Source organism: Streptomyces sp. NPDC014882 (genome assembly GCF_043081325.1).
Classification (GTDB): domain Bacteria; phylum Actinomycetota; class Actinomycetes; order Streptomycetales; family Streptomycetaceae; genus Streptomyces.
Genome location: NZ_JBIBWL010000007.1, coordinates 319,156 through 376,474 on the forward strand (window position 1 = coordinate 319,156; position 57,319 = coordinate 376,474).

General features: G+C 70.3%; 52 protein-coding genes (2 of these 52 running past the window's edge). 30 read left to right on the plus strand and 22 right to left on the minus strand.

Annotated features, from left to right (window positions below; all coding sequences use genetic code 11):
- From ACF09K_RS19200 to ACF09K_RS19210, 3 genes are all read right to left on the minus strand, one after another.
- A protein-coding gene (locus tag ACF09K_RS19200; protein ID WP_392245001.1) for a hypothetical protein crosses the window boundary here: on the minus strand, positions 1–4,870 show its 5' portion. Its footprint begins 134 nt before the window's first position; 4,870 of the gene's 5,004 nt are visible here — the first part of the coding sequence; it begins with the start codon at positions 4,868–4,870; the stop codon falls past the left edge of the window.
- A gap of 492 nt (positions 4,871–5,362) precedes the next feature.
- Positions 5,363–6,268, minus strand: coding sequence for a phosphotransferase (locus ACF09K_RS19205; protein ID WP_392245108.1), 906 nt, complete (start codon positions 6,266–6,268; stop codon positions 5,363–5,365).
- Between the two features lie 32 nt (positions 6,269–6,300).
- Positions 6,301–7,716: an XRE family transcriptional regulator gene (locus ACF09K_RS19210; RefSeq protein WP_392245003.1), complete on the minus strand. Its 1,416-nt coding sequence runs from the start codon at positions 7,714–7,716 to the stop codon at positions 6,301–6,303.
- Between the two features lie 320 nt (positions 7,717–8,036).
- Between ACF09K_RS19210 and ACF09K_RS19215 the strand changes: the two genes are divergently transcribed.
- On the plus strand, positions 8,037–8,543 hold the full coding sequence (locus ACF09K_RS19215; RefSeq protein ID WP_392245004.1) for an ATP-binding protein: 507 nt from the start codon (positions 8,037–8,039) through the stop codon (positions 8,541–8,543).
- Positions 8,544–8,666: 123 nt separating this feature from the next.
- On the opposite strand, the gene ACF09K_RS19220 is transcribed toward ACF09K_RS19215, so the two are convergent.
- Complete coding sequence (locus ACF09K_RS19220; RefSeq protein WP_392245006.1) at positions 8,667–9,152, minus strand: SAM-dependent methyltransferase; 486 nt, start codon at positions 9,150–9,152, stop codon at positions 8,667–8,669.
- 75 nt (positions 9,153–9,227) lie between these two features.
- The gene (locus ACF09K_RS19225; RefSeq protein ID WP_392245008.1) at positions 9,228–10,613 is read right to left on the minus strand and encodes a Tat pathway signal protein; all 1,386 of its coding nucleotides are present in this window, start codon (positions 10,611–10,613) and stop codon (positions 9,228–9,230) included.
- Between the two features lie 189 nt (positions 10,614–10,802).
- Between ACF09K_RS19225 and ACF09K_RS19230 the strand changes: the two genes are divergently transcribed.
- The 11 genes from ACF09K_RS19230 (at position 10,803) to ACF09K_RS19280 (ending at position 21,731) form a co-directional block, all read left to right on the plus strand.
- Entirely contained in the window at positions 10,803–11,297 is a 495-nt protein-coding gene (locus tag ACF09K_RS19230; protein ID WP_392245009.1) for a DUF6415 family natural product biosynthesis protein, read from the plus strand.
- 221 nt (positions 11,298–11,518) lie between these two features.
- The gene (locus tag ACF09K_RS19235; RefSeq protein WP_392245011.1) at positions 11,519–13,429 is read left to right on the plus strand and encodes a glycoside hydrolase family 15 protein; all 1,911 of its coding nucleotides are present in this window, start codon (positions 11,519–11,521) and stop codon (positions 13,427–13,429) included.
- Between the two features lie 11 nt (positions 13,430–13,440).
- Complete coding sequence (locus ACF09K_RS19240; protein ID WP_392245014.1) at positions 13,441–14,985, plus strand: ATP-binding protein; 1,545 nt, start codon at positions 13,441–13,443, stop codon at positions 14,983–14,985.
- A 73-nt stretch (positions 14,986–15,058) separates the two neighbouring features.
- Positions 15,059–15,571, plus strand: a complete 513-nt coding sequence (locus ACF09K_RS19245) for a roadblock/LC7 domain-containing protein (RefSeq protein WP_392245016.1) — start codon at positions 15,059–15,061, stop codon at positions 15,569–15,571.
- Positions 15,568–15,981: a DUF742 domain-containing protein gene (locus ACF09K_RS19250; protein ID WP_392245017.1), complete on the plus strand. Its 414-nt coding sequence runs from the start codon at positions 15,568–15,570 to the stop codon at positions 15,979–15,981. The genes ACF09K_RS19245 and ACF09K_RS19250 overlap by 4 nt, the downstream gene beginning before the upstream one ends.
- A gap of 55 nt (positions 15,982–16,036) precedes the next feature.
- On the plus strand, positions 16,037–16,621 hold the full coding sequence (locus ACF09K_RS19255) for an ATP/GTP-binding protein (RefSeq protein WP_392245019.1): 585 nt from the start codon (positions 16,037–16,039) through the stop codon (positions 16,619–16,621).
- Entirely contained in the window at positions 16,621–17,253 is a 633-nt protein-coding gene (locus ACF09K_RS19260; RefSeq protein ID WP_392245020.1) for a GAF domain-containing protein, read from the plus strand. Before ACF09K_RS19255 ends, ACF09K_RS19260 begins: the two co-directional genes overlap by 1 nt.
- Before the next feature lie 53 nt (positions 17,254–17,306).
- Positions 17,307–18,560 carry an acyl-CoA dehydrogenase family protein gene (locus tag ACF09K_RS19265; RefSeq protein WP_392245021.1) on the plus strand — a complete coding sequence of 418 codons (1,254 nt, stop codon included), beginning with the start codon at positions 17,307–17,309 and terminating at the stop codon, positions 18,558–18,560.
- 128 nt (positions 18,561–18,688) lie between these two features.
- A complete protein-coding gene (locus ACF09K_RS19270; RefSeq protein ID WP_392245022.1) occupies positions 18,689–19,171 on the plus strand; it encodes a LuxR C-terminal-related transcriptional regulator in 483 nt (160 codons plus the stop codon).
- Between the two features lie 74 nt (positions 19,172–19,245).
- Positions 19,246–19,818, plus strand: coding sequence for a hypothetical protein (locus tag ACF09K_RS19275; protein ID WP_392245110.1), 573 nt, complete (start codon positions 19,246–19,248; stop codon positions 19,816–19,818).
- 584 nt (positions 19,819–20,402) lie between these two features.
- Positions 20,403–21,731 carry a transcriptional regulator gene (locus ACF09K_RS19280; protein WP_392245024.1) on the plus strand — a complete coding sequence of 443 codons (1,329 nt, stop codon included), beginning with the start codon at positions 20,403–20,405 and terminating at the stop codon, positions 21,729–21,731.
- Between the two features lie 78 nt (positions 21,732–21,809).
- Here ACF09K_RS19280 and ACF09K_RS19285 read toward each other — a convergent pair whose 3' ends face one another.
- From ACF09K_RS19285 to ACF09K_RS19330, 10 genes are all read right to left on the minus strand, one after another.
- Complete coding sequence (locus ACF09K_RS19285) at positions 21,810–22,814, minus strand: class I SAM-dependent methyltransferase (RefSeq protein WP_392245025.1); 1,005 nt, start codon at positions 22,812–22,814, stop codon at positions 21,810–21,812.
- Between the two features lie 172 nt (positions 22,815–22,986).
- Positions 22,987–23,553: a nitroreductase gene (locus ACF09K_RS19290; protein ID WP_392245027.1), complete on the minus strand. Its 567-nt coding sequence runs from the start codon at positions 23,551–23,553 to the stop codon at positions 22,987–22,989.
- Positions 23,550–24,824 (minus strand): cation:proton antiporter, encoded by a 1,275-nt coding sequence (locus tag ACF09K_RS19295; protein WP_392245029.1) that lies wholly within the window; start codon positions 24,822–24,824, stop codon positions 23,550–23,552. The genes ACF09K_RS19290 and ACF09K_RS19295 overlap by 4 nt, the downstream gene beginning before the upstream one ends.
- 81 nt (positions 24,825–24,905) lie before the next feature.
- Complete coding sequence (locus ACF09K_RS19300; RefSeq protein WP_392245031.1) at positions 24,906–25,772, minus strand: dimethylarginine dimethylaminohydrolase family protein; 867 nt, start codon at positions 25,770–25,772, stop codon at positions 24,906–24,908.
- Between the two features lie 127 nt (positions 25,773–25,899).
- Entirely contained in the window at positions 25,900–26,334 is a 435-nt protein-coding gene (locus tag ACF09K_RS19305) for a GFA family protein (RefSeq protein ID WP_392245032.1), read from the minus strand.
- Positions 26,334–27,164 (minus strand): DUF3865 domain-containing protein, encoded by an 831-nt coding sequence (locus ACF09K_RS19310; RefSeq protein ID WP_392245034.1) that lies wholly within the window; start codon positions 27,162–27,164, stop codon positions 26,334–26,336. The genes ACF09K_RS19305 and ACF09K_RS19310 overlap by 1 nt, the downstream gene beginning before the upstream one ends.
- Positions 27,161–28,480, minus strand: coding sequence for a JmjC domain-containing protein (locus ACF09K_RS19315; protein ID WP_392245035.1), 1,320 nt, complete (start codon positions 28,478–28,480; stop codon positions 27,161–27,163). Before ACF09K_RS19315 ends, ACF09K_RS19310 begins: the two co-directional genes overlap by 4 nt.
- A 64-nt stretch (positions 28,481–28,544) precedes the next feature.
- On the minus strand, positions 28,545–29,687 hold the full coding sequence (locus ACF09K_RS19320) for an inosamine-phosphate amidinotransferase 1 (RefSeq protein WP_392245037.1): 1,143 nt from the start codon (positions 29,685–29,687) through the stop codon (positions 28,545–28,547).
- A gap of 117 nt (positions 29,688–29,804) precedes the next feature.
- Entirely contained in the window at positions 29,805–30,845 is a 1,041-nt protein-coding gene (locus ACF09K_RS19325) for a fatty acid desaturase family protein (protein WP_392245039.1), read from the minus strand.
- Positions 30,846–30,979: 134 nt separating this feature from the next.
- Positions 30,980–31,222, minus strand: coding sequence for a hypothetical protein (locus ACF09K_RS19330; RefSeq protein WP_392245040.1), 243 nt, complete (start codon positions 31,220–31,222; stop codon positions 30,980–30,982).
- A 503-nt stretch (positions 31,223–31,725) separates the two neighbouring features.
- Here ACF09K_RS19330 and ACF09K_RS19335 point away from each other — a divergent pair.
- The 9 genes from ACF09K_RS19335 to ACF09K_RS19375 all read left to right on the plus strand — a co-directional run bounded on the left by ACF09K_RS19335 (position 31,726) and on the right by ACF09K_RS19375 (position 43,793).
- Positions 31,726–32,604 carry an amino acid--tRNA ligase-related protein gene (locus ACF09K_RS19335; RefSeq protein WP_392245042.1) on the plus strand — a complete coding sequence of 293 codons (879 nt, stop codon included), beginning with the start codon at positions 31,726–31,728 and terminating at the stop codon, positions 32,602–32,604.
- 31 nt (positions 32,605–32,635) lie between these two features.
- Complete coding sequence (locus ACF09K_RS19340) at positions 32,636–33,478, plus strand: TauD/TfdA dioxygenase family protein (protein WP_392245043.1); 843 nt, start codon at positions 32,636–32,638, stop codon at positions 33,476–33,478.
- Between the two features lie 84 nt (positions 33,479–33,562).
- On the plus strand, positions 33,563–34,690 hold the full coding sequence (locus ACF09K_RS19345; protein ID WP_392245044.1) for a hypothetical protein: 1,128 nt from the start codon (positions 33,563–33,565) through the stop codon (positions 34,688–34,690).
- Positions 34,691–35,190: 500 nt separating this feature from the next.
- On the plus strand, positions 35,191–37,053 hold the full coding sequence (locus ACF09K_RS19350) for an ABC transporter ATP-binding protein (RefSeq protein ID WP_392245112.1): 1,863 nt from the start codon (positions 35,191–35,193) through the stop codon (positions 37,051–37,053).
- 92 nt (positions 37,054–37,145) lie between these two features.
- Positions 37,146–38,618: an NUDIX domain-containing protein gene (locus ACF09K_RS19355; protein ID WP_392245046.1), complete on the plus strand. Its 1,473-nt coding sequence runs from the start codon at positions 37,146–37,148 to the stop codon at positions 38,616–38,618.
- A gap of 5 nt (positions 38,619–38,623) precedes the next feature.
- Entirely contained in the window at positions 38,624–39,100 is a 477-nt protein-coding gene (locus ACF09K_RS19360; protein ID WP_392245047.1) for a hypothetical protein, read from the plus strand.
- The gene (locus tag ACF09K_RS19365) at positions 39,097–40,479 is read left to right on the plus strand and encodes a phosphotransferase (protein ID WP_392245049.1); all 1,383 of its coding nucleotides are present in this window, start codon (positions 39,097–39,099) and stop codon (positions 40,477–40,479) included. Before ACF09K_RS19360 ends, ACF09K_RS19365 begins: the two co-directional genes overlap by 4 nt.
- Positions 40,480–40,510: 31 nt before the next feature.
- Entirely contained in the window at positions 40,511–42,859 is a 2,349-nt protein-coding gene (fxlM, locus tag ACF09K_RS19370) for a methyltransferase, FxLD system (RefSeq protein ID WP_392245051.1), read from the plus strand.
- Entirely contained in the window at positions 42,852–43,793 is a 942-nt protein-coding gene (locus tag ACF09K_RS19375) for an NUDIX domain-containing protein (protein WP_392245053.1), read from the plus strand. Before fxlM ends, ACF09K_RS19375 begins: the two co-directional genes overlap by 8 nt.
- A gap of 148 nt (positions 43,794–43,941) precedes the next feature.
- Here the strand turns inward: ACF09K_RS19375 and ACF09K_RS19380 are convergent, their stop codons facing one another.
- From ACF09K_RS19380 to ACF09K_RS19395, 4 genes are all read right to left on the minus strand, one after another.
- A complete protein-coding gene (locus ACF09K_RS19380; RefSeq protein ID WP_392245054.1) occupies positions 43,942–44,535 on the minus strand; it encodes a hypothetical protein in 594 nt (197 codons plus the stop codon).
- Positions 44,525–45,724 (minus strand): MAB_1171c family putative transporter, encoded by a 1,200-nt coding sequence (locus ACF09K_RS19385; RefSeq protein WP_392245056.1) that lies wholly within the window; start codon positions 45,722–45,724, stop codon positions 44,525–44,527. Before ACF09K_RS19385 ends, ACF09K_RS19380 begins: the two co-directional genes overlap by 11 nt.
- Entirely contained in the window at positions 45,721–46,275 is a 555-nt protein-coding gene (locus ACF09K_RS19390) for a secondary metabolite protein (protein ID WP_363087847.1), read from the minus strand. Before ACF09K_RS19390 ends, ACF09K_RS19385 begins: the two co-directional genes overlap by 4 nt.
- A 179-nt stretch (positions 46,276–46,454) precedes the next feature.
- A complete protein-coding gene (locus ACF09K_RS19395; RefSeq protein ID WP_392245058.1) occupies positions 46,455–46,907 on the minus strand; it encodes a helix-turn-helix domain-containing protein in 453 nt (150 codons plus the stop codon).
- A gap of 678 nt (positions 46,908–47,585) precedes the next feature.
- Here ACF09K_RS19395 and ACF09K_RS19400 point away from each other — a divergent pair.
- The 9 genes from ACF09K_RS19400 to ACF09K_RS19440 all read left to right on the plus strand — a co-directional run bounded on the left by ACF09K_RS19400 (position 47,586) and on the right by ACF09K_RS19440 (position 55,782).
- Positions 47,586–48,494, plus strand: coding sequence for a helix-turn-helix domain-containing protein (locus ACF09K_RS19400; RefSeq protein WP_392245060.1), 909 nt, complete (start codon positions 47,586–47,588; stop codon positions 48,492–48,494).
- A 2-nt stretch (positions 48,495–48,496) separates the two neighbouring features.
- Positions 48,497–49,213 (plus strand): hypothetical protein, encoded by a 717-nt coding sequence (locus ACF09K_RS19405; protein WP_392245062.1) that lies wholly within the window; start codon positions 48,497–48,499, stop codon positions 49,211–49,213.
- Positions 49,214–49,378: 165 nt separating this feature from the next.
- Positions 49,379–50,014: a WhiB family transcriptional regulator gene (locus tag ACF09K_RS19410; protein WP_392245064.1), complete on the plus strand. Its 636-nt coding sequence runs from the start codon at positions 49,379–49,381 to the stop codon at positions 50,012–50,014.
- Entirely contained in the window at positions 50,011–51,606 is a 1,596-nt protein-coding gene (locus ACF09K_RS19415; RefSeq protein ID WP_392245065.1) for a hypothetical protein, read from the plus strand. The genes ACF09K_RS19410 and ACF09K_RS19415 overlap by 4 nt, the downstream gene beginning before the upstream one ends.
- Positions 51,603–51,794, plus strand: coding sequence for a hypothetical protein (locus ACF09K_RS19420; RefSeq protein ID WP_030422103.1), 192 nt, complete (start codon positions 51,603–51,605; stop codon positions 51,792–51,794). Before ACF09K_RS19415 ends, ACF09K_RS19420 begins: the two co-directional genes overlap by 4 nt.
- A gap of 277 nt (positions 51,795–52,071) precedes the next feature.
- Positions 52,072–52,698 (plus strand): plasmid mobilization protein, encoded by a 627-nt coding sequence (locus tag ACF09K_RS19425; RefSeq protein WP_392245066.1) that lies wholly within the window; start codon positions 52,072–52,074, stop codon positions 52,696–52,698.
- Entirely contained in the window at positions 52,695–54,428 is a 1,734-nt protein-coding gene (locus ACF09K_RS19430) for a relaxase/mobilization nuclease domain-containing protein (protein WP_392245068.1), read from the plus strand. Before ACF09K_RS19425 ends, ACF09K_RS19430 begins: the two co-directional genes overlap by 4 nt.
- Before the next feature lie 138 nt (positions 54,429–54,566).
- On the plus strand, positions 54,567–55,007 hold the full coding sequence (locus tag ACF09K_RS19435) for a hypothetical protein (RefSeq protein WP_363087838.1): 441 nt from the start codon (positions 54,567–54,569) through the stop codon (positions 55,005–55,007).
- Between the two features lie 79 nt (positions 55,008–55,086).
- The gene (locus tag ACF09K_RS19440) at positions 55,087–55,782 is read left to right on the plus strand and encodes a hypothetical protein (protein WP_392245070.1); all 696 of its coding nucleotides are present in this window, start codon (positions 55,087–55,089) and stop codon (positions 55,780–55,782) included.
- A gap of 158 nt (positions 55,783–55,940) precedes the next feature.
- Here ACF09K_RS19440 and ACF09K_RS19445 read toward each other — a convergent pair whose 3' ends face one another.
- The 3 genes from ACF09K_RS19445 to ACF09K_RS19455 form a co-directional block, all read right to left on the minus strand.
- The gene (locus ACF09K_RS19445) at positions 55,941–56,747 is read right to left on the minus strand and encodes a DUF317 domain-containing protein (RefSeq protein ID WP_392245071.1); all 807 of its coding nucleotides are present in this window, start codon (positions 56,745–56,747) and stop codon (positions 55,941–55,943) included.
- A 15-nt stretch (positions 56,748–56,762) separates the two neighbouring features.
- The gene (locus tag ACF09K_RS19450; protein WP_392245072.1) at positions 56,763–57,053 is read right to left on the minus strand and encodes a hypothetical protein; all 291 of its coding nucleotides are present in this window, start codon (positions 57,051–57,053) and stop codon (positions 56,763–56,765) included.
- 92 nt (positions 57,054–57,145) lie between these two features.
- Positions 57,146–57,319, minus strand: the final stretch of a protein-coding gene (locus tag ACF09K_RS19455) for a DUF317 domain-containing protein (protein ID WP_392245074.1). It continues 180 nt past the right edge of the window; only the last 174 of its 354 coding nucleotides appear in the window; its start codon lies beyond the right edge, outside the window; it ends in the stop codon at positions 57,146–57,148.

The following is a 57,319-nucleotide window of genomic DNA, read 5'->3' on the forward strand; positions in this document are numbered from 1 at the left end:
TCATGCCCTGGACCAGGCAGTGGCCGCTGCGCTCGAGGTGGTGCTCGAGCCACTCTCTGGACGCGAGGAGACTGTAGGCCCTGCCGCTCGGGCGGTCCCATGTCAGGTACTGCACCTGCAGTTGCCCGTCGGTGTCGTACCAGAAAGGGCGGTCCGGGTCGCGCCGCAGCCTGCTGTTTCTCAGGAGTGGGTCACTGAGCAGCGTCACGGAGACGGATGCGTCGAGGGAGCAGTCCAGGCTCTGACCAGTCCAGTTGTATGTCTGGTCGGTCGGAATAGCGGTGACGGGTTCCCCATCGGGATCTGTGGCGAACACCATCTGGCCATGCGGCTGTGCGGCGAGGGTGCACTCCAGCCAGTCGTCCTCGTCGTCTTCCATCGGACCGTCCGCCCACTGGTCTGCGAGCTCCAGGAGCAGCTCTTCCCGGCGCTTTTCCCTGCGCTCCCGCCAGATGGCGATGGCGACGCTCTCCTCCGAGGCCGGCGGTCTAGGGGTTGGCTCCGGAGTGGAGAGATCGTCGTCCCCTGGGACAGGGGAGTCGTCCTCACCGTGATCGGGTTCGTCGTACTGAAAGGTACTCACATGCCAGGAGTCGGGTTCCGGATCGGTCCAGGGACCGGGGACGGTGGGGAAGTCGGCCAGGAGAAGGCTGTGGCGATCGGCTCCTTCGGGCATCAGCCGGTTTGTGAGCGAACGGCCTTCAAGCCACGTCAGCAGGCTGGTGAGTTGGGGGACGGGCACGAGCCAGCTGCGGATGCGGTGCCATTGCTCTGCCTGGCCGCGGGTGACGTTCCATCCTCGGCCGTCGTGGTCGTCCATGGCCTGTTCGTAGAGGACGATCCACTGCCTGTCCTGGCTGTCGGTGCGGATGCCCAGTTCGCCGAGGTCGGGCAGGTTGTCCGGACGGCTGATCCATTCGCCGACGCCCTCGTCGTCGGGCAGGTCGGGGACAGGTGGCGCCAGCGGGTGTGCGGGGTCTGCGGTCGGGAAGGTGGCGTGGTCGGCTTCGTCTGGACTGTTGTCGTCGTCGGTGTCGGAGAAGGGGTGTCGGGCCGGGGGGAGGGAGGGGTCGATGTCGAGCAGCGACAGTTGTGCCGCTCCCGGGTATTCGGCGGCGTCGTGCTCGGTCTGCCGGTGGGGGTGCCGGTGGTTCGCCAGGCGTTCCACGAGCTCGTGGAGGGCCATCCACTGGTACTTCTTGCCGATCCGTTCGCCCTTGTGTGACTGGCGGGAGCCAGAGTGGCGGGAACGCATGTCGTCGAATTTGGCGAAGAGTTCAGGTGTCCAGCCCAGATCGGCGACGCGGGCGAGGATCCAGCGTGCGGCCCACTCGGCGTCGACGTGGGCAGCGGCGAGGCGTTCGTCGTCGGGCGGGGGCACTCGGCAGGCTCGCAGCAGCGCGTACTGGTCCGCATCGAGGACGTCCCTCACCTTCCTCCCGGTGAGGAGTTGTTCAACGGCAGCCGGTGTGCTCAAGGCGGGCCTGACGGACTCCGGAAGGCTTTGCGCGAAGGCCGGGATACGGGCGGGGTCGACTAGGACAGAATCGTCGGCGCGCTGCCACGTCGGCCGACGGGGATAGTCGGTCGACAGCGGCAGCAAACTGAAATGGCGCACCGCTGGCCGGACCTGGTAGTCCGCAAAGTCTCCCAGCGGTGCAAGGGACGAGCGGAGCGATCCCCACAGCGACTCCTTCTGTTCCCGCCAAGGGAAGAGGACGTCAAGGTCATCCTCCGCAGGAGCTTGCCCGATCTGAGGGCAGGCGTGTGGATGCCTGACCGCGTCTGCTTCCTCGCCGGTAACGGCTCCAGCACGGTGCGCCAGGGTGACAACGCGTGTAGCCGCTTCGCACAGCAGTGCGTTCCGTGAAGCGTGCGCGGGCGAATCAACGGCGCCGTAGGAGTACGTGAGGAGCCGCCGGGCGATTGTCCGGAGGAGGTCGTGCTGGCCGTCATCCTGGCCGCGACGGGCCAGGACTCCGTAGCTGACCCACGCCAGACGCTCGAAAAGGTAGGGATCGTCGATCTTCTCCGCGTCCTCGTGGAGGAATCTGTCCAGGAGGGAGACGAGAACGTCTCCGTGCCCCAGGAGCAGCTGCACCAGGGCCTTGGTGGCCCGGTCCCGCAGGAACCGGTTGGAGGACGTGAGGGTCCACACCAGTGTCGTGGCAGCCAGCCGGACGACTTCCTCGTGGTCGGCTCCGGCCATCTGCACCGGCCGGCGGGTCCGGTCCCCGAGCCGAGGCCGGGCCGTGAGGGATGCAGGGTGGAGATGGCGCGGGGTGGGGTATTGCTCGGCCCAGCGCAGCAGCCGGTGCAGTGCCGTGACGTCCCACAGCAAGGAGTAGGTCTCGACGCCCCACCACGCGTCGCGCTCGGGCCGCTGTTTCCGCAGCAGCACCCGGTGGAGACGGTCGGCGTTCAGCAGATGCCCCGGCTCGGCGGTGACCGCTACCGCGACTTCCAGCACATCGGAATTGCGTCCGTGACGTGCGGCGGTCTCGTTGAGGAGTTCGATGGTGCGTTCGTTGACGCTGCGTGTGCTGCGCAGCGGAAGTGTTTCCAGAAAGCTGCGGGCCAGCCGATAACCTCGTACGTCCGCGCGACTGCCGGGGGCAGCGGCGGTCTCCGCAAATGTGGGAGAAGCGGCCAGCAGGTCGATGAGTTCCGACCCGGTTTGCTCGGGCAGGAGAATCGACGCTGCTTCCTGGTAGTTCGGAGCAGCCTGCTCCAGCCAGCTCTGCAGTGCGGAATCGGCGGCCAGTGGGCGTCCCTCGCGCAACACGTCGATCTCGTCCTGGTGGGCAGCGAAGACCGACCGCACAACGCGGTCGTCGCCGAACGCCTGGTAGGGGAAACCGATACCGGTTGCCTGGTCGGCCTTGTAGGTCCGCTCGTTGGACACCAGGCCCTGGGCGAGGAGCTGCCCGAGCATCGTGTTCGGCCACACCGTGGCTGCAGGAGCGTACGCGTCGACAAGAGCGCGGGCTTCATCACGCGGCAGCACGGAACGCCGTGCATCGGCCATGAGCGAGGCCAGGGCGTCCACCGCACGGTGGACGGGCCGATCCAGAGGATCGAGCCCGAGCCGGGAGCAGATGGTCTCTGCACGGTGGTCGACATAGGCGTCAAACACCGCGCTTCGGTCACGCGGATGGCCGCCCGAGCCGCCACGCTTCAGGCTCTTACTCAGACTGTCTGCGTACAGCTTTACGAACAAAGGGTTGGTGAAGACCGAGGCCAGCAGGGGAGTGTTGGGAAGAACTGCCGCCACACCCCGCAGGTAGCTCTCCAGCCCCTCCATCTCCCGTCCTGCAAAGCCGGGGTGCGCGGAGGCTGGCACATCGAAACGATCAGGCACGACGATCGGCTTGAAGGTCGAGCGGCAGGACACCAACAAAGCGATGTGCTGGTACCCGGCCAGACGCACCTGCAGCGCGAGCAGTTCGCTCTTCCAGTTCCCGGCGTCGTCGGAGTCATTGAGCGCATCGATGATCAACAGGAAGCGGCAAGCGCTGGCCGCGCCAGCGGCGTCCATCGCCTGGAGGAAGTCCCGCTCGGCAAGCGGCCCCAGGCCACGCTTCTGCGCGATCTCACTCAGCGTGTTGTGCCCGGTGAGCTCCTGCCCGAACACCACCAGCGCCGGACGGCCCTCGTCTACGGCCCGTCGCGCGGCGTCGACCAGCAAATGCGTCTTGCCCTGTCCCGCCTCTCCCAGGAGCAGCCAGGTCTTCTTCTCCGCTGCCTGGGCAGCGGGACTCCGCATCAAGCCGACCAGGCGCTCGCAGGCGTCGAGGACACGAGCCAGAGCGCGCTCGCACACCCATTGCACGCTCTGCACCGCGGTCACCGGAGCGTTTGCGCCCCGTCCGGCCGCAGGTGTGGCGTCGTCGCTTTCACGCTCTTCCTCGGCGAACCGGTCAGCCAGGTCCTTGAACTCACCCAGCCGCTCCAGCATGTCCTCCACCACAGCAGAACTCTGCTCGGCGGGGAAACCGGACGTTGCGGATGCAGCGGACAGGTCGTGGACCAAGGTGTGGGCGCCTTCCCGCAACGCGGGCGTCCACGCGTGCACCCACCGCGACAGCGCCTGATGGTCGGGGCTGCTGGCTGGCGCGGGATAGCTGTCGTACCAGCGTGTCATCTCGGAAAGGAGTGTCACCACAGCGGCCTGCAGATCCCGGGATCGCTGGACGCCCTGCCTCAAGAACTCCTGCGGCAGGGCGCACGCGTCCGCCACGCGCGCAAGGGGCAACGTCACATGATGCTCGGGTGTGTACCGTGCCTCGGCCAGACGCTCAGCAAGCGTGACCTGTTCCCTGAACCACTCGCTGCCCAGCACCCGTCGTTCGAAGAAGAACCACTGACGTCCCTCATTTCCAGGGCGGGTCAGCCGCTCCAGCAGCTCACCGCCACCGACGTAGCGGATGTCCACGTCGGCAAGACCGGGCAGGTCCTTTTTCCACTGGGCGACGTTGCTGTTCCACCGCTCCCTCGCACCGGTACGCGCCTTCCCACGCGGGGTGACAGGGGTGGGGTCGGAGAGGTCGAAGGGAGCGAGGAACTCAAGCCGGACGATCTTCCGGTTCGCGACGTTCTCGCCGACCGTCTTGGCGCTCTTCTTCGCCTGAGGGATGAGATCGTCGATGTTATGGACGAACTTGACCTGGTATCCGTGCGCAGCACTGCCGTCGGGCGCCTGGTCATACCATTCGACGCCGCCGTCCGGAGCAGCAGTCTTGATCGTCTCCCAGCCTGGAGGCGCCGGCGTCCGGAGCTGGAAGCAGAGCTCCTCGAACGCGCGATGCTGGCTGCCGTCCCACTCACGGATGCTCTGCCAGCTGTGTGCCCTGCTGTCGTTCGATGCCACTGCCGTCCTCTGACCGTCCCGCCGCCCCACTATGCGCGTGTCGGATCCCAGCGTAGAGGGCTGCACTGACACACCAAGCCCTCCTGTGCCAATGGACCGGCAGCTCGGTGCAGATCAGGCGCGAAAATTCCGTTGTAGCCGGTGCTGACCTGCGCGCGGCCGGTCATGAAGTGCGTGACGGCATCGACTTGGGAGTCCGACCCGGGACCGGGCTGGTCTGAGATCGAACACGCCGGCGCACACGATGCGGTCGGTGACTGTGCGGTTCGTGTGCCTGATTGCGATCGCACCCGCTCATCCGTCCGGACCGAGGTGCGTTTCCCTCCCAGCGCGTCCGGTGACCAGCTCCGCGCATCCCCCACCAGATCACTCACGCACGGTCAACAAGTATGAACCCAAAGCGTTTCTGATCAATATCACCGACAGTCGACCTCTTGGCCGCGATCGAGGACCGGGCAGCAAGGAAACCGCGCCGCAGTTCAGACAGCCCCATCAGAGGATGTTCCACCGGAACACCCGATCGCCTTTCCGCAGTGCTTCCACCCGCCTCTGCACCTCAGCAAGGCTCGCTGGCGCGTGGTGAACCTTTCGGGCGTTGGTCGTGATCATGCGTAGTTCGCGCAGTCCAGCGAGTACCGGGTAGCCCGGCCAAGCGGTGACGTCCCAGCCATAGGCGTCGGCGAAGCGGCGGTAATGGTGCTGGTCGAAACCGAAGCGGCGGCAGTGCACCTCGATCGTGACCAGGTCCCATTCGGGCTGGCCGTACGCGACCGTATCCCAGTCGCACAGCACCGCCCTGCCGTCCGGGGCGTGGAGGGCGTTCCGGTGCTGGGGATCGCCTTGGATCAGCCCTCGGGCCAGGGGGAAACGAATGTCTCGGAGCTCGGCTGCGAGGCGGTCCGTCTGCGCTTCCATGAATCGGATGGCGTCAGGCGTCAGGCATGTTATGGCGGACAGTGAGCGTCGGATGGCCCCGACGTTGTCGTGCTCGGGGAAGCAAAGCGGTGGCAGGGGCAAGTTGTGGAGCTCGCGGAGGGGCTGGGCCAGTTGCTGGGCCTCCACGGGCTGCTCGGGCTGGGGCAGGTAGGTCCAGAAGGTGACCGCGTGGCCGTCGACGAGGACGGGCTGGTCAACGGGGTGGAGCGGAACGGTGGGGAAGCCCGCGGCCATGAGCCGCCTGACGAACTCGACCTTGCGGGTCACGTCTTCGACCCGGGAGCCCTTGCGGGCGATCTTCGCGACGACTTGTTCCTTCTCCAGCAGGACAACCGCGTTGGTATGGCCGCGGAGGAGGCGGAAACCGCGGCTGTCAAGGCCGGCGGCAGCGCACGCCCGTTCCAGGATCCGGTGCATCTCGGCCTCGTCGTACCCGCCGGGGGCCGGCGCCATCTCTCTCATGCGTTCCAGGCTCGCGGACACATGGCCGAGTGTCACATCTGACCGGGAGGAAGCGCGAGGATTTCGCGCAGTTCCCGCGCCACACGGCTGCCTCGAACGCGCGGCGGCAGGACTTCCACGACCTCCCGCGCACGCTCCTCGACGATAGGGGTCCGATGCGCCGGATCCGTCCGCAGGAACGTGGCGGCCGCCAGTTGGCATGCTTCCTCGGTGCTGTGTTCGTGGGCGAGGCAGAGGGCTGCCTCGAAGTGAAGGAGGACCGGGTCGATGCCGGTCTTTTCCGGGTACAGGGCGAACGCGCTCTCCTGGACGCGTCGGGCTTCGGCGGTCCGCCGGAGGGCGGTGAGGGTGCCGCTCATGTAGAGGAGGAAGCGCCGCTCGGGGAAGGCGAAGGCGTCGTTGCCCGTGTCCGCTCTGGCGTGACTTCGCTCGAAGATCTCGGTGGCCTGCCGAAGGGCTGCTTCTGCTCCCTCCGCGTGGCCAAGCTTCGCCAAGGCCCGTGCCTCGGCAGCCGAGGCGAAGGCGGCGGTAGGCGTGGGCCGGTTGCGGCAGAGGATCCGTGCCTCTCTGGACAGGGCGACCGCGGCCTCGATCGGGCCGTAGTGGTAGGGGAGCATGGCGGCCTGTGCGCGGACGCGGGCGCGCAGCTCGGTGTTGCCGCTGTCGTCGGCCGCGTTGCGGGCAGTGGCGTACCAGGATTGCGCCCGGCGGAGGTGCCCGAGTTTCATCAGGGCGTCGGCGATCAGTGTGGCGATCATCGCTGTGAGTTCGGAGAGCCGGACCTGTACGGCGGCTGGCTGACGGTGGGCGGCCATGTCCTCCACCTCGGACAGGTGGCCCAGCAGAATCTCGATCATCGGCGCGGGCGGCGTGTAGACGTACTGTTCGCGTGCCCACAGCAGCTGCTCGTCGAGCAGGTCCAGCTGCGTGGGCGTCACCGTGCCCACCGCAAGGGTGCGGTCGACCGACCGCCGGGCGGCGTCGATCTGCTGCTCGAAGGAGAGGGGAACCGTCTCCGCCGCGCGTCGTGGGGCGACCGCGGGGGTGAGTGCCTGCTGGGATCTCCGTGCCGGCGCCCTCTCCTCAGCCGGAGGCTCGTCCAGCGAGGAGGACTGGCTGCTTCCGCGCAGTCCCAGGCCCTGGGCCGTGCTCGCGTAGAACTCGCACAACAGGTCCACGGTGACCGGGCGGGGCTGCCGACCCTTTTCCCAGTGACCCAGTTGATCACCGTCCGCCCGGGGTGCTGCTTCGTACCGCGCTCCGAGATCGTTGAGGCCGTCGGCGGCCTCCTGCAGGGTCAGTCCCCGCGCCAGGCGATGCGCGCGGAGCAGCGTCACACCGCAGTGGGCGTGGATCCGATGGGCGGTTTCCTGGACCGACTCTCCACGGTCGGCGGCGTCCTCGCGTAACCGCTGCGCACAGGACGGACGGTGCGGCTTGTGGTCCAAGGCCCCCTCCTCCAACTCGCCCTGCTCCTACTCCCTGCAGCGTATCGGTGAGGCACTCCCCCATCCGCGGGATCAGTGACTGATTCGACGGCCTGGCGACCGGATCAGTCACCCGCAAGCAAGAAGTGACTGATCGGCGAAGGGTGACTGTTGTTCGTCGATACCGGTGGGGCGAACCTTGCTGCTCCCAGAAGCCCGACGAACCGCTCGTCGGCCGGTGGCGTGGAACGCCCGGTCGCCGGGCCTGCGTTCGCCGCCGTCTCCCACCGCACCTTGCGGCGGGAAGGCGCGGCATTCGTCACCCACAGGGAGGTGGATCGATGACGTCCTCGCCGTACCACACGGTCCTGGCGGAGCTGGCCGACGGTCAGGGAATCGAGCGTGCGGCAATCGAGGTCGAGAGCACGCCGGCGTCGGTTCGCGACGCGCGGTCCTTCGTCCGGCAGCAGCTCTTCGGCTGGCGCTTCCCCGAGGCGGGGGACTTCACCGACGGGGTGGTACTGGCTGTCAGCGAGCTGGTCACCAACGCGGTGCTGCACGGCCGGACCCGGCCGACGGACGACAGCGAGCACGTCGGTATCGCGCTGGCCCTCAAGCCGGGCAGAGCGCTGGGTGTTCTGGTCACTGACAACTCCAACGAGGCGCCCGTGGCGACCGTTCGGCCTGCCCCGCATGCCACTTGTGGCCGCGGTCTGAAGCTCGTCGACGCGGTGGCCGACTACTGGACGGCAGCGCCGCGAGAAAACTCCCAAGGGGTCACCGGTAAGGGCGTGTGGGCCGTCTTCCGTTGCCCGGAGTCTGCCGAGCTCCTCTCCCGATCGGCGTGACAACCCATGTCGTCGAGAAACCTCCGGACCTGCCAACTTCCTGTGACACCGGGAGTCTTCATGCCGTGCGTACTCGACGAGCCGAGTGGCCGCCTGAAGGGTGCCCCGCTGCTCTCCACACGCCTACGGGCGCTCGCTGGCGTCGCTCCAGTAGGTCGGGGCGAGCATCTCACCGGGCCAGGCCGGCTGGCGGATCGGGCCTCGCGGGCCCATCTGCTGGAAGTACGGGGCGAGGTCCAGAACGGGGGTGCCGTCGACCGCGTCGAGGTCGGTGACGTGAAGGTCTCGGCCGTCGACGTCGAGCAGGCGCGGGAAGCTGATCGCGAGCTGGTTGGGGCGGCGGTGGTTGCGGTGCACGAAGGTACCGGTCGCCGGCCATCGGGCGTCGCCGCGCGGGCTGCGGGCGTGCAACTGCACGTCTTCGGGGCGCGCCCGGTGAAAGCGCCAAACCACGGTGAGGTGCGAAAACTCCTCGATGCCCTGGAGGGTCTCCAGCGGGTACTCGTCGTTGAGCCGGATGATCGAGCGGACGCCGCCCTGGTAGTCGTCCAGGACCTGGGTATGACCTCCGACGACCGTGGCGATCGAGCTGACCTCGTAGCTGGGCACCGTTCTTCCCTCTCCATCCCTCTGACTACCGGCACGGCCGGACGCCTCGCAGCAGGACGCCGACGTGATCGGGTGTCAGCTTATGGCTCGCAGCATCTCCCGGGCGCGGCGGTCGAGCTCCGCGATGTGACGGCCGCCGCGGCCGCGCACGGGAGACAGGTCACTCCGCATGCGGACGATGACGTCCCGGGCCCGTCCGGACTGCACTCCGGTCATGGCGTCCAGAGCACGGCTCCAGGTCGCGCACGCCTCGTCGACGTGGCCCTGTTGCACCTGTACGGCACCGAGGTAGCCGAGGGTCACGCTGTGGGTGCGGGCGTACTGGCGGCGGCGGGTGGCGACGCTGCGCTTGAAGTGGATCTCCGCGTCGAGCGGCTGGCCCAGGTCGCGCAGGGCACAGGCTGTCTCGTGGGCAAGGGAGGCTTCCTGGAAGAAGCCCACGCGGCCCGGCGCCTCGTTGTTGTCGGCTCGAGCGAGGTCCCGTTCCGCGCGGCTGATGGCCGCGAGGGTTGCGGGGCGGTCACCGTCGGCCGCCAGGGCTCGTGCGTGGACGATCGCGAGCAGGGCTTTCTCACGGGGGCTCGCCTGACCGTAGCGGTCGCGGGACATGGAGGCGTCAGCCAGAGCGAGTGCCCTACGCGGATGTCCGAGGTCCACGGCTTGGTGGGCAAGGGCGCGCAGGATGTGGCCGCCGAGCGGTCCGTCGCTGGCTTCGGCCGCGATGCGGGTGGCGAGGGTGAGGTAGCGCTGGGCGGTGCGGTGTTCGGAGGCGTCGAAAGCCATCCAGCCGGCGAGGTAGGTCATCTCCGCCACAGCCGAGTACGTGTCGCGGCGGAGCTGTTCCGTGCGAAACCCGCTGCCGAGCAGGGGCACCGCTTCGTCGCGAAGGTGGCCGGCCAGGGCCGAGCGACCGGAGGCTCCGCCGCGCTGCTGGTCGCGCGCGGAGTAGAAAGTCGTCAAGCCCCGGACATCATCGATGTCGGCCTGGGTCACCGGCCGAGGGGAGACCGCCAGCCGCTTCGCCGCCGCGGCGGGGGCGGCTGCCCACCACGAGGCGGTGGGCAAAGCGAGGCCGGCGGCCGAGTACGCGGCGGTCGCCAGCAGTTTACGTCGGTGCATATCGAGGTCGTCGCTTCCCAGCTCGGCCAGCATGGTCAGAGGGTCGACGCTCCAGTCGGAACCGCTGTCGGTTTGGCTTGTGGCTTCACCTTCCAGCCCGAGGTCGGCCAGGGTGAGGTGGCGGCCGAGTCTACGGGACAGCGTCTCGCGCAGGATATGAGGTGCCTGGCCGCTCGGTTGTGTGCCCTGCACCCACATGGCGATGTGCGAGCGGGAGATTGCTTCCAGCTCACGCACCCCGCTCTCCGCGGCCACCCGGGCGACCGCTGCGGCTGCTTGTGGCTGGGACCAGCCAGCTTCGCGCAGAAGTGCGGCGAGGGCTTCGTTTCGCACACGGGCCATGGGCTGCCCCTCGGTTCCGAAATGATCTTTGACGCCTTTGACGGCCTCGGGAGTCGCGCAGGCATACCCCTCGGCGGCGATTCACGGTTCGCTCAACGTAGCGACCAGATCACTCAGTTTGCACGACACCCGACGCCGCCGCACGGTGAACCTCAGTCAACTTGGCTTGATTCAACCAGGAGTTGTGACATGCGTCTTTCGCTGGCTCCACGGCAGGCGGACGGTCAGCGCGCCGCGCCCAACAGGAAGGTTCGCGTCGCTGACGAGCCGGTCCGGCGGCGCGATCAAGCAGTGGCCGCGGCGGAGACGGTGGCGCTCGTGCTGGACGAGGAATCACCGCTGCCGGAGACCGCCGCTGACGTGGAAGACCTCGCGAGGCGTCTGCGGGGTCACATCCACCGACTCGGCGTCATGGTGCCGAAGGAGACACCGGTGCTGCGCCACGCCCAACAGCTCGGCTCGGCGGGGGTCCCCGACGGTTATGTGCCCAGCAGGGTGTACCGGGTCCAACTCGCCAAGGCGACCCAGGAACTCACCGCGACAGTGGAGACCTGCGGCAGCGACCGTGCGAAGCAGCAGGGGAAACGGCCTCGGTGGACACCTCGAATCAACGTCCTGCGTGGCGCGGTCTTCGCCCTCGCACTCGCCTGCCTCGTCCTGGCTGCCTCCGTACCGCGGGCATGACCGTCACCGGAGCGGTTCTGATCGCCCTGATCCTCGGTCCCACAGCGTGGCTGGTTCTCCGCGGTGACCGCGCCATCAGTCCCCGCAAGTCGGCGAGGAAACCTCACCGGCGCAGATCGAGTCGCCGCCGCGACGGTGCCCCGCCTCACCGACAGTTCACCGGCCGCCCCTGACGGCCTTGAAGCCCACCCCGTTCGCGGGGCTCAACGGAGATCTACACGATGAAACGCCTTCCGCGTATCGAGCAGTACGGCCTGATCGGCGACACGCAGACCAGCGCCCACGTCTGCGACGACGGTTCGATCGACTGGCTGTGCCTGCCCCGCTTCGACTCGCCAGCCGTCTTCGCCGATCTGCTTGGCACACAGGAACACGGCACCTGGCAGATCGCCCCGGCCTCGTCCGTAGGCCGGTCCGGCTCCGGGAAAGTGGCTGAGCGCCGGTACCGCGGTGACTCGCTCGTTCTCGAATCGCTGTGGTGTACCCCGACTGGTTCGGTCCGGGTCCTGGATTTCATGCCGCCACGCGACGGGGCACCGCAGGTGATCCGGATCATCGAGGGACTGGCCGGCGAGATGGAGATGGTCTCTGCCATGCGTCCGCGTCCGGGATACGGCAGCGTCAGCCCGTGGATCCACGAGGTCGGCGGACGTATGGTCGCGGAGGCCGGCGCGGACGCTCTATGGCTCGACACCTGCGTCCCGCAGGTCGAGAAGGACGGCGTCGTCGTCAGCGCCTTCACCGTCACCGCCGGACAGAGTATGGCTTTCGTACTCAGCTGGTGCCCGTCCCACACAGCCGCACCGGACGTTCCCAACTCGGAGACCGCGCTCGCCGAGACGCTCACCTTCTGGCAGGACTGGGTACAGGAGTGCGCCTACGACGGGCCCTACCGCGAGGCTGTGATCCGTTCCTTGATCGTGCTGAAGGCGATGACGTATGGGCCGAGCGGTGGGATCGTCGCGGCGCCGACCACGTCGCTGCCCGAGGAAATCGGCGGCCGGCGGAACTGGGACTACCGCTTCGCCTGGCTGCGCGACGCCGCCACAACGCTGGCCGCGTTGCTGGGGACCGGGTACCGGCAGGAGGCGCAGGCGTGGCGGCGATGGCTGCTGCGGGCCGTGGCCGGGGATCCGGAGAACCTGCAGATCATGTACGGGATCACCGGGGAGCGTGATCTGCGGGAGCGGGAGCTTCCCTGGCTTCCTGGGTACGAGGGCTCGACTCCCGTGCGGATCGGCAACGGCGCGGCCGACCAGCTCCAGCTGGATGTGTACGGCGAGGTGATCGAGACCCTCTACCTCGCGCACCAGAGCGGTGTGGCCCACTGCGCCGACACCGCCGTGCTGCACCGGCGGCTCGTGGAGCACCTGTCCCGGCGCTGGCGGGAGCCCGACGAGGGGGTCTGGGAGATCCGAGGAGCGCGCCGGCACTTCGTGCACTCCAAGGTGATGGCCTGGGTGGCCGTCGACCGCACCATCCGTCTGGCCGAAGCCAGCGCCCTCGACATGGACCCGGCTCCCTTGGTCGAACTGCGAGCAGCGATCCACCACGAGGTCTGCACCGAGGGCTTCGACCCGGTACGCAACACCTTCACGCAGTCCTACGGCTCCCAGGAACTGGACGCCGCCACGCTGCTGATCCCCCGCGTCGGCTTCCTGCCGCCCGACGACCCGCGCGTCGTCGGCACCGTGGACGCCGTACGCCGCGAACTCTCCACCCCTGACGGTCTCGTGCGCCGATACCCGACCAGCGGCGAGCGCACTGGGGTGGACGGGTTGAAGGGTGATGAGGGCGCCTTCCTGCTGTGCTCCTTCTGGCTCGTCGACGGCCTGGCCCTGACCGGCCGCGTCGACGAGGCCCGTGCCCTGTTCGAGGGCCTCTTGGAACTGCGCAACGACCTCGGACTCCTGGCGGAGGAGTACGACCCCGTCCAGCGGCGCCAGCTCGGGAACTTCCCGCAGGCGTTCAGCCACATGGGGCTGATCGAGAGCGCCCGGCTCCTTCAGGTCCTGACGGCGGGACCTGCCCACCGCCACGGCCCGGTCTCGGTGCCAGCGCCGCGCTCGGCCGCCTCCAGCACGCGCACGACCAGCCCCGACCTGACGCCGCAGCACGCCACCCACGCCTGACGAGGATCCTCATGCCTGACAGCGCCTTCCCGGCACGGCCGGTCGCTACCGACCACCGCCGACGGCGGCCTTCGGTCGAAGCGATCACGCTGCACCGTGCCCGCCGCGCCGTGGCCGTGCCCCTGGTACTCCTCGGCACATTGCTGGTAGCCGCCTTCGCCCTCCGGTCGGTCTCCGCGGTGGGCCCCGGCTGGCTCCTGACCGGTCTGGTCTGTGGACTGGGTGGGGTCGCAGCCATCGCGGCTCGCCAGGTACGCACCTTCGCCCAAGCCGTGCAGACGGCAACAGAGGAAGCCCAGGCAGCAGCGCAGACGGCCGTGGAGGGGGCCCGGGCAGCGGCGCTGGCGACCGTGGCGGAGGCGGCGGCGGCCGTCGAGAAGTCGGTGCAGTGGTCGGCGGACGAGCTGTGCCGCGGCGGGCGCCCCACGCTGCAGGACCCACAGACGCCGCCACCGGCCGGCGCGAACGACGGCATCAACAACGCGCTGGGTGCACTGCAGGTGCAGGCCATCGCCTCCCTGATACGCGTCCACGACGAGTCCCAGTCCGTCGTCCTGCTGGAAGTGCTGCGCCGCCTGGCCATGCGCGAGCACGCCCTGGTCGGCAAGGCACTCCAGGCGCTGAGTCGGCTGGAGATGCTGACCGACGACCCGGAGCTGCTGGCCAAGATCTTCGAGATCGATCACCTCGTGACGCGGATGCGGCGTCAGGTGGAGAGCACGGCGGTGCTGGGCGGGCAATCCCTGCGCAGCACACGTCAGCCCGTGCCCGTCACCACCACGCTGCGCGGGGCGGTCTCCGAGGTCGTGCAGTATCCGCGCGTGGCCGTCGCCGCCGGGTCGGTAGGCGCCGAGCTCGGCCTCCCCGGCCATGTGGGTCCGGACCTCACTCATCTGCTGGCAGAGCTGATCGAGAACGCCTGTGAGAGCTCCGACCCGGCGACGAAGGTGATGGTGCGTGCGCAGCGGGTCGCGAACGGACTGGCGGTCGAGGTCGAGGACCGGGCCATGCCCATGCACCCGCAGACGCGGGCACAGATGAACCACCTCCTGAAGGCGCCGAGCGAAGTCGACGTGAGCGGCCAGGTGCGGGCCGGGCAGCTCGGGCTGCTGGTCGCGGCGAAGATCGCCGAATCGCACGGTTTCTCCGTCGTACTGCAGGAGAACACAACCGGAGGCACCACCGCCCTCGTCGTCATCCCCGGGCGACTCCTCGTCGCGATTCCCCCCGTCGAGGACGCCGGCATGCCCGCGGGGCAGCCTCGGTCCGCCCTTCCGCCGGTGCGGCAGACCACCGCAGCCCCGGCAGCCCCTTCTCCAGGCCATGCCACCCGCCCCGGTCCCCCTGGCATGCCAAGCCCCGCGGCGGCAGGTCATTCGGGGAGCGCGCCCGCCCTACCAACCCGCACCCGGCAGGCCGGCGCGTTCCGACCACCCCGCGAGCAAGCGCCCGTGGCCGCGCCGACGCCGGGGCTGGCCGCCGCCTTCCGTTCCGGCATCCAGGCCGGCGGCACCACCCCCTCTCCCCCTGCTCCGGACGAGCACCCCAACCCCTGAACCATTCACGGCCCCCATTCCTGCAAGCCCACTCCCACGCGTCGGGCCCTTCCCCCCTTCTGGAGCGATCCCTATGAGCACCCACCACGAGACCGGCACCGTGACCGGCGTGTCCGCGCCCGAGAACAGCCCGAGCGGCCAGCGGGACAACATGGCCTGGCTGCTGCGTCAGTTCGCCGGCGACACCCCGGGCGTCACGCACGCCGTCCTGCTGTCACGGGACGGGCTGCGTCTGCTGGACAGCGACGTGGACAAGGACTGGGCGGACGAGCTGTCGGCCGCCATCAGCGGCGTCGCCTCTCTCGCCTCGAACATCACCGGCCCCAGCCACAAGAAGCGGCCGGCCCGGCAGGTCATCATCGAGCGGGACGACTGCCTCTACTTCGTCCAGAGCGCCGGGTGCAGCGCCGCCTTCGACAACCGCCCCGGCAACGAGCGCGGTGAGGTGGAGACGATCCTCGTCGTCGTCGCCACCACGGACGCTGACGCAGGCTCCGTGGGCTTCGAGATGGGCCGCCTCGTGGCGAAGTTCGCCCCCTACATGAAGATCCCCGTCCGGGTCGGCACGAGCGGCGACGTCCGGTGACCGGGCACGGCCGCGCGGCCGAGGAATCGACGTTCGTGCGGACCTACACCCTGACGCGCGGGCGCACCAAGCCGAGGCATCTGCTCGGTCTGGACACGGTGCTGGAGGCGGGGCCGGGCCGGCCCGGCCCGGCACAGGCCGAGGAGTGCGCGGAGATCCTCGCACTGTGCCGGGCACACCGACGGTCGGTGACCGAACTGGCGGGCCGCCTCGGCCGGCCGGTCACCGCCGTCAAGGTCCTCGTCTCCGACCTGCTGGACGCCGACGCCCTGGTCGTCCCCGTCACCGCCCCCTATGCCGCATCCGGCTCGGACTCGGATGCGGGCCCCTCCACCCAGCTGCTGGCGGCCGTTTCCGCCGGCCTGAAGAGGAAGTTCCCCAATGCCACCCGCTACCCCCAGGCCGGATGACTCCCGCGTGCTCCTGCGTCGTTCACCGCGCCCGCCCGCCGGCACCGCGCCGATCGTGCTGAAAATCCTGATCGCCGGGGGCTTCGGCGCGGGCAAGACCACCGCCGTGGGCGCCGTCAGCGAGATCACGCCGCTGAGCACCGAGGAGTACCTGACCGAGGCCGGCGCGGACGTGGACAGCCTGGCTGGCCTGGAGGCCAAGCGGACCACCACGGTCGCCTTCGACTTCGGCCGCCTGAGCCTGCCCGACGCGCCCATGCCCCTGGAGCTCTTCCTGTTCGGCACGCCGGGCCAGGACCGATTCGTCGACCTCTGGTACGACCTGGCCCGCGGCGCCGTCGGGGCGGTCGTCCTGGTCGACACCCGCCGTCTGGAGAGCAGCTTCACCCCCGTCAGCTTCTTCGAGGACATCGGCCTGCCCTTCGTCGTCGCCGTCAACCACTTCGACGGCGCACACCGCTACCACCCCGAGCAGGTCCGCACCGCCCTCGAACTCCCCGCATCCGTACCGGTGATCGCCTGCGACGCCCGCGACCGCAACCACGTCGCCGGCGTCCTGCTCACCCTCGTCGGCCACGCCGAGACCCGCACGTCCACCGGGCGCGGTTACTCCGCACCCCCCACCCTCCAGGAAGCCTGATGTCTCAGCACCCCTACCCCATGCCGCAGGCCGTACCGTCCGCGCAGTCTCTTCCGCGACGCGACATGCGGGACGCCACACGCGGTCCGTTCACCCCGCCGGACACCGCCCTCCCCAGCCAGTCGGCCCAGCAGGCGCCGGAGCTGGCGCAGCGCTATGAACTGCTGCACCGCCTGGGCGTTCCCACCACGGCCGACGAGGACTTCGACGACTTGGCCCAGGACATGGCCACACAGGCCGGGTTCCTCTACGGGTTCGTCAACCTCTTCCTGGAGCAGCAGACCTTCGTCGGGCTGCACCAGCCTCCGGCGGACAGCGGGTTCGTGATCGTCGGGCGCACCATGAGCCGCGACCACGGCTGGTGCCCGGAAGTCATGGCGCGCCGGAAGGCCCTGCCGCTGCACGACGTGCACGCCAGCCCGCGCTTCAGCGGCAACGCGGTGGTCGACGCCGTCGGGATCCGTTCCTACTTCGGCGCCCCGCTCATCCACGACAGCGGCACCGTACTGGGCACGGTGTGCGTCATCGACCCCGAGAAGCGGCCCCTGGCCGAAGCCCGCCGTCTGCGGGACATCGTCATCAACGCCAGTGCGCGGGTGATGGACCACATCGCCCGCGCCCCCGCCCGCTAAGCCGTCCCCCCACCCGCTCCGCGTTGCGACCTTCACCCAGGGAGAGGGAGAGCATGTCCGCCGCACCCACCGCACCGCCACCTTCGCTGCGTCCCTACCTCACCGCCCGCCACGACCTGCTTTGGCAGGAGGCGGACGCCTTCGCGGCCGAACACATCGCGCCGCGCGCTGCACGGATGGAGGCCGCCCCGGGCAAAGTGGAGCGCAAGGCCGCCGACCTGATGGCCGCGCGGGGCTGGTTCGCCGTCACCGTCCCGGCCGTCTTCGGCGGGCTGGACGCCGGCCACGTGGCCAGGACCATCCTGATCCACCGCATCGCGCGGGTCTCGGCGGCTGCCGCGGCCATACTGCAGGCGACCCTGATCCCCGTCGGCGCCCTTCTCCACTTCGCCACCTACGAGCAGAAGGGCCGCTGGCTGCCCCGGGTCGCGGACGGTTCCCTGCTGCTGTCGATCGCCGTGACGGAACCGCTCGCCGGCGGACACATCGGCGGCATGGCGACCACCGCCGAACGCGCCGGCCACGACTGGGTGATCACCGGCAGCAAGATCCACATCGGTAACAGCCACCTCGCCGGCGCCCACCTCGTCGTCGCCCGCACCGCAGGGCCCGGCGTGAGCACCTCCCAGGCGCTGACCGCGTTCATGGTCGAAGCCGACCGCCCCGGCCTGTTTATCCCCCGCCACCAGGTCGCTCTCGGCCTGCACGGCTTCTCCGCCGGCCGCCTCGACCTCGACCACGTTCGCGTTCCCGAGGACGCCATGGTGGGCGAAGTCGGCCAGGGCCTGGCCGTGGCCCAGAGCAGCAGCATCCTGTACGGCCGTTCCAACCTGGCCGCCGTCAGCCTCGGCATCCACGAGGCTGTCGTGAACACCACCACCACGCGGCTCAAGACCCGCCCCCGCTACCGGGGCACCCTGTCCGACCTGCCCGTTCTTCGGGACCGCATCGGCGCCATGGAGGCCCGCCTTCGTGCCGGCCGGATACTCGCCTACCAGGCGGTGCACCTTCTCGACCAGGGCCTGCCCTGCGACGCCGACCTGATCAACTCCAAGTACCTCGGCCACCAGTGGGCCGCGCAGTCCGCCCAGGACGCCATGGAACTGCACGGCGCGCACGCCCTCGACGGCGAGTACGTCCTCCAGCGCTTCTGGCGCGACATCCAGCACACCTACCCACCGGCCGGTACCGGCGAAGTACAGCGAATACGCCTGGCGGACGCCGCCTTCGACGAGGACCACCTTCAGTGGTCCGAACGCCTGGCAGCCGAGGCCGCTTGGGCCCGCCCTGGCCCGACCGCCGCCTAGACCCCCGTGCGCGGCACCCCGTGAATCCGCACCGCCGCGCACGGGCCCGTGCCGCCGGCCCCGTCCCCCGCGGGGACCGGCGGCACCTCCCCCAACTGACCGTCCATCCCAGCCGAGAAAGAGACACCGTGACCTCGCCCGTAACGACTAGCGCACCCATCACTCCGCTGACGCCGACCCTGCTGCGCGTCGCCCAGCACCTGGCACACGGCCTCGCGCCGAAGGACATCGGCGCACAGACCGGGCTGTCGGCCGAAACCGTCCGCCAGTACATGCGCGACATCCGCGAGAGCCTTCACTGCCCGCCGCGCTGCAAGCCCCCGGTGATGGTGCACCGCCTGTTCGCCACCCAGCAGGTGGCCGTTCCCGCGCCCGACCGGCCGGCGCCGCAGTTCAGTCCCGAGGACCTGCTGCTGCTGCGAGCCGTCGCCGAGCACAGCAACCCCCGCAACGTCGCCCTCGCCGCCAAGCTCGCCCCCGCCGACCTGCGCGCCGCGCTCGACCAGCTACTCGTCGACACGGGCGCCAAGGACACCACCCAGCTGGTCATCCTGGCGCACGGATGGAACCTGCTGACGGCCGAGCCGACGCGCGTCGGAGCGAGCCAGTGAACCGGCACCCGGCCTCCACGACCCACCAGGGCCGGCCAACTGCGGCACCCTTCACCACGCCGCCCTTGGCCGCCGTGTACGAGATGCGCACGTTACGCACGGACGCCGAGCGCGAGGAGGCCGCCGCCCTTGTCCAGGACCGCCAGCGCCAGCTCGCCATGCGCGGTCTCCCGGTGCCCGCTCAAACCGACGTCCCGGCCAACTTCCGAAACCCGCAGACGAAGCCGGCCGGGCTGTTCGAGGACGGGAAGCTGCTGGCCTGCCTGATCCCCCAGCGCGACCCCGGCCTCGGCTGGGGCGAAGGCCCTTGCCTCTTCCTCGGCTGTGTCCACACCCTGCCCGACGAACCCGACGACATCATGCGGTTGATCACCCTGTGGGCCTCAGACTTCGCCGCCCGGCAGGGCCTGCCCGCCGTCCGCGCCGAGGCCCTGGCTCGCCACCCCCTGGATGCCGACCCCATCGCCGCCCTACTGCGTCGGCTCACCGACAGGGGCTGGGTCATCCGGGGTTCCGGGACAGGACGAGAGGGTGAACGAGTCGCCCGCCTCGAACTCGCCGCCGAGCAAAGGCCCGGGCTGAGCACCCTTATCGCCTGCCGCGTCCACGCGCCGGAGACGGTCCCGGACGATCGGGGCAGCGCATGACCACCGCCGAACCCCAGCGCTGCGACCTCGCCCGCAAACTGATCGCCGGCGCGACCCAGTCCGCCGCGCACCCGGTCAAACGCGTCAACAACCAGCTTGACGCCGTCCGTGTGCGCCAGGGCCATAACGCCGAGCACACCCAGACCTTCCGCGGCTGCTCTCGTTCTCGACACGACCGGCGTCGCGTCCAGCCCGCTGTGGTGCACCGCCCGTCTCGCAGTGCTCGTCTGCGAACTCCTTGACCGAAGCCCCGCCTGATTGCGCGACCGAGGTCCGGCAGGCCGTGACGGCCAGCCTCGAACGCACTCCCATCAGTCCTGCCAGCCGCCATCCCACAAAGGAGATGACATCTTGTCCCATACCGGACGATCCTGGCACGAGGGCCCGCTCGGGTCGGCGCTTCGCGACCTCGGCGGCAGCCTCACTGTGATCCTGATGGGCGTTCTGATCATCCCATTCGTCTTTGCGGCCAAGGCGAACCCCAAAGGTCTCCCATTTACCCCGGCCACCTCATTGCGGGAGCCCACGTCCACAACCGCGCTTCTGCTTGGGAGGGTGTCGTCCTCGTTGCCAACTTCGCCTCGATGGACGGCACGATGACGAGACCGAGACCAGCGAAGGCTGAGCGCAACGAGGTCTTACTCAAGCACCTGGAGACCTTGGAGTGGTCCATCAGCGGCTTCGCCCGCCGGATCGCCGCGCGCTGCGAGGCTACCCACCTGCCGTACACGGTGGTCACGAGTACCGTCTCGCGGTGGTGCAAGGGGGCTACCCCCAGCGACGACCTCGCGGCCGCCGCGTGTCATGTGCTGTCTAAGGCCCTTAACCGGGTGGTGACGCCGGAGAGCTTGGGCTGGCCGTCGGACACCGGCTTGGTCGCTGCGCAGTCGCTGGAGTACCTGGATGTGCCGCACGCCGTACGGATGCTCTCGAAGTTGTGGGCCTTGGACGCGATGCGGCGGCGGAGCGTCGTCAAGAGCGCGTTCTCTCCGAGCGTGTTCGGTCCCGCCTCGAGGGAGGCGCTCGTCATGCCGGCCGATTCTGTGCTTGGTGGGCTCGGGCAGCACAAGGTGAGCGCGGCGGACATCGACCTTCTCGACGAGCAGACGCAGCTGTACGGCAAGCTCGACTCTCAGCACGGTGGAGGCAAGTTCCGCTCCGTGTTCGCGTCGATGATGGACACGCACGCCACGCCGATGCTGAACGGGGGTTTCTCCGCGCGGACCGGGCGTCGGCTGTACGGCAGCGTGGTGGATGCCGTCCTCGCGATGGCGTCGATGGCCTATGACGACCAGCTTCCCGGTCTCGCCCAGCGCTATGACCTTCAGGCGATGCGGCTGGCCCAGGCGATCGGCGACCGCGCCCGCATCACCCGGGTCCACATTCACCAGGCCCGGCTGGCGGCAACGCAGGGAGGGCAGGCCGACGTGCTCGCGCACGCGCGCAGTGCTGTGCTGGCGGCCAAGGGCTCGCCTCCTCTGGTCAGGGCCTACGCCTGCGTGACCGAGGCCCGGGCATGGGCCCTGAATGGCCAGGCGGATCAGGTCGTGGCGGCGGTGAGGCGGGCCCGCGAGTTCTTCGTCCGCGCGCAGAGGAACTCCGGTCCGACCTGGTTGGAGTGGTTCGACCTGCGTGAGCTGGAAGGACAGGCGGCGTGGGCGTTCGCCGTCGCTGGCCTGGCCGAACAGGGCGCTCAGGCGCTGAAGGAGGCGTCGGCCCTTCCTTCGAACCGCACGCGCGACACAGTGGAACTACTGATCACTGAAGCCGAGCTGGCGCGACTGCGCGGTGCCTCGGCGGAGCACACGGCGGCCGCGAAGCGTGCCTCCCAGGCGTCACAGCACCTGATGAGCCGCCGGCTCTCCGAGCGCCTGGACCACCTGAACGCGGGCGAGTCGCTACGGGACTTCTGACCATCCTAACCGCCGCCGCACCCCAGGCAGCCCGCGGAGGAGTCCGCGATGGGCTTGGGGCGCCCGGCCCGGTACCGGTCAGCACGTGGGAAAGAGATGCCGGTAGATCGCGTGGGACCGGAAGGCACCGCCGTGGTGCGGGGAGACGAGAGAGCCGCGGTGCTGTTGCCCGTCGGCTGTGTGCAGGACGGCCCGGAGCTGATAGTCCGGGTGCACCCGGTCGTCGCTTAGGTTGGCCGCGAAGGTGAGCTCCAGGACGTTTCCTGGCTCGACCGGCCAGGGGCGGTCGAAGAGTGGCAGGTAGATGGTGGCCCAGTTCGTCTGCATGCGCAGCGCGTCGAGCGGCTCTTCGTCCGGCAGGCACCAGAGGTTGAGCCAGGTGAGCACGCCGTCTACGAGGCCCGGCCGCGTGATGACCAAGCGCGTGGTCGTGCTCTGCTGTGTCTGAAGGTCACCGTTGAAGTCGAGCACCTCGGCGGGAGCGCCCTCGGAGAGCAGCGCGTCGACGGGCGGGTTCTCGACCCGGAGCCGCACGTCGAAGAGGCCGCCGTGCCAGTCGAAGATGCTGCGCAGGTACGGAAGCGCGGCCTCGGCGAACGCGACGGGCTGGTCGGGGAGCAGGTAGGACAGGCGGACCGCGGCGGCCAGGGTGACCGCGCGGTGGAGTACGGCAATGCCGCCAGGTTCCATGAGACGGATGCGGGCGTCAGCCAGGACGGCGGCCGCGCCTTCGGCGCCGGCGAGCGAACCGATGATTTCGGCGACGCAGACATCGGCGCGGGGGGCGAAACGGAGACTGGTCGACTCGCCGAGCAGCAGCGTGATCCGGTCCGGGAAGGCGAGGGTCGACAGGTTGGCGGCAGCCTTGTGGAAGGCGTCCTCGATGACCTCGATGGCTACGGCGTGCCGAGCTCCGGCCTGCACGCCTTCGCGTGCCCAGAGCAGGTCCTGTCCCGTCCCGATGTCCAGGATCCGCCGGTCCGGCGCCAGGCGGGCCAGGGCCGCGCGGAAGCGACGGTTGCGCTCGTCGTCGGTGGTCATGGTCGTGTAGAGGAACGGGTCGTAGATCGGGTACTCCCCCACGCTCGGCCACAGGGCGGGGCGGCCCTCCCACTCGCTCCCGGGATCGACGCGGACGCTCAGGGTGTGTCCGGGGTCTCGATGTGCTAGATGTCGCGCATGGTCCGCCTTTCGCAGCGGGGTACAGCGACGCGCCCGGCTCGCTGCCGGGCGCGTCGCGTGCCGGGTGGTGGGCTCAGATGCCGGTCGTGTGCCAGGTGATCCTGGCGGGGATGTCGAGAGGCCGCCGGTCGGCGGCGTCCTCGCCCTCCCGGGTGCCGACGTACAGCCAGCCCAGGAGCTGTTCGTCGTCCTCGACGCCGAGGTACTTGCGGACCTGGGGTACCTGGACGGTGGGTCCGGTGCGCCAGATCGACGCGAAGCCGTGACTGTGCAGGAGCAGCGACAGCATGGTGACCATGCCGGCGGTGGCGGCCAGCTGCTCCCACTCGGGGACCTTCGGGTGGTCCGGCACGGGCCGGTGCACGATCGCCAGGAGCAGGGGCGCGCGCAAGGGCTTGGCGGCGGCGCGGCGGGCCTGCTCCGGGGCGTCGGCGGCCTCGGCGAGCGCATCGCCGAGCCGGGCCCGCTCGTCGCCGCTCACCGCGACCAGCCGCCAGGGGCGCAGCCGCCCGTGGTCGGGGGCGGTGGCCGCGGCCTGGACGAGGCACTCCAGGTCGGCGGAGCCGGGGGCGGGCTCGGTCAGACGGGGAGCGCTGCGGCGGGTGAGGACCGCGTCCAGGACCGAGTTCGGGCGGGTCATCGGGTCGTCTCCCGGGCCGGGGCGCGGTCAGGGTTGTCGTGGGGCGTCGGCGGGGTCATTCTCGGGTCGTCGCCGGCCACGCACCGGAGGATGGGGGCGGTTGCCGCGGTGGTGATGACGGTCATGATCACCAGGAGGGTGAACAGGGCCTCGGTGATGACGCCGGTCTGCAGGCCGATACCGAGGACGACGAGTTCGGTCAGGCCACGGCAGTTCATGAGCGTGCCGACGGCGGTTGACCAGCGCCAGTCGGAGCCGGTGAGCCGGGCCGCGCCGGCCGCGCCGCCCCACTTGCCGACGACGGCGACGGCGAGAATGGCCGCGCCCCAGCCCCACTGTCCTGCGGGCAGGTGGGAGAAGTCGGTGTGCAGGCCGGCGCCGACGAAGAACAGCGGCAGGAGGAGCGGCAGGACGACGGCGCGGATGCGCGCGGCGCCGCGCTCGACGGCGGGGAGGCCGCGGGGGGCGGCGGCGCCGAACAGGAACGCGCCGAAGGCGGGGTGCACGCCGATCTGGTCGGTGGTGTAGGCGCTGAGGCACAGCCCGGCGAACAGCAGGGCCAGGACGAGCTCGTCGCCGGTGCGGCCGGCGCGCTTGAGCAGGGTGCGCAGCAGGGGGCGTGTGAGGGCGAGGGCGGCGGCGAAGGCGGCAGTGAGGGCGAGGGTGGTGAGGGCCGACAGGGCGGTGCCTGAGGTGGTCAGGGCGACGGCGGCGGTGAGCAGGCACCAGGCGAGGGCGTCGTCGGTGGCGGCGCAGGCCAGGGCGAAGGCGCCCAGGGGTGTGGTCTCCAGGCCGCGGTCGGCGAGGATCCGGGCAAGGACCGGGAAGGCGGTGATGCTCAGGGCGACGGCGACGAACAGGGTGAACGGCAGCCGGTCGACGCCGTCGGGAGCGAAGGTCGAGTAGAGGGCGGCGGCCAGGGCGGCACCGAGGGCCATGGGGAGCAGAAGGCCGGTGAGACTGACTGCGGCGACGGCGCCGCGGGTAGTGCGCAGGCTGCGCAGGTCGAGTTCCAGTCCGATCAGGAACAGGAATGCCATCAGGCCGAGGGTGCCCAAGGCGGAGGTGACCGGCAGGACCGAGGGGGGCAGGAGGTGCTGCTGGGCGGTGGGGGCGAGCCAGCCGAGGAGCGAAGGGCCGAGCAGGATCCCGGCCACGATTTCGCCGATGACCGGCGGCTGGCCGAGCAGCCTGACGGCTCGCCCGCCGGCCTGGCAGGCGAGGATCACGACCGGGACGGCGAGGAGCACGGGTAGCAGCGGGTCGGGCACGACAGCTCCAGGAGTCGGGCGACGGCGAAGGACCGCACTGTGTGGGCCGGCGGCCGGGTGCGGGACGGGTATGGGGGTGGATCAGGCGCGGGTCAGCGGCAGGGTGGTGCAGCGCAGCGAGCCGGGGATCCGGGTGACCTCGCGGTAGTCGACGGTGAGGACCTGGAGTCCGCGGGCGGTGAGCTGCTCCCTGATGCGGTCGCTGCCGGCAGCGACGATCACGGTGTCCGGGGCGATCGCCAGGACGTTGGTCTGGACGGCGCGCGCCTCTGCGACGGTGACGTCGATGAGGTCGAAGTGCTGCTTGAACCAGCACAGTTCGGCGGGCGGGAAGACATCGCGGTGGATGAGGGCGGTGCCGGGCGCGACGATGGCGAAATGGTCGTCCAGGTGGACGATGCCGTGGGTGGCGAAGTGCACCGGGCGGACCTCGCGGTCGACACCGTGGTGGGCCAGCGCCCGCCGCAGCGCCTCCACGCCGGTGGGAGAGGTCTCCTCGCCCAGGCCGACCAGGACGGTTCCGGTATGCAGGGCGACGTCGCCACCTTCGATGGTGCCCTCGTCCAGGTGGGCGACGTGCGGGGCGCCGGCCAGCAGCGGGGCGAGCGCGTCGGCCTCTGGGCGGCGGTGCGTGGCGTTCAGGCGGGCCATGACCAGGACGTGGTCGATGACGAAGGCGATGTCGCGGGGGTAGTGCTGGACCGGGGAGCCCGGAGCGGCATCGAGAAGGGTTACCTCGATGCTGCGTCCGCGGAGCAGGCCAATGAGGGTGTCTTGCTGAGTGCGGACGGTGGCCGGGTCGTATGCCTGCCAGGAACTTGTGGTCTTCTGGCGGGTCAGAACGGGGTGGATGTCGGGGCCGTCGAGGTCGGGGGTGAGGTCGCTCGCGTAGCGCATGGCGACGTGGCGCAGGGCGCCGTACTCGCTGGTCGCGTGCGGGGTGAGCACGAGGGGTCTCCTGGGCGGGGTGCGGGACGGATCGGAGGTGAGCCGGACGCGGCGCAGACGGTCCCAGGAGGGTGCGGGGTCCGGGGGCCGGCAGAATCAGGGCTGCCAGCCTCCGGAGGCGCGGGTGTCAGCCGACGGGGCTCTTCTCGGTGGTGTCGGGGACCTGGTCCAGCCATGCCATGGCGTCGTCACGGAAGGACTGGTTGACGGGGACGAGATCGGCGCCGCTGGTGTCGTCCAGGGCCGTGACGACGATGCCGAGCTCGGGGACGTCGCTGTCGATCGCCGCGAGGCGGCTGCCACAGTCCGGGCAAAAGCCGCGCTGGGCCTCGCCCTCGAACGTGGTGTACCAGGTCGGCTCGACGCCGTTCGTCCAGGTGACGTTCTCCGGGGCGAAGCCGGCCCACCACATCATCGGGCCGCCGCCCAGCTTCTTGCAGTGCTTGCAGCTGCACGTGTGGGGGTAGACGGCCTCGCCCTTGACGGTGAAGCGGATCTTTCCGCACAGGCATCCGCCGGTGCGCCCCTGGGCGGCGGCGACGATGTCGGGAGTGGCGTTCATCAGTTCATCTCCGAGGCACGGTGGGCGAGTTGAGCCCACCAGTGTGTCATTCCCTCCGTGATCGTCAGCCATCCGTCGAGGGCCTGGGGCAGGTCGATGTGGAAGAGTTCACTCTCCTTGATGAACCTGGCGAGGCCCTCGATGTGGGCGGCCTCGACGCTCATGCCGCCGATCTGGGCGGCCTCGTGCCCCTCGTCGAGGTGGAGGTCGTAGTAGTACTTCAGGGCCTTGAGCTCGCCGCCGCTGCCGGCGCCGGTCAGCTCTCCGTAGCGGTTGGTGATGTCGCGGAGGATCTCGGTCTCGGCGATCGCCACGGCCTCGGTGGCGTAGTAGGCGCCGGCGATGTGGCTGGGCATGTGCGAGCCGACCATCCATTGGTGGAGGTTGACCAGCGTCTCCGTCTCCGGTGCGGGCACATGGCCGTTGACGAGCAGGCCGAGGTCGGAGAGGAGCGCATTGGTGTAGAGGACGTAGTGCGCGGGCACCTTGCCGCGCTCGCCGCCCTCCTCCAGGTGGTTGCGGCGCAGCTCGTGGGCGAGCTCGGGGCAGTAGCCCTCAACGGCGGTGGCAGCCGTCTTGAGGAACTGCGCGTTGTAGCGGGCGAACACCGAGAGTTCCTCGATGTACATGCGGGCCTGGCGCTCGTTGAGGTCGGCGGCGCCGACCTTCTCAGCGATCCGCGCATACACCCACTCGACCAGGGGGGCCAGGTGCTTGGTGACCAGGGCGGTGCCGGAGGTGAAGTTGCTCAGCAGTGTGCCGTTGACGGCGCTCTGCGTCTCGGGGTGGGTCCTCAGGTAGGCCTGGACGAGGCTGTTGTCGGGGGTCATGCGTCGGCGTCCTTGGTGTCGGAGGGGCGGGGGGTCAGGTGCAGGCCGCCGGTGGCGCCCAGAGCGCGGACGGCCCTCAGGAGCTCGGCGTTGTCGGGCAGGACGACGGTGTCGCCACGGTTGAGGGCGGTGACGGTGTCCCGGTCCAGGCCCGCGCTGTCGAGGGCGACCCCCGGCTGGTGGCCGCGCAGCAGGACCTGCTGGGAGCCGCCGTCGAGGAGGGTGGTCACCTGGTAGGGGGTGATCAGGCGGATGCCGGCGCCCGGGATGACCTGCTCGGGGTCGAAGGCGTCCGCGGCTTCCTGGCGGGAGAGGTCGCCCTCGACGAGCTCCCAGCCACCGTTGCTCAGCAGCGTGGCCCATCGCTGCTCGGTGTGCTCGCGGGCTGCGGCGCGGACGCGGTCGGCGGCGACGGTGAGGAGTTCGCGGCCGACACCGGCCAGACGGTCGGCGACGGCGCCGGGCCCAGTGGTGGTGTCCGCCATCGCGGAGGGTTCGTTGAGCGGGTCGTCGGGCCCGTCGCCGGCCAGGTCGGCGAGGACGTCCGGGATGATGCGGCTCTGCAGGAGCTGTGCGTACGGGTAGGTGTACAGCGGCATGGCCACCGAGACGGAGAAGGTGTCCTGGGTGCCGACGTGGAAGACGCGGCGGGGCAGGAAGAGGGCGTCGCCCGGCTCCAGCAGGAAGTGCTCGGCCTCCTCCAGCAGCGCCCGGTAGTCGCCGTAGGTGGGCTCCTTGCCGCCGGTGAGCTTCTCGTACTGCTCGGCGGGCCAGCAGTAGAAGTTCTTGGCGTTCGGGCCGAGGTGGACGAGGAAGGCGTCCTCGTAGCCCTCGTGGATCCCGAAGGCGGTGCCCGCGTAGTTCCCGGCGAAGGCGACCTGTTCGGCGCCGCCCAGCGGCAGGCCCCACCCGTCGATGAGGGACTTCAGAAAGGTCCCGAGGCCGGCGGCGAGGGCGGGGCTGACGGTCTCCAGGTTGTTGATGACCAGGGAGAAACGTTCGGCGCCGGCGAGGTCTTGCATCCACGGCACGAAGGCGTCCACGCCGCCGTCCCAGGCCGGGGCGGTCAGGGCCTGGGGCAGGAGGTCGTCGCGGCGGTCCTCGCCGACGTAGACGCGGGCGTGCGCCTTGATGCCGATGTCGGCGGTGTGGGCCCGGCGGATGGCCTCGAATCCGGCCAGGACGTCGTCCGGCCCGGCCGCGGTGGCGGGGATGATGCCCTTGAACAGGAAGGGCGTGGTCCGCCCGGTGGTCTGGTCGGGGAAGGTGCCGGTCCAGAAGGCGTGGTCGGGCGGCCAGGGGTAGACGGTCTCCATCAAGGGTCTCCTGACGTCGGGGCGTACTGCCGTGTTCGGGGGCGCGGTGGAGGGGGTGCGGGGGTCAGCTGAGGTAGTCCTCGAGTCCGCCACGGCGGACGGTGTCGAGGGTGAAGCAGTGGAAGCCGCCGCCGAACAGGCGCCGGTGGCGGTGGCGGACGGGGACGACGGTGAATCCGCGGCGCTCCAGGACCTCGATCAGCTCCGGGTAGAGGGAATTGACGACGACTGTGTTCTCGTCGATGGACAGCAGGTTGATGTCCATGTACCGGCTGCCGATGGGGACGACGAAGCCGAGGTCGCTGTAGTCGGGGAAGTTGCTGTCGTCGGTGTCGGGGGCGTAGATCACGTCCCAGGACTGCATGTCCTTGGGCAGGTACTTCAGGTAGGCCGGGGAGCGCAGCAGCATCAAGCCGGGGCGCAGCGGGACCAGGACGCTGTCGATGTGGTTGTCCGCTATGGCGTTCAGGCGGTGGAACCGCAGGCCGGGGAGGTTGTCCCTCAGCCAGCGCAAGGCGAGTTCGTGGTTGTGGTTGGCGACGTTGACCAGGACATCGCGGCCCAGGCGCATGCACTGCGCGCCGTCGAAGACCATCTCCAGGCCCAGGCCCTCGATCGCGCCGGCACTCTCGCCGTCCATGGCGCGGCTGACGTCCAGGTCCTGGCTGGTGAAGTAGGAAGTGTCCAGGGAGCCGCGGGCCAGGGCCGGGCGCGGCATGCTCACCCAGTTCGCCCCGTCCCGGTAGTAGTGGTAGAACGCGGGCTTGAGCAGGTCGTTCTCGAAGATCCGGGCCCGGACATGGGGCGCGGTCTCCACGATGGTGTTGCCGAGGATGATGGTCTGGTCGCGGACGTTGAGCGGCGGGGTGGCCCGGGCATCCCAGTGCGGGGAGCGGATGTCGACGTCCTTGCCCGGGGCGGCGGGCCGCAGGACCTTCACCCCGCATCCGGTCAGGGCGTCGGCCAGGCCGGCGATGTCCTCGTTGAGCTCGTCGACCAGCTGCGCGGGGATCGCCAGGAGCTCCTCTCCCGTCGGGCTGGTGTGCCGGCCGAGGACTGGGGCGACGTTGTCGTAGAAGAACAGCCGCCACGAGGTGTCGGTGTGGTGGGCGTCGTAGTGCTCGGCGCGGCCGAGGACGACCTCGTCGAGCCGGGTGAACTCGTCGAAGCTGTTCAAGGCCGGCGAGGCGAGCGCGGGTTGGGGCATGGTGGGCCGCCTCCTCGGCGGCGGGCGACGGCGCGCCCTCGCCTCCGGCGCGCGAGATGCGCGGCCGGGGGGGCGGGGTGGTGCCGTACGGGGTTCGGAGGTCGGGCGGGGATCAGGTCAGGCGGCCGAGGCGTGCCGGGCCGGGGTGCAGGCGGCGGGGGCGGCGAGCCGGGTGATGATGTCCTCGATCACGCACGGTTGGTCGGGGGTGGCGCGGCGCCGGAAGAAGTAGCCGGAGCACCACGGCACTTCGCCGAAGCGCGGCAGGTGCTCGGCGGCCAGGGCGCGGGCCTCGGGCAGGCGCCGCCAGGGGATCTGCGGGCACCAGTGGTGGATGGGGTGGAACATGTCGTCGAGGTGACCGCCGAGCAGGTGCCGGGTGAGCCAGTGGGAGGTCCAGCCGCGGGTCTGCAGGAGGATGTCGCCGTTCTCGATCAGCCCGGCGTGGTTGCCGAGATCGGTGATCCAGGTGACGACGGGCCGTATCAGGACGAGGGGGAGCAGCCAGTAGAGCAGCAGGTAGGGCGCGCCGCCCACGGGCCACAGCGCGGCGACGACGCCCGCCCACAGCACGGCCCGGGCGGCGAGGGCCCGCCAGGTTTCCCCCGGCGCGCGGGTGAGCAGGGTCAGCACCGCGGTTTTCGGCAGCCGCCACAGGGCGTTGCGCACGATGACCCGCAGGACGAAGGCACGGCGGCTCGGTGCCCGGCCAGCGGCGCGGATGTTGCCGGCGCGGTAGGACTGGAACATCGGGTCGTCGTCGGAGCCGAGCTTGGCGTGGTGGACGTAGTGGCTGCTGCGGTAGGGCTCGAACCCTTCGCCGAGCAGGCCGGTCAGAAGGTAGCCGACGATCCGGTTGGCGCGGCGGGTGGCCATGAGCTTGGAGTGCACGCACTCGTGGCCGAGGTTGGACAGGTGGCGCTGGCGCACCCCGATGTAGCAGACCGCGAGCAGGGGGCCGGCGACGTGACCGACGAGGTGGCCGGCGATCGCCGCGGCGGCGATGGCCATGAGGTCCCAGGCGACGTCCCACAGGCCGATGGGCGGCCGCCCGCAGAGCTTCTCCAGGTCGGCGATGAGCTGCTGGCCGAGGGCCTTGCGCACCGGGCCGGAGGCTCCGGTGCCGTTGCGGGTCCTGCCGGCGGCGGGGCTGCCCATCAGGTTCTCCAGTCGACGCGGTGCGGATGAGAGCGGGGCCGTACTCCGGCGCGCCCCCGCAGGGCGGACCGCACGGGCGGCCTGCCGTTGGGCGAGCGCGCCGGAGTACGACGAAGGGGTGGATCAGCCGCCGGTCAGGCGGCGACGAGGGCGCTGTCCGGGCGCATGCCGGCCTTCAGGTCGGCGGCGTCGGGGCGCATGCCGGCCTTCAGGTCGGCGGCGTCGGGGCGCATGCCGACCTTCAGGGTGGAGGCGTCCGGACGCATGCCGGACTTCAGCTCGGCGTCGGGGCGCATCCCGAGCTTCAGGTCCGCCGCGTCGGGGCGCATGCCGGCCTTCAGGTCGGTGTCCGGGGTCATTCCAGCGGTAGCGGTCATCGAGTTCTCCCTGCTCGGTCGCGGGTAATCCGCGAGTCCGGGTGATCGGGCTGTGGAACTGCCGGGCCGCGGGTCCGGTGAGGTGTTGAACCGTCGGCTCGGCACGCCGTGGCGTGGGCGCACGCCGGTGAAGAGGGCCTCGCCTCAGCACGCCCCCTCCGCCTGTGGAGGAGCGTTGCGTGGCGGTCACGCCGGGCGCTTGGCCAGTCACGCTAGAACTCGGCCGAGGAGGGCCGCAACGGCTCTGGCCGTTGCGCCGGTTGCACGGAACCGTTGCGTCACTGTTGCGCGCACACCGCTTCTGAGCTGCTCTTATGCCGAAGTTGGTTCCTGGATGGGCCCCGTTTCGGGCCCGTTGGCCGCGGCCGGAGGGGTGGGAGGGCTTCTGCCGTTCGCCGGGACGCGGCTACGTTGTGGCCTCGCCGAGGGCCCGAGTCCCAGATCACCGTGGGGCCCGGCTTCCCGCGAACTCCGCCCGGAAACAACGGCCTTGAGGAGCCTCCGTGCTCAACCCCGTCGTCATGAAGTCCGACCTGCTGTTCACCCTCCGGGACACCCTTCGCGCCGAGGCTTTCGTCGAGGTGACTACCCCGACCATGCGCCGAGCCGACCTCGGTCCAGGGCGCCGTCTGCCCGTGGACCACGACGGCGGGCGGTTCCTGCGGGCGATGATCGGCCCGGCCCTGCGCGTGAACCTGGAGCATCACCCGCGCGTCTTCGAGATCGGCGCGTGCTTCCGGCCCGAGAAGCCCGACGAGCTGCACGCGCCCGAGTTCCAGATGCTCGACCTCTACGCCGCCGGCGAGGACTTCGACTTCCTCCTGGCGCTCGCCGAGAGGCTGATCCGCCCACACCTGCCCTATGCCCCGCAGCGCGTCTCCGTCGCCGGCCACATCCGTGACCAGTTCGGCATCGACCTGCACCGCGAGCCCTTCGGTGATCTGCCCGCGCGGATGGCCGCACACCTGGGCATGAACGCGGACGTGCCGTTCAAGACGGTGCTCGGGCAATACGTGGAGCGCGAGGTCGAGGTCCAGAGCGCCAGCGCCGCGCTGTTCCTGACCGAGTACCCGGTCGGCGGAGACGAGCCGTGCGCCCGCCTGACGCCCGGCACGACGGCCGTCCTCAACCGCTTCGAGGTCCTGGTCGACGGCATCGAGGTCGTCCACGGCTACGAAGACGAGCCCGACGGAGCCGCCTTCGTCGACCGGGCCCGCGCGGTGGACCTGTACGACGACGAGCAGGCCCTGGCCAGGGAGGCGATCGACACGGGACGCGTCCCCGCCGGCAGCGTCGGACTCGGCATCGGCATCGAGCGGCTGTGCATGGCCGCCTCCGGCGTCAAGGACATCAGCGTCTTCCAGCCCTCGCCCCGGTTCTGACCGCCCCGATCACCGTCCGGAAGGAGTGACGATGGACCTGTCGCTGCGCCCGCTCGACAAGAGCGGCTTCGGCGCCGTCGCCGACACCAACCTCGCGACCGACGCCGAGCACCTCGCGCCCCATCTGGCCGCGGCCCTGCATCAGTACCGGCTGCTGATCGTGCCCCGCCAGCACCTGACCCACGCCGACCTGCTGACCGTCGCCTCCTGCTTCGGAACGGTCGACACCAGCGTCGACCGCCGGTACGCCGTCGGCGGCTTCCCGGGCCTGACCGTCATCAGCAACATCGTCGAGGACGGCAGACACATCGGCGTCTACGACGGGGACAACGAGGAGGAATGGCACGCCGACAACAGCTTCAAGCCCCAGCTCACCTCGGCGACGATGCTCTACTCGGTCATCACCCCCCAACGCGGCGGCGAGACCCGCTTCGCCGACGCGACCCGCGCCTACTCCGACCTCCCCGATGCGGTGCGGCAGCGAATCGGCCCGATGCGTGCGCGGCACTCGCTCGCGCAACTCGGCGCGCTCCAGAGCCAGGCCAGCGGCGGGCAGTCGTCGATCGTAACCGGAAGCCTGGCCGCGAGTCCGGAGGCCGTACATCCGCTCGTCCTGCCCCATCCCGTCACGGGGGCGCGTTCCCTGCTACTCGGTTCCATGGTGATCAGCGGCATCACCACACTCGCCGAGCAGGAGGCCCGGACTCTGCTGGAGGAGTTGCTGCAGCACGCGACCAGCGCGCCCTACGTCTACAGCCACCGCTGGAGCCAGGGCGACCTGGTCGTGTGGGACAACCTCGCCACCCTCCACACCGCCTCTCCCTGCGACAGCTCCCGACACCGCCGGCTGCTGTACCGCGCCGCCGTCCGATAGCCGAGAACCCCCGCGTTCACACCGCCGGATGACCTGCGGCGAGAACACGAGGGATGCCCCCGCAGCCAGCCCTAGGGTTTGTCCATGACCGCGAAGGTTCCCCTGAAAGAGACCGCTCTCAACGCCGAGCGCATCGCCCGTATCGGCCGCGAAGTCCACGGCGTGTGGCCTGAGTTCGACACTGAGGGCTTCGTGGCATCGGTGATGGCGGACCTTCCCCGGCTGGAGTTGAGCGCCCGGATCGCCCGGACCAGCCAGGGCCTGCACGACCACCTCCCGGCCGGCGGCCCCGACGCGCTCGACATCCTGCTGCGCTCGCTGCCCCCGACGCCCGCGGCCGCCGGGGTGACCAACGACTTCGGGCTGCACCTCTACAGCCCGCACTCCGACTACGTCTCCCGGTACCTGCGCACCGCCGAGCATCTTGAACGGTCACTTGCCGCGCTGGCCCGCATGACGGGGTACTTCTCCGCTGAGCTCCCGGTACGGCACTTTCTCGCCGACTTCCCCGACGAGACGATGAAGGCCGTCGACGCGTGGAGCCGCGATGAGGACTTCCGGGTACGGCGGCTGGCGAGCGAGGCCACCCGGCCCTTGCTCCCTTGGGCCCCACGGATCGGGCTCCCCGCCGACGCGGGCCTACCCGTCCTCGAGACCCTCTACGACGACCCGCACCTCTACGTCCGCACCTCCGTGGCCAACCACCTCGGAGACATCGCCGCCGCCCAGCCCGACCTCGCGCTGGCCACGCTCCACCGGTGGAAGGCTTCGGGCCGGGTCAACGGCGAGCAGTTCGCCTTCCTCGCCCGCAACGCCCTGATGAACCGGCTGAAGGAGGGTTGGCCGCCCGCCTACGCCCTCCTCGGCTACCCCCACGATGCACCGATCTCCCTCACGCCGCTCATCCTGCAAAGCACCGAACTCCGCGACGGCGACACCCTGGACTTCTCCGCCGCGCTCACCGCCACTGCAACCACTCCCGTCCACGTGATGATCGTGATCGCGACTACGGGACCGAGCGGCCGGCCACGGGAGAAGGTGGCCTTCGTGCGTCGCGCCACCGCCAAGCCGGGTCAGGAGCTACGACTCGCCAAGGCGCACCCACTGCGCTCGACCGCACGCTGGAAGGTCTCCCCCGGCTCCTACTCCGTTGCCCTCCAGGTCAACGGCCGCCGCTTCCCCGCGGTCGCCTTCACCGTCCTCGACACCTGACCCGCTCCCGCCCTTCCACCTCCGATCACCGCCCCAGGCCGCCGTCGTACGCCGCGGCCCTGGTTCGTGCTGTCCGCAACCCCCCGAAGGAGTGGTCTGACCTGATCGAACGAGTTTGAACGACGACACCCCGGAGCCCGCACGGCCCAACCCCGGCTTTAGAACTCACGTTCACCAAATGCCCTCTGAACAGGCCGTGACGGGACCAGATCCACCGCGTTTTTAGAGCATCAGTGCCACACCGACGCCCAGACGGAGGACGCCATGCACCCCACCCCCACCCCCCTGCAGCAGCCTCCCAGAATCGAACGGCGGCCCGGCCTTCCCTCTCTCAGCGTTGACGGCACGCGCACCTCAGAACGCTCGGATACGGGGTGGGCGGCGTGAGTGAGCCCACCGATGCATCAGCCGACAGCGTTCCGGGCCCGCGCACCACCACCGCGCCGTCGCCCGCCCCCTCCTCCGCCCCCTCGGCGGCGGCCACCGCGCCCGAGGCGCAGATGCGGTACGTCGACCTGACCGGCAGCCGCGAGGCGGCCGGTCGCTCCATCCGGATGCGCGACATGGCTCGGCGCCTGCCGCAACTGGTCCGTCGCTCGCTGGCCCTGGCCTGGCGGGTCGACCGGCGCGCGACCGTCGGCCTCCTGCTGTGCCAGCTGATCACGGGCGTGATGCAGGCCCTGGGCTTGGTCGCCATCGCCGGCACCCTGACCGCCCTGCTGCGCGACGGCGACGTCTACCACCGCCTCCTTCAGGCATGGCCCTCCGTCGCTTTGCTCGCCGGAGCCGCCGGCGTACGCGCGCTCTTGGGCATCACCGTCAACTGGCTTTCTTCCCGGCTGGGCCCGCTGATGTCCCGCGAGGCCGAGCAGATGCTGCTCACCGGCTGCGCCGAGGTCGAGCTGTGCGCCTACGACGATCCCGACTTCAACCGCGACCGCGAGGCCGCCGACCGGGGCGCCCAGGTCACCGGCGACCTGATCAACGAGGGCCAGGACCTGATCGCCTCGGCCGCCGCCTTCCTCGCCGGAGCGATCGTCCTGGCCGGCGTGCACTGGGTCCTCCTCCCCCTCCTCGTCGCCGCCAGCCTCCCGCAGGCCGTGGCCCAGGTCAGCGCCGCCCGTGCCCGCTATCTGGCCAATCTCCGCAGCAACGGCGACAACCGGATGCTGTCGGTCCTGCGCTGGCACATCTACACCAAGGACGCCGCCGACCAGATCCGCGCCGGCACCATGGCTCCCTTCCTCTCCGGCCGTTACCGCAGCACCGTTGCCCGGATCAACCGCGAGGACCGGGCCGCGGCCGACCAGGGCGCCCGCATGTCGTTGGTCGGCGCGGTGTGCGGCGGCCTGGGGTCGGCGGTGGTGTGGGCGGCGGTCGTGTGGCTGCTCGCAACCGGCCGGATCACCGTCGGGCATGCCGGCACGGCCGTCTTCGCCCTGCAGACCGCCGGTATGTCGGTCCGCGGCCTGGTGGCGGTCGGCGCCCGCGCGGTGCGTACCGGGCTGTACATGGACGACTGGACCGGGTTCCTCGACAAGGCCGGCGGCTTCCGCATGCGCCGCGGCCCGCACCACCCCGCACCGCCGGAGACGATCGAGGTCAAGGCGATCACCCACCGCTACGCCGGTAAGGACCGCGACGCCCTGTCCGGCGTCTCCCTCACTTTGCGGCGCGGCAAGGTCACCGCGCTGGTCGGCTTCAACGGCTCAGGGAAGTCGACGCTGTCGAAGCTGGTCAGTGGCCTCTACCTCCCAACAGACGGGCAAGTGCTGTGGGACGGCGTCCCCACCGCCGATGCCGACCCGCAGGCCCTGTGGCGGCAGGTCGCCCTCGTGCCGCAGGACTACGCGCACTGGCCGCTGACCGTGCGCGAGAACGTCACCCAGGGCCAGCCCACCGCGCGCGGCGACGCAGCGGTCCGCGAGGCGTGCGAGGCGGCCGACGCCGACGAGGTCGTCGACAAGCTCGGCGCCGGCCTGGACACCCTCCTGGCCCGCGAATGGCTGAACGGGGAAGAACTCAGTGGCGGCCAGTGGCAGCGCATCGCCCTGGCCAGGGCGTTCTTCCGCCCGGCCGGTCTGCTGGTCCTCGACGAGCCGACGGCCAACCTCGACCCCCGCGCCGAGTACCGGATCTTCCAGCGGCTGCGGACCCTCGCCCGGGACCGGACGGTGCTGCTGGTGACCCACCGCATCACCAACGTCGCCATCGCCGACCGCATCGTCGTCCTCGACGAAGGCAAGATCGTCCAGGAAGGCACCTATGCCCAGCTATCCCAACAGCCGGGCCTGTTCCGCAAGCTGCTGTCTTATCAGATCACGTCCGAACCGGACGGCGACAAGCACGAGACCCCCGCGTGAGCCGCCCTGGCGCCACCTCCGCGCGCCCCGCCGCAACCCCGGCCGCCGCTGCGGACACCCCTGCTCCTCCTCTGCCGTCCCGAGGTGATGACGTGCCGCTCAGCCGCTCCCACATCCGCACGACCGCCGAGGCGTACCTGGCCCGGCATCCGCACGAACAGGACTCCCTCGCCGGACTGCTGTCCCTCCTAGAGGCCGACGACCACCCAGCCGACCGTGCGACGCTCCCCGGCCACGTCACGTGCAGCGCGGCCGTCATCGACCGTGAACAGCGCGTGCTCCACATCGGTCACCGGAGCACGGGGCTGCTCCTCACCCCGGGAGGCCACATCGAGAAGGACCAAACGCTGTTGGCGGCGGCCCTGCGGGAAGTCTGTGAGGAAACCGGCCTGCGGCCGGGGGACCTCTGTCTCACCCCGCAGTTCCTCGGCGCCCCGATCGACATCGACGTACACGACATCGACGCCAACCCGGCCAAGGGCGAGGGCGCCCACCAGCACTTCGACTTTCGCTTCGTCTTCTGCCTTGTGCCCGAGCAGCGCCCCCGGCTCACCCTGCAGGAGGAGGAGGTCTCCAGCGCCCGCTGGCTCGAGTTCGCCGACGTCCACTCCTCGACCTTGCGCGGCAAGCTCCTGGAGGCCCGCGCCCACGGTCTGGACGGGAGGCCGGAGCCCGTCAACGCCTCCGCGCTGATCCACAACGGACAGGGTCGCTACCTGCTTCATCTGCGCGACCACAAGCCCGGCGTCATCTGGGAGTCGGGGGCGTTCGCCCTTCTCGGCGGCGGCCGCACACGCGACGACCAGAACCTTGAGGGCACCCTCCTGCGCGAACTGTCCGAGGAGGTACCCGGCCTCCGCCTCGAAAACGTACGGCCCTACGCCGTGGAGGCCGCAACCAGCATCGACGGCCTCAGCGTCCCGATCCAAGTCTTCGCCGGCCAGTGGCGTGGCCACCCCGACCGACTCGCGCTGCACGAGGGTGTGCTGCTGCGCTGGTTCGTAGTGGACGAGCTGGACCGGCTGCGCCTGAGCCCCGCCACCCGGGACCTGATTCGCCGGCACGCGGCCGAGAACCCCCCGGACAACAAGCCGGCCGCGGCTCCTCCCGTGTGGGACGGGGGCAGCCGGGTGGTGCTGAACGGCGTCGGGGTACACCTCCACATCGAAGACGCCCAGGGCCGTGTGCTTCTCGGACTGCGTCATCCCGACTCGAAGTACGCGGGTGACACCTGGCACTACCTCGCCGGGCGGTGCGAGCAAGAGTCCGCCCTCGCGTGCCTGGTCCGCGAGGCGTGGGAGGAAGCAGGGCTGGTCATCGACCCCGTGAACGTGGAGCTGGCACACGTCGTCCACGTCGTCGACGCCCCGGGCAGCCAGCCCCTGCTGCAGCTCATCTTCCGGGCCCGCCGATGGGAGGGCGCCCCCGAGGTTCGCGAGCCCGACAAGTGCCTGACCTGGCAGTGGTGGCCGCGGCACGAGCTCCCGGACCGCCTGGTCTCCTACACCCGCACGGCCATCACCGGGATCGCTGAAGGCCGCCTCTACTCCCAAATGGGCTGGTGAAGAGGGTGAGCGCGCCGACCAACTGGATGGCCCGCCCGGAAGTCTTGTCCATGGCCGACCGGATCGCCGCACCCCACGCGGTCATGGCGATCATGGGCGACGGCAGCCTCTGGACCCACGAGGCCGACTGGACAGTCGCCCTACGGGAGCTGATCCAGAGCTGCCTCGGCGAAGACCGCCGCGCGGGCACCCGCGGCACCTACGACGGGCCGGGCCGCTCCTACGAGGACGACCTGACCGACTCGGCGTTCAGCGAGGTGACCGAGCACCGCTTCCCCGTCTCCCGCACCTGGGCGCCCGAGAACGTCATCGGCTACCTGCACACCACCAGCTTCGCTCGCCCCGCCCTGTTCGCCGGCCGCCACCCCGAGTTCGAGGCCGCCGCTCTCCGGCTGCTCCAGGACCAGGCCGGCGGCGGCGTCCTGACGGAGGACGCGGTGTTCACCGTGCTGCTCGCGCGCCGCCCCGGCGGTACGGCGTGAGCGGCGCCCGGCGGCACTCCGAGCCGCTCGACGTCCACCTGATCGCCGTACGCGACGGCGCATCGGGGCCGGAGGTGCTGCTGTCCCGGCGGGCTGGTGACGTGTACGCGGCCGGCTGCTGGCATCTCGTCTCCGGGCACCTGGACGGCCCGTGGGAGGACATGGTCACCGCTCTGGTGCGCGAGGCCGAGGAGGAGTCCGGTGTCGTCATCGACCCGGCTGATGTCCGGGCGGCCGTCACCGTGCACCACCGCGCCCCTGGCGGCGACGCCAGGGTCGGGATGTTCTTCGAGGTGCGGCGGTGGGAGGGCACCCCGGAGGTCAGGGAGCACCAGGTGTGCGACGCCATGGGGTGGTTCTCCTTCGACGCCCTGCCGGAGCCGATGGTGGCGTACTGCCGGGCCGGGCTGGATGCCTACCGGGCCGGCGCGCGGATGGCCGTGCACTTCCAGGAGCCCGGCGACCCGATCGCCTACGACCGGTCCGTCGACCGGCTGGTCCTGGTGCCAGACCCTGCCACGCGCGGCACGGTCCCGGAGCGGGCGGTGCGCACGTTCGCCGAGCAGGCGGTAGGGCGGATCACCGCGTGGACGGACGTGTCCTGGGCTCGGGAGGAGAGCCGCGAATGGCGGGCGGTCGGCGCCGAGGGCGGCGAGTGGTATCTCAAGATCCACCAGAACGACCGCTTCCACCATCGCGAAGTCAACGCCCTGCGCAGCTGGGTCCCCGGCCTCGGTGCGGCCGCACCCCGGCTGGTGACCGCCGACCCCGCGGTGCGGGCCGTCGTGCTCACCGCGGTGGGCGGCCGCACCCTGCACGGCGCCGTCCACTCGCCCGAGCAGCAGCGCCGGATCTTCCACCGCATCGGGCAGCTCGCGGCGGCCATCCACCACAGCACCCCGCCCCGGCCGGCCGCCGACACCCTGCAGCTGGGCAAGGTGGAGCGGCACCTGGCCGGCGCCTTGCCTCATCTCGCGCCCGGCGACGAGGAGTTCATCCGCGCCACCGCCGAGAGGGCCGCCGGCCTGTCCCCCGTGGAGAGCGTGCCGACGCACGGGGACTTCCAGCTCCGCAATCTGCGCTGGGACGAGAGGGCCGACGTCCTCTACGTCATCGACTTCGAACGGGCCGAAGGCGGCCCGGCCGTGCGGGACTTCGTACGGCTCTCCGACGCCTGGCACGGTCGGCTCGACCTCTTCCAGGCCGTGATGGACGGTTACGGCCGCCCCTTCACCCCGGCAGAGGAGGCCCAGTTCACGGTCCTGTCCGTCCTCGACGCCGTCTCCGGCATCGCCTACGGCACCACCCACGGTGACCCCGAGCTGGTCGAGCGCGGACGGCACACCCTGGCCCGGCTGCGCAACCCGCAGCGCCCCTGATCCCCACCCGACCGACACGAGGAGCAGCACGTTGACGTACACAGAGCGCGGCGAGTGGGAGCAGCACTACGGCGAGGGGAAGGGGTGGCGGCGGCTCGGTGAGCGCGAACGGCACCTCCTTGCGGAGCACGTCCCGGTACCCGAGGGCGGCGGCCGGGCGCTGGAGGTGGGCTGCGGCACGGGGGAGTTGGCCGCCCACCTGGCCAGGGCCGGCTACACCGTGGACGCGGTCGACTTCGCGGACAGCGCGGTCGCCCGGGCCCGCGAGGAGCACGCCGGCATCGAGGGCGTGCGCTGGCTGCGGCTGGATATCGAACGCGACGACCCGGCCCCGCTGCACGAGGACGGGTACGACCTGATCACGATGCGGCTGGCGTATCCGTTCGTGCGGGACCGCAACCGGCTCGTTCACGAGCTGAGCCGGCGGCTGCGGAAGGGCGGCGCGCTCGTCGTCATCACCCCGACCGTCGAGAACACCCCCGCGGAGCGGCGCGGGATCGCCTTGGACGAGGACGAGATCACGCTGCTCGGTGCGGGATGGGAGACGGTGGAGCGGCGGGACGCGGACGGTCTGGCCTTCCTGGTGCTGCGCGGGCCACGCCCGCTCGCTACCCGGGCGGTCGAGAAGCGACCGACCACCGGTCATGCTCTGACCGGCGCTCTCGCCGTCGTCACCGACGACGGCGGCCGGGTCCTGCTCGGCCGGTCGACGCGCGGCATGCTCGAGCTGCCGGGCGGCAAGACCACCGGCCCGGAGGGCTTCGCCGCCGCCGCGGTGCGCGAACTCGCCGAGGAGACAGGACTGGTCGCCAACCTGAGCGATGCGCACGTGGTGACGATGCTGGTCGACGACAGCCACGGGATCCCCAGGCTAACGGCCGTCATCCGCATCACCGCGTGGACGGGGACCCTGACCAACGCGGAGGCGGACAAGTTCGACCGCTGGGAGTTCTTCGACCTGCACGCTCTCGCCCGTGTCGGGGACGTCTTCGTCCCGGCCGCGCTCGCGCTCGACAGCGTGTGGCCTGGCGTCATCCCGGACCTGCCATCGGTGGTGTCCTACCCGCTCGCCGCCGAGCGGCCGCCCGTGCCCGGTGAGCCGGAAGAGGCCGCCCGGCTGCGCCAGGAGATGGCCCAGACGGTGATCGACGGCGGCTGGGCCCCCTCCGAACCCGTCCGCGACGCGCTGCGGACCGTGCCCCGCCATCGGTTCGCCCCGGAAGTGAGCCTGGCGGACGCGTACGACGGCGGCGACCGGGCCGTCGTCACCCGACGCAACGAGACCGGGACGGCCATCAGCTCGGTCTCCGCGGCGTGGCTGCAGGCCGACATGGTCGAGAGCCTGCGCCTGACGCCGGGCGCGAGCGTCTTCGAGGCAGGCTCCGGCGGGTACAACGCCGAGCTGATCGCCCACGCCGCCGGAGCCGGAGGACGCGTGGTCAGCGTCGACATCGACCCGTGGGTCGTACGCCGTACCCGGGCCTTCAACGCGGAGGCCGGCAGCGGAGCTGTCAGCGTCGTCGAAGGCGACGCGGCCCTCGGCGCCCCGGCCCACCTCGTACCGCGCGGTGGCTTCGACGGCAGCATGATCACCTACAACTGCTGGGACGTCGCCCCCGCCTGGCGCGCCCAGCTCGCCGAGGGCGGCCACCTGGTGCTGCCGCTGTCGATCCACGGCTACACGCGCGCCGTCACGCTCCAGCGGCGCGGCGACGTATTGCACGCACGGGGCTGGACGGTGTGCGGATTCGTCCGTGACCGCGGTGTCGCTACCCGTCCCAGCCCGGTGCTCATGTTGGCGGACGGGCGGATGCAGGTGCACGTCCACGACGGCCCCCCGCCCCAGAGCGAAGGACTGGAGGAAGCTCTCCACGCCGAGCGGCACGAACTGCCCACCGGCGTGCTGCTCCCGGGCAAGAGCCCGTACGACACCCTGCAGGTCTACGCCACCACCACCTTGCCCGGCGCCTGCGCTCTCACCTGTGACCGCGCCACCGACACCCCACTGCTCGCCGCCGGCGCCGAGCACCTGCCGGCACTCGTGGCCGAGGGGTCCCTGGCCTACCTGACCTGCGTCCCCCGCCGCCAGGGCGCCACGCCGCAGGAGTCCCGGCACGAGTTCGTGGTCTGGTCGCACGGACCGGCCGGACCCGCGATGGCGGAACGCCTGGCCCAGTGCGTGCGGGATTGGGACCAGCACATCCGCCCCACCGGATACCCCCCGATGACCGTCCACCCGGCCACCACCCCCGACCACGACCTCCCCGCCGACGGCGTCGTCGTGGACAAGACCGCCTCCCGCCTCGTCTTCCAGTGGCCGACCCCGCCCCTTGCCCAGCAGCCCCAGACCGCCGCGCTCGCCGGAGGCGACCGTGTCTGACAGCGCCCAGTCCGCCCCCACGCCTCTTCCTCAGCCCACCCCGCACCAGCCGCGGCGGGAGCACCACATGCACCTGCTCCCCCGCTACTACGCCCAGGTGGAGGCCGGCCACAAAACGATCGAGGTGCGCACCGCCGCATCCCGCAGGCAGGCCATCGCCGAAGGAGACACCCTGGTCTTCCACGACCGCGGCAGTGACCGGCAGCTCGACGTCATCGCCGGACCCCCCGCGCTACACGCCTCCTTCGCAGAGTTGCTCCGCGCCCAGGACCTCCGCCGCATCGACGCCGATGCCAGCGCCGACGAACTCCTGCAAACTCTGCGCACCATCTACTCGCCCGAGCAGGAACACCTGGGCGTCCTGGCGATCCCCTTCGACCACCGCCCAGGACGCCCGGGACGCCCGCTGCCTATGTCCGGGGCCGATTACGTCAAGACGGTTCCCCATCACACCGTCTACGGCTGCCTGTACGTCCGCGACACTCACGACCGCCCCGTTCAACTGCGCTCGATCTACGGCAACCGGCTGTGGCAGTTCCCCGGCGGCAACACCGACGCCGGCGAGGATCCGCTGCAGACCGCACGTCGCGAGGCCGCCGAGGAGACAGGACTCGACCTCGGCCACGGTGAGCCTCGCCTGCTCCTGACCCATTACCTCCTGCCCGGACCGCACTGGCCGATGGGCAAGGTCGGGTTCGTCTTCGACGGCGGACGCCTCACCCCCCACCAGCTGCGCGCCATCCGCCTTGACCCGGCCGAACACGACCTGCACGCCATCCATGACCTCGTCCAGTGGCGGGAGCTGATGGGCGAAGTGCCCTACGCCCGCCTGGCGGCCGTCGAACGCGCCCGCACGGGCGACGGGCCCACGTACCTCATCACCGGCAAGCCCCTAACCCAGACTCCGCGTCCCGGAACGGGTCAGGTGCTCTGAAATCGAGGCCCACCACGCGACCGCTCCCACCCCGGCGGAAATGCGAGCACCCGGTCTCCAGCGGGTCCAAGACGAACGGAGAGACCGTCCGTCCGGCATGGCGGCTTCCGGACTCGTTCATGCGTGAAGTCGCCAACCGGGGAGCGGGTCAGCTAGCGAGATGGAAGACGGCTGCAGCCACGATGGTGCCGAGGATTGTGCCGGCGATCACCTGGTTGCGGGTGTGGTCGCGCAGTTCGACACGGGACCAGCCGACGACGATGACCAGGAGGAAGCCGAGCGCCATCCATGGGCCGTAGGTCTGCACGAGCATCGCGCACGCGCCCGCGGATACGGCTTGGTGAACAGAGATCTTCCAGGCGAAGGTGATCGCGGCGAGGATCGCCAGGGTCACCAGCATCGAGACGATGAGCGCGACCATCGTTCGCGGCGCTCCTGCAACGAGCATCAGGACGATGCCGGTAGCTACCGAGAGCAGGATGACGGCCATCACGACGAGTCGGGCTGGCTTCGCGCCGACGTGACGATCGCCCCAGTGGCCCTTGCGGATGCCGTACTTGATGAAGGTGATCGGGATGACGGCTGCGAACAGGGCACCGACGACTCCCCAGGCCACTCCCGTCCAGTGCGCGGTGTGCCAACCCACGAGCAGGGTGACGGCGATGATCCAGTTCTTCGGTTCAAGCCAGTCAGTGATCCGTCGGGCCAGCAGTGACTCGTGGGGGCGAACGTCAGTGGTCATTGTGAGGAGATCCCTCCGAATTACCCTGCGCAGGGGTATTGGACGGTTGTTCTTTCCGGGCGAATTCTGCAGCGACTGGTGAGGAGAAGTACGCATGGGAAAGGAGGCGCAGCCACGACAGCTCGCTTTCCCTGTCCCGTCCGGTAACGCCTAGAGGCGGGTATTCCACACCTCGTAGGCGCTCGCCATTCCGAGAGGACTGGACGGCCACCCGTAGCCAACAGGCTTCCACGACCGCATCAGCATGCTGCGGGTGGACAGCTCGGTGAAGGACGAACTTCTGCGCCGACGTGTAAAGGTCGACCGACACGTACTCCCGAAGCGCCAAGCAGGCGTCTTCGATCTCGATGACGCAACGCTCAAGCCGGAAGGGGATGCGCCTCCTGCGTACGGAGGTCGTCAGTACCACGTGCGGGGCCGCCTCCGTGAGCTGAACCCAGAGGGGGCGCAACTTGTGCAGGGTGATCGCCGCAGCGATGTACTCCACGGCAACGGAGAGCGGAGGAAGGCACACGCCGACCGCGACCGATAGGACCGTGGCCTGCTTGAGCGTCGTGGACAGCGAATTCGCCAGGCCCGGGTACTGGGTTCCGGAGCTGAGCTGAATCGTCACGAAGACGATGCGCTGGAGGGCGTAGAGGCTTCCGAGCAGAGTTCCCAGGCCCAGGAAGCCGAGGCCGGCCTTCCCGAGGAAGGTCCGACTGTGGCGGACCCCGCCGAGAAACAGCCATGTGGCTACGACCATCGCGATGCCGATGTACAGCGTGAAGACGGTCATGTAGAGAACGGGGAAGAGGGCCCCGCGGCCTTCACCGAGCCGGACCGGTCCGTCGGGAGTCCAGTTCGCCAAGGCGTAGAAGGTGAGCATGAGGGGCAGGGTCACGCCCGCGGCCACCAGCCGCGTACGGCGCGCCAGGCCCTGTGGTCGGACAACCGCAATGACGAAGTCGAGCAGGTAGGCCGCCGAGGTGACACCGAGCAGGTGCTTCAGTAGCGGTGACAGCCTGGCCTCGGCCCCCACGACGGCATCGACCATCTCCTTGACCTGGGGCACCTCGAAGGTCATTGCAGCCGCGAGGGCTACCAGGGTCAGCGCCAGGCTCCGCTGCTTGTGGGAGTTCCGGATCGCGGGCAGCCGCCAGAGAGCCACCAGCCAGAGGATGCCGGCGATGATGGTCGGTGTGGTCATGATCGGCGGTTCCTCCGCGGGTGGACCAGTGCGTCGTCGAGCCGCGAGACCAAACCGGAGCGGCCGTGTTCGCGGCCGGAGTGGGCGAGGTCGCGGAAGATTTCTCCGAGGCAGGAGGCGGCCATCTCGGCGTCGTACTCGCTCTCGCTGTCGTAGCTTGTCCGGCCCAGGGCCGAGAGAACGGCCGCAGGATCCACCCCGTCCGGGAGGACGCCCAGCAGCGCTTTCACAACGCTCTCGTTGGTCCCGGCGTGTCCGAGGAGGAGATGGGCCAGCTCATGACGCACGATCTGCGCGCGATGCCGTTCACTGGTTGCCGCCACGTGGAACACGTAATCCCCGTGGTCGAATGACAGGACCATTCCACAGGGGGCGTTCGCCCCGCCAGTTTCAGGAAGTTCGTGGAGGTAAAGCGGACGGCCCCGCTTGATGGCGAGCTGTCGGCATATTTCATCCACCGCATCAGGATCCGATATCTCGATCCCTCGCAGTTGCTCCTCACAGAGTCGCCTCAGCTGCGCCTCTTTGCGCGCGAAACGCCGATTGAACATGGACGAGATCCTTGCTGTAGCCCCCGAGTCGGCGCTGGCGCGGCCTGCACTAACCGGAACTCATCATTCCGCGTGGTTCCAGCGGAGCTTTGCACACGACAAGACGGCCCCTCAATGTGATCTTGAAGGACCTAGAAGGCATATAGGCCAAATCCGCCCAGTGGGTGAGAAGGGTCACGTCACGGAGCAGGCTTGTCGAGCCCTTCCCAGCGACGCGCCTGGTTGATCACGTCAGTGATCATCTTGAGGCTGTCCGCCGAGAGGCCGTTGGCGCGAAGCGCTAGTCCGCGGACCTCACTGTCGGCCACCGCCTCGATCAGTTCCATGGTGGCGCGCACCTTCTCGGCTTCTTCGGCGTCATAGTCCGAGAAGAAGTACTGCGCCTTCACATGGAAGTGGCCGGCGAGCTTCTCCACCGTCGTGAGGGTGGGGTTGGGCTTGGCCCCGCTCCGGAGCTGACTGATCGCGCTCTCCGACATGGAGGTCGCCCTGGCCACCTCGGCATTGGTGTAGGGCCTGCCGGTCGCAGGGTTCTTCTTGGTCTCGAAGAGGTGGTTGAGCTTGTCGGCCAAAGAGCGCCGAGCGCCGGCCGCGCCGCTTGGCGCCCCCACCGGTTCGCTGGACTCCACCATCCGACTCCTCCCATCTGCACGCTGAGCCCCGGACTGTACTGCAGTGCAGCCTCAGGGGCCAACATCCAAGGTGCTTCACTTCAGTATTGACAAGAAGGGATCACTGTGGCGTAGGTTTCCGATCACAGCTTCACTGAAGTGTTGAGCTGCTGGTGAGGCCCAGGAAGGGTCGCGCCGACCTCACGCCAGACGCACCCGCCAGGGAATCCGCCCATGATCGCTCCATCGCCGTCGCGCCTGCTCCCGCGACTTCTACAGGGTTTAAGAGCCAACTCTGGACCTTGACGCCAAGCCGTGCGTATGTTCGTCGTCCCCAGTCGGCCAGAAGCCCGACCGACGCGAACAGAGAGCTGTGACGTGCAGAAACTTCGGACCGGATAGGTCCTGATACAGCGGCGGCGCCCGAGAGGTGCAACTCCCGGACGCCGGACGCTAACGGCTGTACCGCCCGTGCAAGGGCGGTGATCGCCACCATCACCACGCTGATCCCTTCCACGGGGCGTCTCAGCGTGGCAACACCAAAGGAGATTCTTACATGGGTCCCGCCCTGCGCAAAAGGCCCGTCCGGCCTGTCCGCGCGGCAGCCACCCTGGCCGCAGCACCCTCCAGCCCACGCACCGGGTCTACCGGCGCCGGTCTGGTGCGCGGCCACCACCGCTCGCTCGATCGGGGCGGCCGATGAGCAAGGACGTACGTGAATGGGTCTTCAACTACAGCTCCAGTAGGGGCACCGCGCGACTGGTCCTCCTGGCGGTCGCGGATCGCGTTCCCGACGAGCGCTGCGTGGTCTGGGCCTCCGTAGCCGACCTGATGAAGCGGACGAACGCCAGTCGCACCGCCGTTCGCGACGCTCTGGCCGCGCTGGACAAGAGCGGCGAGCTGGTGGAGCGCGGACACCTGCAGGGCCCCAAGCGAAGCTCGGTGTACCGCCTGCCCCGAGCGGCCTCCTGGCTGGCCAAGGTCGCAGCCGTGCGCCACGAGGACCCCGACGCCTACGTCGAGCCCCCGACGGACTCCGACCCCGTTCCGGACCTGGACGCCGACGCCGAGAAGGGGTTGCAGCGGTACGGAATCTGGCCCCGGCGGAGCGCGGATTCCGACCCCTCGCGCAGGAATCCGACCGGGTCGGATTCCACATCCTCGCGACGGAATCCGACCCGTCGAAGGGCAGGAATCCGAACCCCTCACGGTACGGATTCCAACCCCCAGAACCCTAGTGAACGTGATTTGAACCGGAGGTACAGCAGTAGCGGTGCGGCCGTCGTCCCGGCTGGCGAGTGGCAGGTCGACCCAGCAACCCACGCCTGGGCCCGCCAGCAGGGACACCTCGACCGCCTCGGCGAGGAAGGGCTGAAGGCTGCCGACGCGAAGTGGCGCCTGCACCGCTCCGACTGGACGCCTCGCTCCGCCGGAGCCTGGTCCACTGACTGGCGGGCCTGGATCACCCGCGAGCACCCTCCGGCCCGGCGCGGACTGCACGCCGTGCCTGACAACAGCCACCGCCCGCCGCACGGCATGACCCGCACCGAAGCCCACCAGGCTGCCCTACTCCGCGCCCTGGACGAGCCGACCGGAACGGAGGGCTGACCGTGGACCGCCGCGAAATCGCCGCCCTGCTGGCCTACATCGGCCGCCTGGACCCCCGCACCACCCGCACCGACGAAGGCGAGGCCCGCGAACAGCTCGCCCAGTGGCACCATCTACTCGGGGACGTGCCGATGGCCACCCCGCACGGCTGGGACGCCCTGGCCGTCGCCCGCCACCACTACCGCACCTCGCCGTATGCGATCCTCCCGGCGGACGTGGGCCGGCCCTGGGAGAGCTACCGGCGCGAGCGACTGGCTCGGCACTCCGACCCCACGCCCACGGCCAACCCGGACGACCAGGCCGCCTACACCGCCGAGCTGGTCGGCAACCGCCGCGCCGTCGCCGCCGGCACCGCCCAGCCCGCACAGGCCCTCGCGATCACCAGCGCTCGCGACGGGATGGACCCGGCACTGAAGGCGCGGCTGAAGGCGATCGGATCCCCCATTCCGCCCGCCGCTCGTGCAGCTCTCGCACCCTTCCGGCCCGCGCGCGCAGCCCGGGAGGCCGCGGTCGAGCAGGGGCTGCCCGATGCCCTGAGCGTGCGGTGCGAGTGGTGCCTGGCCCAGCCCGGCGAACCGTGCCGACGCCGACGGATCAGCCCCAACGACGGAGTACGCGCCATCACTCCACGTGCCACTCCACACCCCGGCCGCCTCGATCTCGCCGCCGCCCAGCAGGCCCAGAGCACCGAGCAGGCTCAGCAGCCCGCCCTGGCCTGATCCGCTGACCCGGCGCCTGCAGCCCGCTGCTGCGCCGCCTCGCGACATCACCGTCCCGCTTCGGCTGCCGGGCGCACACCCACTGCGCCCCGCAGCCGGACCCACGCCGCGCCCCGCCGAGCACCGCCTCGGCCTGCCGACGCGGCAGCACATCGGAGACCCGCCTTGCGCCACATCACCACCCACGACGCTCCGGCCACCGGCCTGCGCGGCATTGGAGACACCAGCTGGCACACCCGCGGAGCGTGCCACGGCATGGACGTCGAGGACGCCGACGCCGTCTTCTTCCCCGGCCCTCGCGACCACGAGGAGATCGCGGAGGCGAAGGAGCTGTGCGGCTGGTGCCCCGTCCGCCGTGAATGCCTGGACTACGCCCTGGAGAACGTCCTCAAAGAGGGTGTCTGGGGCGGCCTCACCGAAGCCGAACGGCGTCCCCTGCACGACAACCTGCATCGACGCCTGGACCACCGCCGCGTGATCGCCTTCTTCCAGGGCCGTGACGTGCACCTGACCGAGGCTGAGCGGCAGGTTGCCATCGACCACGCCTACGTCCGGGGCTGGCTGCCCGACCGTCTTGCCGCAGCCTTGCAGATCAGCCCTAAGCACGCCCGTGACCTGCTGCGCCAGGCCGCCAACAAGGTCCTCGACCGCGACCGCAACTACGGCATCCCCCGCTTCAAGAAGAAGCGGAAGAAGACCTCCAAGAACACGCCTGCGCCCGCAGCTCCCAGCGCTCAGCAGCCGGCAGCCCACCCGGCGGCGTCGACTTCGACGGCCGCCTCTCTCGGAAAGGCAGCATGACCCACTTCGGTGCCGCTTCGGACCTCCCGCTCCTCCTCGCCGCCGTCGTGCCCGCCACCCTCGCGCTCCTGTTGACCGCCTGGACCATCCGACGCCGGGGAACTCGAACGCAGAAACGTCTCGGCAGCCCCGCTGTCAAGGTCGCCGCCATCGCCGCGCTGGGTTGCACCGCGTACAGCGCTGACACGAGTTGGCGCTTCGCCGCCGACTACCTGGACATGGCCGGCACCGCCGAGCGCGCCGGGATGTTCGCCGCCGCCGAACTCGCGCTCTTCGCGACCGCGCTGATGGCACGGCAGAACCTCGCCGTCCAGGGCGCCCCCGGACTGCCGGGCACGCTGGTCTGGGTGATCACCACGGTGCAGGTGATCCCCGCCTACGCCGAGAGCGGCCCCATCGGCGGCACAGTCCGCGCCTTCGTCGGCCCCGTGATGGCCGCGATGCTGTGGCACCTGGCCATGGGCATCGAGCTGCGCCTGCGCACCCCCGATGCCGCCTCCAGCGGGCTCGTCGCCGTCCTGGGTCGGGAAGTACGCGAACGGCTGCTCTCCCGTCTGGGCATCGCCGCGCGAGACCGCGACGCCGCACAGATCACCCGGGACCGAGCCACCGCCCGCGCCGTCACCCTCGCCGCCCGCCTCGCCGAGCGCACACCCGAGCAGCAGCGAAACCGTCGTGGCCGGCGTCTGACTCGACGCCTGTCGAAGGCGGTGGGCAGGGCCTCGGTCGGGACCGACCCCCTCCAGCGGGCACAGCTGCTTGATCAACTCGCCGCCCGTCGACACGCGCTCGCGCTCGCCACGGTCCCGCTTCCTTCTCCCTGGTCTTCGGCGCACAGCAGTGCGTCGGCGGCCATCGTCCCCCCAGAGCTGGTCCCGGACCTTCCGGTCCCCGGCTCCGATCCTGATGACTCCGATAGGCCGGTCCCGAAGCGAGGACCGAGGACTGCGCGGGGACCGGTCCCCAACGATGCAGCTCCGGAAGAAGCGGTCCGCGCAGGGACCAGGGGCGCCCAGACAGGAGTGCCGAGGGAGGCCAAGCAGCAGGCAGACGGTGCGGTCCAAAGGACCGCTGCAGAAGTCACTGAGACCGAGCGTAATGCGAGCGAAATAGCAGCTCAGGGCCGAAGTTCCCACCAGGGACTTGACGTCGCGAAGTCCGGGACCGAGAGCACCGAGGACCGCGGACCGACCACCCCCGAGTCCGGGACCGACACCACCCAGGACCGCGGACCGACCACCCCCGAGTCCGGGACCGACACCACCCAGGACCGCGGACACAAGGTCCCTCTCCGCCGGAAGACGACGCGGACCAGCCGGACGACGAAGAACAAGCGCGCCCGGCCCCGCTCTCCCAAGACGGAGCGCCCGGCACGCGAGCTGGGCGAGCCCGAGCGCCAGCTCGTCCACGAGGTGCGCCCCCACGTGCCCGCCCTGCTCGAACGAGACGGCAACGGAGCGATCACCCGAGTGCAGCTGCGCGAGATCATCCGCCGCCAGGGCCTCACGGGAGTCGGCAACGACCGCCTCGGGGTGGTCCTTCAGGAGCTGCGGAACACGGACATCACCACGACGAGGAGCACCTCCCGATGAAGACCTGCCACCAATTCAACACCGTCCGGGCCGAGTACGAGCGAGAGATCGGCTTCATGCTCGCTCACTCCGAACGACACGCTGGCCGGCCGGCGGCGAAGTCCAGCGCGAAGCAGGCCGCCTCGGCGAAACAGCGGATGGCCCGCGCGCTCAACAGCCACGTCGGGCGCTGCCCCGAGTGCGGCTGACCCTGAAGGCCGCCAGCTCAAGGCCCCTACCAGCGCAGGTGGCCCGGCTCCGCGCCGGGCCACCGCCCCTGCTCAGAAGGCATGCCGTGACTCCACGTCCACCCCGTTCTTCCGAGCCCACCGTGGCCGAGGCCGATGCCTGGGCGGACGTCGTCCGCGCGCTGCGTACACCGACCGGGCAGTGGCTCGTCCAGGACCGCCCTGACGGGCCGGTTCACGTCACCGCGCCGGCGGCAACCACCCACCACTCCCCCCGCTCCAAGAGGCCCGAATCTCGATGACGAACGCCCGCATGTACGGCACCGCCCCGGAACCTGATCGCGACAGCAACTCGGTACCAGGGCGAGCAAGTTGGGGCGGAAGCGTAGCTTCCGCCGAACCCGCCCCCGAGGGGGCGGGAGAGGACCCGCACCGGGGGGCGCAGGTCCTTCGGGCTTCGACCGAGGGCGGATCGAAGCCGGGGCAGGAGGAGAAGCCGACTGAGCCGCGCGCACCCCGACAGCGCGCTCCTCGCGCCCGTCAGCGTCCGCGTCAGTCGCCCGAGAAGAAGCGCCTGCACCAGCCCAACGCACGATTCAACGAAGACGAGTACGCCCTGATCAAGTCCGCCGCCGCCCAGTGCAATCTGTCCGTCGCAGGGTTCCTCGCCCGTTCCGCGCTCGCCGCCGCCCGCGACCTCAGCCGTACCAGCGCAGAGATCGCCGACGAACGCGAGGTGATCACCGCCCTGTTCGACAGCCGGCGTCGGCTCGGCTGGGCCGGCAGCAACCTCAACCAGGCAGTCAAGGCGCTCAACTCCGGCGTGGACGTTCCTCACCTCGAAGCGGCCATCGCCGCCGTACGGCGTGCCGCCGACACCGCCCATCAGGCCGCCACCCGTCTGATCGAGCACCACGGCTCATGATTCCAAGCGTCAACCCGTCGGGAGCGGACACCCGAGGTCTCCTCTACTACCTCTACGACACCGGCAAGCACGAGGACCACACGGACCCTCACCTCGTCGCCTCCTTCGACGGCATGTCCCCGGACCCCGGCCGCGACCCAAACGCCACCCTCACCGACCTCCAGCGGCTCCTGGACCAGCCGATGATGGCCCTGGCCAAGCACGCCCGCCCGGCCAAGCACGTCTGGCACACCTCTGTACGAGCCGACCCGGGCGACCGGATCCTGACCGACGAGGAATGGGCCGGCATCGCCCGTCGCATCGTCGCCGCCACGGGCATTGACCCGGGTGAGGGACAGTCCGGCTGCCGCTGGGCCGCCGTGCGCCACGCCGACGACCACATCCACATCGTCGCCACCCTCGTCACCGAGGACGGCCATCGCCCCGACGATTTTCGCTCCGGCGCCCGCGCCCAGGCCGAAGCCCGCCTCATCGAGAAGGAACTCGGCCTCCACCAGGTCGCCCCCGGCGACGGCACCGCAGCGAAGCGTCCCACCAGCGCCGAACGCCACAAGGCCGAGCGGCAGGGCCGCGAGCGCACCGCCCGCGAGGAACTGCGCGAAGCCGTACGACGCGCGGTGAGCGGCGCGCGCAGCGATGAGGAGTTCTTCGACCGGCTCGCCGCCGCCGGCCTCCTGATCCGAAAGCGCGCCGCACCCTCCGGCGACCTGCTCGGATACAAGGTCGCGCTACCCGACGACCTGAACAAGGACGGCGAGCCGGTCTTCTACCCTGGCGCCCGTCTGGCTCCCGATCTGTCGCTGCCCCGCATCCGCGAACGCTGGTCCGCCGACGCCCCGGCTACCCCCAAGGACGACGCGATCCGTCCGGGGCCGGACGGTCCGGCCGCTGCACGCCGCGGAACGGCCTCGGCCGTGTGGCAGGCCGTGCTCGTCTTCGAGCACGACGAGGACGCGGTCGCCGCCGCCCACATCGCCGCGGCCGGTGAGGTCCTGGACGCCCTCGCGAAGACGTCCGCCGCCCACACCCGCCGCCAACTTCGCGACGCGGCAACAGCTTTTGAGCGAGCCTCGCGGTCCCACGTCCGTGCCGTACGGGGCCACGATCGCGCTCTACGGCAGGCCGCTCGCGAGCTCGTCCAAGGCGGCCCGGCGCTCGGCCGCGGTGAGGACGGAGCCACCACGGCGATGGCGATCGACATGCTGTTCTTCCTGATCACGGCCGCCGCGCACTGGCATGCTCGCAAGGGCCATGCCCAGCAGGCCGAGGCCGCCACCCGAGCCGCTCATCACCTGCGCGCCGCCTACCAGGCCGCCGCCGCGCAGCCCCTCGGGGTTCTCTACGAGCGCGGTCGGCGCCTGAGCCGGCCGATGCTCCAGCACCAGACCGCGCTGCTGCGCGAGGCCCTGCCGGATCTGGCCGAGCAGATCCTCGCGGAGCCCGGCTGGTACGCCCTGGCCGCCACCGTCGCGGAAGTCGATGCCGCCGGCTACGACCCGGCCGCTCTGCTCCCCGAGGTTGCCGCTGGGCGTGAACTCGGCACCGCGGAGTCCCTCAGCGACGTGCTCGTGTGGCGGATGCGGCGAGCCGCAAACCTGCCCGCCGACGCCTCCCGTCTGCCCGAGACCGGCACCACAACCACCCGGTCCACGAAGCGCGGGACGGCGACGAGCCGCCCCGCGCCCGGCAAGCGACGGAGCGGCGAAGACGCCGCCCGCCCGGGCCGTTAGGCCCGCTCGATGCACCCAAGCACCCCTGCTGACCTGGTCGGAGGAGACTGTGGACCTTGTGAATTGAAGCCAGCGGGGGCGTGGGGCACGATCATGAAGCGCGCAGGACGAGGTGACGAGGCAGAGGAGGACGCCAGGATGTTTCACCGAATACGCCGCCGGGCCAAGGGGCCGAGCGAAGTGGAGCGGCAGCTCGCCGAGCTGGTCGCACGACACCACCAGATGCCGCCGTGGAACGGGGCGCCGACGGACGCACCGCAGAGCGACGAGCCGACCGCTGCGGCACCGGGCTTCCTTCCGCCGGAGCTGCGCGTGCCGAGCCACGATCAGGTCGAGGGCAAGATGATGCCCTGGAAGCAGCCCCTGGTCGTCGATGGCGAGATGACCGCCTGTGCCGAGTGCGGGGCATACCGGGACTGGCTCATCCTCTCCACCCGCGACCAGATCTGGCTGCGATGCAGGGCCGGCCACCAGCAGCGGGAGACACGCCTGGACACCGCTTGGTACAACCGCAACAGCGGACCGGCGGACGCGACGCACGAAACGTTCGAGGACTGCCTGCGCCACCTCGGGCACTGACCACCGCCCCTACGACCCCACCGGGTCCCCGGGCCCGCACTGACCACCCGTCACCTAGCACCGCGGGGTCAGTTCCGTCATGCGCGTTCGCGTCGCCATCACCGCCCTCGGCCTCACCGCCGCCCTCCTCGCCCTGCCCGCCTGCTCCCCCAAGACCTACGGAGCCGACCAGCAGACCGCCTCCTCCAGCCGAACCGGTAGGCCGGCCGACGCTCACCGCGAACCGGCCACGCTTACCTCGGCCGCGTTGGCGTCCCGCCTGCTCACGGAGGCTGACCTCGGCAGCGGCTACCTGCCCAAGCCGCAGCGCGCGGCTCAGCACGACGATGTCACCGTCCTCGGTTGCCCCGCGCTGAGCAAGCTGGGCGGCGACGCGGCGACCGGCGGCACGCTCACCTTCCCGAACAAGGCGAAGGCCGACTTCACCTACGGCGGCAGCTCCTCGGAGATCTCCGAGGAGCTCTACAGCGACAGCCCGACGAAGCTGTCCGACGGCACCAACCGGATCTTCGACGCCATGACCGCCTGCCCTAACTATCAGGTCCTCGCGGGCAGCGCTCCGATCGACATCGCCACGCAGAAGCTGCCCGCACCCCAGGACCGCGGTGATGAGCAGTGGAGCCAGCTCCTGACGTTCACCGCCGGGGGACGAAGCACGGTCCTCAAGCAGACCGCGATCCGCGACGGCAGCCTGCTGCTCGTCGTCTCCGGCTCTCCGCCCCTCGTCGACCGCCACCTCGATCGGGCCCTCGCCAAGGCCACCGCAACGCCTTGATCTGCACCCGTAAACCACTGCTGCCTCCGACCCGGGAAGGTCGGAGGCAGCAGTGGTTTACGGGGCAGATGGGACGACGGTGCCCGGGAAGCAAGAAGGCCCGGCGCCCTCCACCAGGGAGGGAGCCGGGCTTCTTTCGTTTCGGAGCGGCGAGACGGTCAGGTGGCCGGCGCGCGCAGGAGACGCTCCTGGGTGGCTTCGGGCAGCACCCGGCGCAGGACCGGTGCGGTCGAGCTGAGGGAGGTGGCGAAGACGGCGACGAGATCGTGCGGCACGCCGGCGGCGAACGAGGCCACCCACAGGTAGGGCGCGCCGAGCACGGGCTCGGACCATGCCTGCCATCCGGCCGGGCCCACCTCGTCAACTTCGGTGACCAGGACGCGCGGGTCGCCGTCCTGGATGAGGGGTGGCACCTCGCCGAGGCTGATATGCGAGGCGCCCGTCGGATCCATCGCCGCGGCTTGGGGCTGGTCGATGTCGCGGAACCATCCCTGGGCGGCGACGGCGTCCAGGACGACCTCGGTACCAGCCAGAGGCACGGTGGGCTGTTCGTGGGCGTCGAGGGCGAGGAGGAAGTCGGCAACGGCCTCGCCGGGGACGTCGCGGGTGAAGTAGGCCGACCAACCAGCGAGGCTGGTCGCCTCGTCACGGGCGGAGATCTGCCAGGCGATCGGCAGTTCACCCAGGTGGAACGGCTCATCGGCCAAGCACCACTGGGCCCAGCGCAGGCCGTCGGGGCTGATGTGCAGGACGGTGCTGCGCAGGACCTGGCGGTCCTGCTCCGCCTCGTCCGGCTCATGCCGTCCGCGGACGATCGTCAGGCTTGTCCAGCCCAGGCCCGCAAGAGCGTCGGCGACGGCGTTGTACGGGCGCCCGTCGTCACCTGCCAGGTGGCGGGGGCCGACCCAGAACGCGAGTGGGGCCGACGGGTCGGGCTGAAGGTGGGAGTACAGGGGCGCCTCCAAAGGCTCGGTGCGTTTCTAGTTGCCGCCGGCGCGGCGGCGAGGGCGGCGCGGGGGCGCCTGGACGGGGCCCTGCCACGTCAACTCGATGGCAACTTCGGGCGGCAGGTGACCGAGCTGTGCGTCCTCCTCGCGTCCTTCGGCGAGGTAGACGACGGTCCGGCCGGTCTCGTCGACCGATTGCAGGACCTGTGCCAAGCGATGGGCCATAGGAAAGAAGGGGTTCATGGCCTGGCGCACCGGAGCACTTGGGTCGCAGGCTGCGAGCAGTTCGATGAGGTCGGCGACGGTCATTTCCGAAGACGTCACGAGCATCCTCCTTGGGGCGAGAGAACGAGGGAAGGGAGAGCGGCCGGCGCTCGGTTCGGCCGGCGGCTTGCGAGCGGGCAGTCCTCGCAAGGTCAGAGGAGGCGTGAGGTCTCCAGTACGCGGGCTACGGCTGCGGCAACGATGTCGGCCGGCGTCTCGACGTCGAAGGAGACTTGGTAACCGGGCATTTTGGCGGTGCCGGTGACCGCGATCTTCCAACCTTCGCGGTCCGTGCCGGGACGGCCGAGCGGGAACCAGCCGAGGTA

What these genes read in the sequence shown, in the direction of transcription:
- ACF09K_RS19205 (WP_392245108.1), bottom strand. Translation starts at nt 6,268, where the DNA reads ATGAGAGAGATGGCGCCGGCCCCCGGCGGGTACGACGAGGCCGAGATG.
- ACF09K_RS19215 (WP_392245004.1), top strand. Translation starts at nt 8,037, where the DNA reads ATGACGTCCTCGCCGTACCACACGGTCCTGGCGGAGCTGGCCGACGGT.
- ACF09K_RS19225 (WP_392245008.1), bottom strand. Translation starts at nt 10,613, where the DNA reads ATGGCCCGTGTGCGAAACGAAGCCCTCGCCGCACTTCTGCGCGAAGCT.
- ACF09K_RS19230 (WP_392245009.1), top strand. Translation starts at nt 10,803, where the DNA reads ATGCGTCTTTCGCTGGCTCCACGGCAGGCGGACGGTCAGCGCGCCGCG.
- ACF09K_RS19235 (WP_392245011.1), top strand. Translation starts at nt 11,519, where the DNA reads ATGAAACGCCTTCCGCGTATCGAGCAGTACGGCCTGATCGGCGACACG.
- ACF09K_RS19240 (WP_392245014.1), top strand. Translation starts at nt 13,441, where the DNA reads ATGCCTGACAGCGCCTTCCCGGCACGGCCGGTCGCTACCGACCACCGC.
- ACF09K_RS19245 (WP_392245016.1), top strand. Translation starts at nt 15,059, where the DNA reads ATGAGCACCCACCACGAGACCGGCACCGTGACCGGCGTGTCCGCGCCC.
- ACF09K_RS19260 (WP_392245020.1), top strand. Translation starts at nt 16,621, where the DNA reads ATGTCTCAGCACCCCTACCCCATGCCGCAGGCCGTACCGTCCGCGCAG.
- ACF09K_RS19265 (WP_392245021.1), top strand. Translation starts at nt 17,307, where the DNA reads ATGTCCGCCGCACCCACCGCACCGCCACCTTCGCTGCGTCCCTACCTC.
- ACF09K_RS19280 (WP_392245024.1), top strand. Translation starts at nt 20,403, where the DNA reads ATGGACGGCACGATGACGAGACCGAGACCAGCGAAGGCTGAGCGCAAC.
- ACF09K_RS19290 (WP_392245027.1), bottom strand. Translation starts at nt 23,553, where the DNA reads ATGACCCGCCCGAACTCGGTCCTGGACGCGGTCCTCACCCGCCGCAGC.
- ACF09K_RS19305 (WP_392245032.1), bottom strand. Translation starts at nt 26,334, where the DNA reads ATGAACGCCACTCCCGACATCGTCGCCGCCGCCCAGGGGCGCACCGGC.
- ACF09K_RS19310 (WP_392245034.1), bottom strand. Translation starts at nt 27,164, where the DNA reads ATGACCCCCGACAACAGCCTCGTCCAGGCCTACCTGAGGACCCACCCC.
- ACF09K_RS19315 (WP_392245035.1), bottom strand. Translation starts at nt 28,480, where the DNA reads ATGGAGACCGTCTACCCCTGGCCGCCCGACCACGCCTTCTGGACCGGC.
- ACF09K_RS19320 (WP_392245037.1), bottom strand. Translation starts at nt 29,687, where the DNA reads ATGCCCCAACCCGCGCTCGCCTCGCCGGCCTTGAACAGCTTCGACGAG.
- ACF09K_RS19325 (WP_392245039.1), bottom strand. Translation starts at nt 30,845, where the DNA reads ATGGGCAGCCCCGCCGCCGGCAGGACCCGCAACGGCACCGGAGCCTCC.
- ACF09K_RS19330 (WP_392245040.1), bottom strand. Translation starts at nt 31,222, where the DNA reads ATGACCGCTACCGCTGGAATGACCCCGGACACCGACCTGAAGGCCGGC.
- ACF09K_RS19340 (WP_392245043.1), top strand. Translation starts at nt 32,636, where the DNA reads ATGGACCTGTCGCTGCGCCCGCTCGACAAGAGCGGCTTCGGCGCCGTC.
- ACF09K_RS19345 (WP_392245044.1), top strand. Translation starts at nt 33,563, where the DNA reads ATGACCGCGAAGGTTCCCCTGAAAGAGACCGCTCTCAACGCCGAGCGC.
- ACF09K_RS19350 (WP_392245112.1), top strand. Translation starts at nt 35,191, where the DNA reads ATGCGGTACGTCGACCTGACCGGCAGCCGCGAGGCGGCCGGTCGCTCC.
- ACF09K_RS19380 (WP_392245054.1), bottom strand. Translation starts at nt 44,535, where the DNA reads ATGACCACTGACGTTCGCCCCCACGAGTCACTGCTGGCCCGACGGATC.
- ACF09K_RS19385 (WP_392245056.1), bottom strand. Translation starts at nt 45,724, where the DNA reads ATGACCACACCGACCATCATCGCCGGCATCCTCTGGCTGGTGGCTCTC.
- ACF09K_RS19390 (WP_363087847.1), bottom strand. Translation starts at nt 46,275, where the DNA reads ATGTTCAATCGGCGTTTCGCGCGCAAAGAGGCGCAGCTGAGGCGACTC.
- ACF09K_RS19395 (WP_392245058.1), bottom strand. Translation starts at nt 46,907, where the DNA reads ATGGTGGAGTCCAGCGAACCGGTGGGGGCGCCAAGCGGCGCGGCCGGC.
- ACF09K_RS19400 (WP_392245060.1), top strand. Translation starts at nt 47,586, where the DNA reads ATGAGCAAGGACGTACGTGAATGGGTCTTCAACTACAGCTCCAGTAGG.
- ACF09K_RS19415 (WP_392245065.1), top strand. Translation starts at nt 50,011, where the DNA reads ATGACCCACTTCGGTGCCGCTTCGGACCTCCCGCTCCTCCTCGCCGCC.
- ACF09K_RS19420 (WP_030422103.1), top strand. Translation starts at nt 51,603, where the DNA reads ATGAAGACCTGCCACCAATTCAACACCGTCCGGGCCGAGTACGAGCGA.
- ACF09K_RS19425 (WP_392245066.1), top strand. Translation starts at nt 52,072, where the DNA reads ATGACGAACGCCCGCATGTACGGCACCGCCCCGGAACCTGATCGCGAC.
- ACF09K_RS19430 (WP_392245068.1), top strand. Translation starts at nt 52,695, where the DNA reads ATGATTCCAAGCGTCAACCCGTCGGGAGCGGACACCCGAGGTCTCCTC.
- ACF09K_RS19435 (WP_363087838.1), top strand. Translation starts at nt 54,567, where the DNA reads ATGTTTCACCGAATACGCCGCCGGGCCAAGGGGCCGAGCGAAGTGGAG.
- ACF09K_RS19440 (WP_392245070.1), top strand. Translation starts at nt 55,087, where the DNA reads ATGCGCGTTCGCGTCGCCATCACCGCCCTCGGCCTCACCGCCGCCCTC.